Annotated in this window: 50 protein-coding genes (2 of these 50 cut by a window edge); 25 read left to right on the top strand and 25 right to left on the bottom strand. The window is 74.7% G+C overall.

What is annotated here, in order from left to right; all coding sequences use genetic code 11:
• Positions 1-2,369, top strand: the 3' portion of a protein-coding gene (locus ABZ452_RS17230) for an AAA family ATPase (protein ID WP_357943636.1). 238 nt of this gene lie to the left of the window's left edge; only the last 2,369 of its 2,607 coding nucleotides appear in the window; the start codon falls outside the window, past its left edge; its stop codon occupies positions 2,367-2,369.
• Positions 2,370-2,378: 9 nt separating this feature from the next.
• Here ABZ452_RS17230 and ABZ452_RS17225 read toward each other — a convergent pair whose 3' ends face one another.
• Genes ABZ452_RS17225 through ABZ452_RS17215 form a run of 3 tightly spaced genes read right to left on the bottom strand, consistent with a single transcriptional unit; the run spans position 2,379 to position 5,006 of the window.
• Positions 2,379-3,632 carry a hypothetical protein gene (locus ABZ452_RS17225; protein WP_357943634.1) on the bottom strand — a complete coding sequence of 418 codons (1,254 nt, stop codon included), beginning with the start codon at positions 3,630-3,632 and terminating at the stop codon, positions 2,379-2,381.
• 46 nt (positions 3,633-3,678) lie between these two features.
• Entirely contained in the window at positions 3,679-4,008 is a 330-nt protein-coding gene (locus ABZ452_RS17220; protein WP_357943632.1) for a PadR family transcriptional regulator, read from the bottom strand.
• A 59-nt stretch (positions 4,009-4,067) separates the two neighbouring features.
• On the bottom strand, positions 4,068-5,006 hold the full coding sequence (locus ABZ452_RS17215) for a helix-turn-helix domain-containing protein (RefSeq protein WP_357943630.1): 939 nt from the start codon (positions 5,004-5,006) through the stop codon (positions 4,068-4,070).
• 96 nt (positions 5,007-5,102) lie between these two features.
• On the opposite strand from ABZ452_RS17215, the gene ABZ452_RS17210 reads away from it, so the two are divergent.
• The 7 genes from ABZ452_RS17210 to ABZ452_RS17180 all read left to right on the top strand — a co-directional run bounded on the left by ABZ452_RS17210 (position 5,103) and on the right by ABZ452_RS17180 (position 15,282).
• On the top strand, positions 5,103-6,155 hold the full coding sequence (locus ABZ452_RS17210; RefSeq protein ID WP_357943628.1) for a saccharopine dehydrogenase NADP-binding domain-containing protein: 1,053 nt from the start codon (positions 5,103-5,105) through the stop codon (positions 6,153-6,155).
• An 87-nt stretch (positions 6,156-6,242) separates the two neighbouring features.
• Entirely contained in the window at positions 6,243-6,695 is a 453-nt protein-coding gene (locus ABZ452_RS17205) for a Fur family transcriptional regulator (protein ID WP_357943626.1), read from the top strand.
• On the top strand, positions 6,695-8,971 hold the full coding sequence (katG, locus tag ABZ452_RS17200; RefSeq protein WP_357943624.1) for a catalase/peroxidase HPI: 2,277 nt from the start codon (positions 6,695-6,697) through the stop codon (positions 8,969-8,971). The genes ABZ452_RS17205 and katG overlap by 1 nt, the downstream gene beginning before the upstream one ends.
• A gap of 226 nt (positions 8,972-9,197) precedes the next feature.
• Positions 9,198-9,650, top strand: coding sequence for a DUF1801 domain-containing protein (locus tag ABZ452_RS17195; RefSeq protein ID WP_357943622.1), 453 nt, complete (start codon positions 9,198-9,200; stop codon positions 9,648-9,650).
• A 97-nt stretch (positions 9,651-9,747) separates the two neighbouring features.
• A complete protein-coding gene (locus ABZ452_RS17190) occupies positions 9,748-12,561 on the top strand; it encodes a BTAD domain-containing putative transcriptional regulator (RefSeq protein WP_357943620.1) in 2,814 nt (937 codons plus the stop codon).
• A 114-nt stretch (positions 12,562-12,675) separates the two neighbouring features.
• Complete coding sequence (locus ABZ452_RS17185) at positions 12,676-13,200, top strand: sigma-70 family RNA polymerase sigma factor (protein WP_357943618.1); 525 nt, start codon at positions 12,676-12,678, stop codon at positions 13,198-13,200.
• A gap of 87 nt (positions 13,201-13,287) precedes the next feature.
• The gene (locus ABZ452_RS17180) at positions 13,288-15,282 is read left to right on the top strand and encodes a BTAD domain-containing putative transcriptional regulator (RefSeq protein ID WP_357943616.1); all 1,995 of its coding nucleotides are present in this window, start codon (positions 13,288-13,290) and stop codon (positions 15,280-15,282) included.
• Here the strand turns inward: ABZ452_RS17180 and ABZ452_RS17175 are convergent.
• Positions 15,260-18,595: a S8 family serine peptidase gene (locus tag ABZ452_RS17175; RefSeq protein ID WP_357943614.1), complete on the bottom strand. Its 3,336-nt coding sequence runs from the start codon at positions 18,593-18,595 to the stop codon at positions 15,260-15,262. The two genes, ABZ452_RS17180 and ABZ452_RS17175, sit on opposite strands and share 23 nt — an antisense overlap.
• 112 nt (positions 18,596-18,707) lie before the next feature.
• Positions 18,708-19,478 carry a dimethylargininase gene (gene ddaH, locus ABZ452_RS17170; RefSeq protein WP_357943612.1) on the bottom strand — a complete coding sequence of 257 codons (771 nt, stop codon included), beginning with the start codon at positions 19,476-19,478 and terminating at the stop codon, positions 18,708-18,710.
• A gap of 74 nt (positions 19,479-19,552) precedes the next feature.
• On the opposite strand from ddaH, the gene ABZ452_RS17165 reads away from it, so the two are divergent.
• Positions 19,553-20,647: a nucleotide disphospho-sugar-binding domain-containing protein gene (locus ABZ452_RS17165; protein ID WP_357943610.1), complete on the top strand. Its 1,095-nt coding sequence runs from the start codon at positions 19,553-19,555 to the stop codon at positions 20,645-20,647.
• Positions 20,648-20,686: 39 nt separating this feature from the next.
• On the opposite strand, the gene ABZ452_RS17160 is transcribed toward ABZ452_RS17165, so the two are convergent.
• Both ABZ452_RS17160 and ABZ452_RS17155 read right to left on the bottom strand, forming a co-directional pair.
• Positions 20,687-21,421: an alpha/beta hydrolase gene (locus ABZ452_RS17160; RefSeq protein ID WP_357943608.1), complete on the bottom strand. Its 735-nt coding sequence runs from the start codon at positions 21,419-21,421 to the stop codon at positions 20,687-20,689.
• Positions 21,422-21,447: 26 nt separating this feature from the next.
• Complete coding sequence (locus tag ABZ452_RS17155) at positions 21,448-21,801, bottom strand: cupin domain-containing protein (protein ID WP_357943606.1); 354 nt, start codon at positions 21,799-21,801, stop codon at positions 21,448-21,450.
• A gap of 155 nt (positions 21,802-21,956) precedes the next feature.
• On the opposite strand from ABZ452_RS17155, the gene ABZ452_RS17150 reads away from it, so the two are divergent.
• Entirely contained in the window at positions 21,957-22,445 is a 489-nt protein-coding gene (locus ABZ452_RS17150) for a spore photoproduct lyase family protein (RefSeq protein ID WP_357943604.1), read from the top strand.
• Between the two features lie 44 nt (positions 22,446-22,489).
• Here the strand turns inward: ABZ452_RS17150 and ABZ452_RS17145 are convergent, their stop codons facing one another.
• Genes ABZ452_RS17145 through ABZ452_RS17135 form a run of 3 tightly spaced genes read right to left on the bottom strand, consistent with a single transcriptional unit; the run spans position 22,490 to position 23,846 of the window.
• Complete coding sequence (locus ABZ452_RS17145) at positions 22,490-22,969, bottom strand: SRPBCC family protein (protein WP_357943602.1); 480 nt, start codon at positions 22,967-22,969, stop codon at positions 22,490-22,492.
• Positions 22,966-23,289 carry a metalloregulator ArsR/SmtB family transcription factor gene (locus ABZ452_RS17140; protein ID WP_357943600.1) on the bottom strand — a complete coding sequence of 108 codons (324 nt, stop codon included), beginning with the start codon at positions 23,287-23,289 and terminating at the stop codon, positions 22,966-22,968. The genes ABZ452_RS17145 and ABZ452_RS17140 overlap by 4 nt, the downstream gene beginning before the upstream one ends.
• 56 nt (positions 23,290-23,345) lie before the next feature.
• Positions 23,346-23,846 (bottom strand): Rrf2 family transcriptional regulator, encoded by a 501-nt coding sequence (locus ABZ452_RS17135; RefSeq protein ID WP_357943598.1) that lies wholly within the window; start codon positions 23,844-23,846, stop codon positions 23,346-23,348.
• Positions 23,847-23,973: 127 nt separating this feature from the next.
• Here ABZ452_RS17135 and ABZ452_RS17130 point away from each other — a divergent pair, with 127 nt between their 5' ends.
• Positions 23,974-24,714 (top strand): NAD(P)H-binding protein, encoded by a 741-nt coding sequence (locus tag ABZ452_RS17130; RefSeq protein WP_357943596.1) that lies wholly within the window; start codon positions 23,974-23,976, stop codon positions 24,712-24,714.
• Positions 24,715-24,742: 28 nt separating this feature from the next.
• Here ABZ452_RS17130 and ABZ452_RS17125 read toward each other — a convergent pair whose 3' ends face one another.
• The 3 genes from ABZ452_RS17125 to ABZ452_RS17115 form a co-directional block, all read right to left on the bottom strand.
• Positions 24,743-27,001: a hypothetical protein gene (locus ABZ452_RS17125; RefSeq protein ID WP_357943594.1), complete on the bottom strand. Its 2,259-nt coding sequence runs from the start codon at positions 26,999-27,001 to the stop codon at positions 24,743-24,745.
• A 280-nt stretch (positions 27,002-27,281) separates the two neighbouring features.
• Entirely contained in the window at positions 27,282-30,356 is a 3,075-nt protein-coding gene (locus tag ABZ452_RS17120) for a hypothetical protein (RefSeq protein ID WP_357943592.1), read from the bottom strand.
• On the bottom strand, positions 30,353-31,621 hold the full coding sequence (locus ABZ452_RS17115) for an MFS transporter (RefSeq protein WP_357943590.1): 1,269 nt from the start codon (positions 31,619-31,621) through the stop codon (positions 30,353-30,355). The genes ABZ452_RS17120 and ABZ452_RS17115 overlap by 4 nt, the downstream gene beginning before the upstream one ends.
• A 149-nt stretch (positions 31,622-31,770) precedes the next feature.
• Here ABZ452_RS17115 and ABZ452_RS17110 point away from each other — a divergent pair, with 149 nt between their 5' ends.
• The 6 genes from ABZ452_RS17110 to ABZ452_RS17085 all read left to right on the top strand — a co-directional run bounded on the left by ABZ452_RS17110 (position 31,771) and on the right by ABZ452_RS17085 (position 37,360).
• Positions 31,771-34,563 (top strand): LuxR C-terminal-related transcriptional regulator, encoded by a 2,793-nt coding sequence (locus ABZ452_RS17110; protein WP_357943588.1) that lies wholly within the window; start codon positions 31,771-31,773, stop codon positions 34,561-34,563.
• 94 nt (positions 34,564-34,657) lie between these two features.
• Positions 34,658-35,119: an SRPBCC family protein gene (locus ABZ452_RS17105; RefSeq protein ID WP_357943586.1), complete on the top strand. Its 462-nt coding sequence runs from the start codon at positions 34,658-34,660 to the stop codon at positions 35,117-35,119.
• On the top strand, positions 35,116-35,466 hold the full coding sequence (locus ABZ452_RS17100) for a metalloregulator ArsR/SmtB family transcription factor (protein ID WP_357943584.1): 351 nt from the start codon (positions 35,116-35,118) through the stop codon (positions 35,464-35,466). The genes ABZ452_RS17105 and ABZ452_RS17100 overlap by 4 nt, the downstream gene beginning before the upstream one ends.
• Positions 35,467-35,490: 24 nt before the next feature.
• Positions 35,491-35,934, top strand: coding sequence for an SRPBCC domain-containing protein (locus tag ABZ452_RS17095; protein ID WP_357943582.1), 444 nt, complete (start codon positions 35,491-35,493; stop codon positions 35,932-35,934).
• Positions 35,935-36,066: 132 nt separating this feature from the next.
• A complete protein-coding gene (locus ABZ452_RS17090; protein ID WP_357943580.1) occupies positions 36,067-36,657 on the top strand; it encodes an NAD(P)H-dependent oxidoreductase in 591 nt (196 codons plus the stop codon).
• Positions 36,658-36,751: 94 nt separating this feature from the next.
• Positions 36,752-37,360 (top strand): dihydrofolate reductase family protein, encoded by a 609-nt coding sequence (locus tag ABZ452_RS17085; protein WP_357943578.1) that lies wholly within the window; start codon positions 36,752-36,754, stop codon positions 37,358-37,360.
• Between the two features lie 19 nt (positions 37,361-37,379).
• On the opposite strand, the gene ABZ452_RS17080 is transcribed toward ABZ452_RS17085, so the two are convergent.
• A complete protein-coding gene (locus tag ABZ452_RS17080; protein ID WP_357943576.1) occupies positions 37,380-37,841 on the bottom strand; it encodes a VOC family protein in 462 nt (153 codons plus the stop codon).
• A 101-nt stretch (positions 37,842-37,942) separates the two neighbouring features.
• Between ABZ452_RS17080 and ABZ452_RS17075 the strand changes: the two genes are divergently transcribed.
• Positions 37,943-38,941 (top strand): YafY family protein, encoded by a 999-nt coding sequence (locus tag ABZ452_RS17075; protein ID WP_357943574.1) that lies wholly within the window; start codon positions 37,943-37,945, stop codon positions 38,939-38,941.
• A gap of 43 nt (positions 38,942-38,984) precedes the next feature.
• Here ABZ452_RS17075 and ABZ452_RS17070 read toward each other — a convergent pair whose 3' ends face one another.
• Entirely contained in the window at positions 38,985-41,219 is a 2,235-nt protein-coding gene (locus ABZ452_RS17070) for a hypothetical protein (protein ID WP_357943572.1), read from the bottom strand.
• A 213-nt stretch (positions 41,220-41,432) separates the two neighbouring features.
• Between ABZ452_RS17070 and ABZ452_RS17065 the strand changes: the two genes are divergently transcribed.
• Positions 41,433-42,050: a VOC family protein gene (locus tag ABZ452_RS17065; RefSeq protein WP_357943570.1), complete on the top strand. Its 618-nt coding sequence runs from the start codon at positions 41,433-41,435 to the stop codon at positions 42,048-42,050.
• Positions 42,051-42,060: 10 nt separating this feature from the next.
• Here the strand turns inward: ABZ452_RS17065 and ABZ452_RS17060 are convergent, their stop codons facing one another.
• Positions 42,061-43,638: an FMN-binding glutamate synthase family protein gene (locus ABZ452_RS17060; RefSeq protein WP_357943568.1), complete on the bottom strand. Its 1,578-nt coding sequence runs from the start codon at positions 43,636-43,638 to the stop codon at positions 42,061-42,063.
• Between the two features lie 172 nt (positions 43,639-43,810).
• Here ABZ452_RS17060 and ABZ452_RS17055 point away from each other — a divergent pair, with 172 nt between their 5' ends.
• Positions 43,811-43,981: a hypothetical protein gene (locus ABZ452_RS17055; RefSeq protein ID WP_357943566.1), complete on the top strand. Its 171-nt coding sequence runs from the start codon at positions 43,811-43,813 to the stop codon at positions 43,979-43,981.
• A complete protein-coding gene (locus ABZ452_RS17050; protein ID WP_357943564.1) occupies positions 43,981-44,943 on the top strand; it encodes an N-acetylmuramoyl-L-alanine amidase in 963 nt (320 codons plus the stop codon). The genes ABZ452_RS17055 and ABZ452_RS17050 overlap by 1 nt, the downstream gene beginning before the upstream one ends.
• 43 nt (positions 44,944-44,986) lie before the next feature.
• On the opposite strand, the gene ABZ452_RS17045 is transcribed toward ABZ452_RS17050, so the two are convergent.
• Entirely contained in the window at positions 44,987-45,436 is a 450-nt protein-coding gene (locus ABZ452_RS17045) for a VOC family protein (RefSeq protein WP_151462675.1), read from the bottom strand.
• Positions 45,437-45,539: 103 nt separating this feature from the next.
• On the opposite strand from ABZ452_RS17045, the gene ABZ452_RS17040 reads away from it, so the two are divergent.
• Entirely contained in the window at positions 45,540-46,433 is an 894-nt protein-coding gene (locus tag ABZ452_RS17040; RefSeq protein ID WP_357943561.1) for a hypothetical protein, read from the top strand.
• On the opposite strand, the gene ABZ452_RS17035 is transcribed toward ABZ452_RS17040, so the two are convergent.
• The 6 genes from ABZ452_RS17035 to ABZ452_RS17010 all read right to left on the bottom strand — a co-directional run bounded on the left by ABZ452_RS17035 (position 46,423) and on the right by ABZ452_RS17010 (position 50,607).
• Positions 46,423-47,112 (bottom strand): hypothetical protein, encoded by a 690-nt coding sequence (locus ABZ452_RS17035; RefSeq protein WP_357943559.1) that lies wholly within the window; start codon positions 47,110-47,112, stop codon positions 46,423-46,425. The two genes, ABZ452_RS17040 and ABZ452_RS17035, sit on opposite strands and share 11 nt — an antisense overlap.
• Positions 47,113-47,145: 33 nt before the next feature.
• The gene (locus tag ABZ452_RS17030) at positions 47,146-47,985 is read right to left on the bottom strand and encodes a hypothetical protein (RefSeq protein ID WP_357943557.1); all 840 of its coding nucleotides are present in this window, start codon (positions 47,983-47,985) and stop codon (positions 47,146-47,148) included.
• An 11-nt stretch (positions 47,986-47,996) separates the two neighbouring features.
• Positions 47,997-48,698: a hypothetical protein gene (locus tag ABZ452_RS17025; protein WP_357943555.1), complete on the bottom strand. Its 702-nt coding sequence runs from the start codon at positions 48,696-48,698 to the stop codon at positions 47,997-47,999.
• The gene (locus tag ABZ452_RS17020; RefSeq protein ID WP_357943553.1) at positions 48,695-49,021 is read right to left on the bottom strand and encodes a type VII secretion target; all 327 of its coding nucleotides are present in this window, start codon (positions 49,019-49,021) and stop codon (positions 48,695-48,697) included. Before ABZ452_RS17020 ends, ABZ452_RS17025 begins: the two co-directional genes overlap by 4 nt.
• Entirely contained in the window at positions 49,018-49,464 is a 447-nt protein-coding gene (locus tag ABZ452_RS17015; RefSeq protein ID WP_357943551.1) for a YbaB/EbfC family nucleoid-associated protein, read from the bottom strand. The genes ABZ452_RS17020 and ABZ452_RS17015 overlap by 4 nt, the downstream gene beginning before the upstream one ends.
• A gap of 132 nt (positions 49,465-49,596) precedes the next feature.
• Positions 49,597-50,607 carry a LacI family DNA-binding transcriptional regulator gene (locus ABZ452_RS17010; RefSeq protein ID WP_357943549.1) on the bottom strand — a complete coding sequence of 337 codons (1,011 nt, stop codon included), beginning with the start codon at positions 50,605-50,607 and terminating at the stop codon, positions 49,597-49,599.
• Between the two features lie 127 nt (positions 50,608-50,734).
• Between ABZ452_RS17010 and ABZ452_RS17005 the strand changes: the two genes are divergently transcribed.
• Entirely contained in the window at positions 50,735-51,319 is a 585-nt protein-coding gene (locus tag ABZ452_RS17005; protein ID WP_357943547.1) for an ABATE domain-containing protein, read from the top strand.
• 51 nt (positions 51,320-51,370) lie between these two features.
• On the opposite strand, the gene ABZ452_RS17000 is transcribed toward ABZ452_RS17005, so the two are convergent.
• Positions 51,371-51,514: a hypothetical protein gene (locus ABZ452_RS17000; RefSeq protein ID WP_357943545.1), complete on the bottom strand. Its 144-nt coding sequence runs from the start codon at positions 51,512-51,514 to the stop codon at positions 51,371-51,373.
• A gap of 31 nt (positions 51,515-51,545) precedes the next feature.
• Between ABZ452_RS17000 and ABZ452_RS16995 the strand changes: the two genes are divergently transcribed.
• Complete coding sequence (locus tag ABZ452_RS16995; protein ID WP_357943543.1) at positions 51,546-52,097, top strand: DUF5872 domain-containing protein; 552 nt, start codon at positions 51,546-51,548, stop codon at positions 52,095-52,097.
• A 98-nt stretch (positions 52,098-52,195) separates the two neighbouring features.
• On the opposite strand, the gene ABZ452_RS16990 is transcribed toward ABZ452_RS16995, so the two are convergent.
• Positions 52,196-53,539, bottom strand: a complete 1,344-nt coding sequence (locus ABZ452_RS16990; protein ID WP_357943541.1) for a glycoside hydrolase family 18 protein — start codon at positions 53,537-53,539, stop codon at positions 52,196-52,198.
• Between the two features lie 270 nt (positions 53,540-53,809).
• Between ABZ452_RS16990 and abc-f the strand changes: the two genes are divergently transcribed.
• A protein-coding gene (abc-f, locus tag ABZ452_RS16985) for a ribosomal protection-like ABC-F family protein (protein WP_357943539.1) crosses the window boundary here: on the top strand, positions 53,810-54,803 show its 5' portion. Its footprint extends 644 nt past the window's final position; only the first 994 of its 1,638 coding nucleotides appear in the window; the start codon lies at positions 53,810-53,812; its stop codon lies off the right edge, out of view.

Below are 54,803 nucleotides of genomic sequence, written 5' to 3'. Positions count from 1 at the left end.
ATCGCCTCGACCGGCTGCCCGGGCCGCAGCGGCAGGTGCTCGCCTCCGCGTTCGGGCTGGGCGGCGGCGCCCCGGCCGACCGGCTGCTGGTGGGGCTCGCCGTGCTGTCGCTCCTGGCGGACCTCGCCGAGGACGGCCCGCTGCTCTGCCTCGTCGACGACGCGCACTGGCTGGACACCGTCTCCGCCGAGGCGCTGCTCTTCGCCGCGCGCCGGCTGCACGCCGAGGGCGTCGTGATGATCTTCGCGGCCCGGGACGGCAGCTTCCCCGCCCCGGGCCTGCCCGAGCTGACCGTCGGCGCGCTCGCGCCGGCCGACGCCGTCCGGCTGCTCGACCCGCAGCTCGCCCCGGAGGTACGGATGCGGGTGCTCGCTGAGGCGCAGGGCAACCCGCTCGCGCTGATCGAGCTGCCCGGCGTCCTCGCCGCCGGTGGGGCCGGCGGTCCGCTGCCGCTGACCGACCGGTTGCTGGCGGCGTTCCACGGCCAGGTCGACCGGCTGCCCGCCGGAACCCGGGCGCTCCTGCGCGTCGCCGCCGTCGAGGACACCGGCGACCTGGACGTGCTGCTGCGCGCCGCCGCGCCGCTCGGCGGCGGCCCCGCCGACCTGCGCGCGGCGGAGGAGGTCCGGCTCGTCGAGGTCACCGGACGGCGGCTGCGGTTCCGGCACCCGCTGGTGCGCGCCGCGGTGCATGCCGCCGCGCCGTACCCGGAGCGGCTCGCCGCGCACCGGGCTCTGGCGGACGTGCTCACCGCGCCGGACACCGCCGACCGGCGGGCCTGGCACCTCGCCGCGGCCACCACCGGGCCGGACGAGCAGGTGGCCGCCGCGCTGGAACGCACGGCCGAGCAGGCCCGCGGGCGCAACGGCTACGGCGCCGCCCTGGCCGCGTTCGAGCGCGCCGCCGAGCTGAGCGCGGACGAGGCCGCGAAGGCGCGCCGACTGCTCCTGGCCGCGGAGAGCGGCCTGCAGTCCGGGCACCTCGGCGACGCGGTCCGGCTCGCCGAGCGGGCGGCCGGGCTGGTGGACGAGCCGACCTTCCACGCCCGCGTCGCCTGGGTGGAGGGGCACGCCTGGTTCTGGCAGGGCGGCCACCAGACCGCGTACGACCTGATGACCGGGGGCGCGCAGCTCGACCCGGGGCAGCGCGACGCGCTGCTGGTGGCCGCGTTCCACCCGGCCTGGTACCTCGGCGAGCCGCACCTGGGCGCCTGCCTCGACCAGCTCGCCACGCTCGACCATCCGGTGGCCCGCTACCAGGTCGCCGCCGTGCGGGGCCGGCCCCTGCCGCTGGCCGCGACCGCCGCCCAGGTGGACGGCGCACCCCGCGACCGGGTGCAGCTGTGCGGGCTCGGCTTCGTCGCGGGCCAGGACGCCGAGACGTACGAGCTGGCCGGCACTCTGGTCGCCCGCTGCCGCGCGGAGGGTGTCCTCGGCCTGCTGCCCACCCTGCTGTTCTTCCTCGCCGAGGCGGAGTTCTTCCACGGCCGCCACCGGGACGCCACGGTCAGCCTCGACGAGGCGGTCCGCGTGGCCCGCGACGGCGGCCAACCGCTCTGGGTCAGCCAGTTGCGTGCCGTCCAGGCCGTGCTGGCCGCGGTGGCCGGCGACGAGGCGCGCTGCCTGGACCTGGTGGCCTCGGCGCTGGACGGCGCCGCGGCGGGCGCCGAGGCGGGCGGTCGGGCGTGGACGCTGTGGGCGCTGGGCCTGCTCGACCTCGGCCAGGGCCGGGTGGAGTCCGCCGTGACCCGGCTCGCCGCCCTGCAGGAGAACCCGTACGCCCACCAGGTGTGCGCGTACCGGAGTGTGCCCGACCTGGTCGAGGCGGCCGTCCGGGCCGGCGTGCCCGAGCAGGCCGAGGAGGCGTACGCCCGCTTCCGGGCCTGGGCGGAGCGGGTGGACCAGCCGTGGGCGATGTCCCTGGCGTACCGGTGCCGGGCGCTGCTCACCGGCGACGAGCAGGATCACCTGCTCGCCCTGAAGCTCGGTGGCCGCCCCTTCGAGCAGGCCCGCACCGAGCTGCTGTACGGGGAGTGGTTGCGGCGCGCCCGGCGCAAGGCCGAGGCACGCGGCCAGCTGCACCGCGCCCTGGACACGTTCGACCGGTTGGCGGCGGCGCCGTGGGCGGCGCGGGCGCGCGGCGAGCTGGAGGCGACCGGGCTGCGGGCTCCGCAGCCCGCCGCGTCGGCCGGCGCCGACCTCACCCCGCAGGAGCTGCAGATCGCCAGGCTCGCCGGCAAGGGGCTGTCCAACCGGGACATCGCGGCGCAGCTCTTCCTCAGCCCGAAGACGGTCGCGTACCACCTGTACAAGGCCTACCCGAAGCTCGGCGTCGCCGGCCGCGCGGAGCTGAGCGCCCTGGCCCTGTGAGCAGCCGCGTCAGCCTGCGGCGGTGGTGGCGGGGCCGTCGGGGGCGTGGCCGCGTACGCGGCCGAGTGCCGCGCCGACGGCCGCGCCGCCGGCCGCCCCCGTGGTCCAGAGGACGAGCATGCCGGCGAGGAATTCCGGACGCAGCACGTCGCGGACCGCCGCCTGCCAGTTCGGCGGCACGGCGTCGCCGGTGCTCAGGTAGCCGGCCTGGTGGTGTGCCCAGACCACGGACTCGGGAATGCCGACCGCGAGCACCGCCAGCAGGGCGGCGAGCCCGGCCAGGGCTCCGGCGCGCAGCCCTGAGCCGAAGGACCGGGTACGCCGGGCCGCGGCGAGCGCGACGGCAAGCAGCAGAACGCTCGGGACGACCGTCCAGAAGCCGAGCACCCCGCCCCGGTCGTGCGCCAGCGACCAGCGCGAGGCGGCGAAGGAGCCACCCGCGACGACGACTGCCACGCCGGCGGCCCGCACCCACGCGCCGCGCGGCCACCCGGGCCGCAGGACGGCCCACGCTCCGCCGAGGGCGAACCTGCGGCGCTCGGGTGGCGGGTCGATCGCCGCGAGCTCGGCCCGCAGGGCGGCACCCCACGCGCGCCGGTTGTCGGGAAGGTCGGTGGTGGCCAGGTCGAGCAGGAGCTGCCAGCCGTCGCGTGCCGGGTGGCGGCGGCCCGCGGGTTCGGAGCGGGCGCCGAGTGCCGCGCCGAGGACGGGCCACGGCAGGGCCCAGATCAGCGCGGCGAGGAAGAACTCGAACGGCGCCAGCAGGTCGCCCTCGGCGAGGTTTCCGACGACGGGGAATCGTTCGGGCTCCGCCAGGTAGGCGGCGCGCAGCGGCAGGTGCGCGGACACGGTGCCGGCGGCGACGGCGACGAGGGCCAGCAGCCCCGCGACGGTGCCGGCTCCGAATCCGCGGGCACTGGCGACGGCGGCCGCCGCGAGGCCAGCGAGCCCGGCGCAGACGACCGCCGCGAACAATCCGAGCACAATGGTCAGCAGCACCGTGTCGAAGCCCCAGCGCGGCCCGTTCGGGACGGTGGCGACGTACAGGCGCTCCAGGCCCGCGGTGAGCACCGCGGCCGCGGCGGCGACGGCGATCAGCCCCGGCCAGACGGGGCGTCCGACGCCGTTCCGCCCGGCGGCGCGGGTGCGGGCGGTGAATGTGCCCGCACCGCTGCGGGAGGTGGGCAGTCGGACCGCGAGCACCACGATCGCGAGGAGGGGCGCCGGTGCGAGCACCCCCAGGACGAGGAGGAGGTCGAGCATCTGGAGCCTCCGAACAGCCAGGTGCGCCGGGTTCGAGCGGTCGCGGTCAGGTGGTCGTGGGTGCGAGCCGGGCCGTGCGCGGGGCGGGTGCGGCTTCGCCGGCACGCGCCGCGGCGGCAACGCCGCGGGCGAGTTCGGCGCCCGCGGTGGTGAGCCGGTAGAGGTGCCGGGCCGGCCGTCCGCGCGGCGGGTCGGCCTCCCAGGAGGTCTCCACCTGTCCACGCTCGGTGAGGCGGATGAGGATCGGATAGACGGTGCCCGCCTTCAGGCCGAGGGCGCGGCACAGGTCGTAGCCGTGGCTCCAGTCCGCGCCCGCCTCGGCGAGGGCGGTGAGCACGGCCGCGGTCTGCGGAGAGGGACGTCGTGCACGTACCATGGCCTCAATATCTACCTAGATAGACTTAAGCGCAAGAGGCCCTCCGGGCGGAAGTCGGGTCAGGCGCTGCGGAAGGTGCGACGGTAGGCCTCCGGCGGCACGCCGACGGTCCGGTTGAAGTGCCGGCGCAGCGTCGTGGCGGTGCCCATGCCGGCCGCCTGCGCGACGGCGTCGATGCTGCGGTCGGTGTTCTCCAGCAGCTCCTGGGCCCGGCGAATCCGCTGCGTCGACAGCCACTGCAACGGGGTGCTGCCGGTCGCCGACATGAAGTGGCGCGCCAGGTTGCGCGAGCTCATGTTCGCCTGGCGGGCCAGGTCCTCCACGGTCAGCGGCCGGTCGAGCCGTTCCATCGCCCAGGGCAGCAGGTCGGCGAGGGGATGGTCGTCGCGGGCGGGCACCGGGGTGGTGACGAACTGGGCCTGGCCGCCGGCGCGATGCGGCGGCACGACCAGGCGGCGGGCGACGGCGTTGGCGACCGTCGAGCCGTGGTCGCGGCGGATCAGGTGCAGGCACAGGTCGACCGCGGCGGCCTTGCCGGCGGAGGCGAGCACGGCGCCGTTGTCGACGTAGAGCACGTCCGGGTCGACCTGCACCCGGGGGTGGCGGGCGGCCAGCGCCTCGGTGTGGGCCCAGTGCGTGGTCGCGCGCAGCCCGTCCAGCACCCCGGCCGCGGCGAGCACGAAGGCGCCCGTGCACAGCGAGACCATCCGCGCGCCCGCCTGGTGGGCCGCGCGGACGGCGTCGAGCAGGTCGGGCGGCACGTCGGCGTCGATGTCCTCCACGGCCGGAATGATCACGGTGTCGGCGCGGGCGAGCCGGTCCAGGCCGTCGTCGGGCTCCACCCGGAACCTGCCGATCCCGACCGGGCCCGGGCCGCAGACCACGAGGTCGTACCACGGGTCGGCCAGGCCGGAGGGGTCGTGGGCGAAGACCTCGCAGGCCATGGCGAGCTCGAAGTGCAGCATCCCGTCGGTGGCGGCGAGCGCGATCGTGGCCATGTCCGAAATTGTACGGGGCATGTCGTTCCAGACACTGGTCCGGGTCGACCGTGGCGGAGAGGATCTTCTCAGTCGATCTTTCGAGGAGGAACTCAGATGGGTTCGCAGCAGACCGTGGCGGTGTTCGGGGCCTACGGGCACACCGGGCGGTTCGTGGTGGCGGAGTTGCGCGAGCGCGGGTTCCTCCCGCTCCTGCTCGGCCGCGACGCGGGCCGGCTCCAGGCGCTGGCGGCGTCGCATCCGGGGCTCGAACACCGGGTGGCGTCGGCCGGCGACCCGGCCTCGCTCGACCGGGCGTTGCGGGGTGCGGCCGCGGTCGTCAACTGCGCCGGCCCGTTCGCCTCGACCGCGGCCCCGGTGATCGAGGCCGCCCTGCGCGCCGGGATCCCGTACGTGGACGTGGCGGCGGAGATCGAGGCCAACGTGGACACGTTCGCGCACTTCACCGATCGGGCGCGGAGCGCGGGCGTCGCGGTGGTCCCGGCGATGGCCTTCTTCGGCGGGCTCGGCGATCTGCTGGTCACGGCGGCGATGGGCGACTGGACGGCGGCCGACGAGGCGCACGTCGCGTACGGGCTGAGCAGTTGGCACCCCACGGCCGGGACCCTCGCCTCGGGCACCGTCTCCCGGGACCGGCGTGACGGCCGGCGGGTCCGCTACACCGGTGGCCGGCTGGAGTACCACCTCGACGAGGGTGACCTGCCGGTCCTGGAATGGCACTTCCCCGCTCCGCTGGGCACCCGCACCGTCCTCGGCGGGTTCACGATGGCCGACGTGGTCACCGTCCCCAGCCACCTGTCGATCCCCGAGGTGCGCACCTACATGACCACCGACGCCGCCCGGGACCTGGCAGGCCCCGACACGCCTGCGCCGGCCGCGGTCGACGAGCGCGGCCGGTCCGGGCAGACGTTCACGGTCGACGTCGTCGTGCGCTCCGGGGACCGGCAGCGTGGGGTCGTGGCCAGCGGCCGGGACATCTACGCCGTCAGCGCACCCCTGGCGGTGGAAGCGGTCCGTCGCCTTCTCGCCGGGCAGACGAGGACGAGCGGCGTCGCCTCCGCCGGCGAGATCTTCGACGCGCCCGACTTCCTCCGCGCGCTGTCCGCCCACATTTCGGTTGCCCCGCGTCCTGGCGTGCTCCAGGCGTAGTTTGTTCCCGGATGGGGAGTATCTTCCGGGCGGATTGAATCGCAGCAAAACTTGATTGATTCCAAAAGAGTGAGCTATGTTCGTGGCATGGCGCCCGACTTCGAGACCCAGCTCCGGGCGGTCTCGTTGCGCGTCACCCGGCCCCGGTTGGCGGTGCTCGCCGCGCTGCGCGACCACCCGCACGTCGACACGGACACCGTGATCGCCCTGGTACGGGCGGAGCAGCCCACGGTCTCCCACCAGACGGTGTACGACGTGCTGCGTGCCCTCACCGACGCCGGTCTGGTGCGGCGCATCCAGCCGGCGGGTGCCACCGCCCGGTACGAGTCGCGGGTGGGGGACAACCACCACCATGTCGTGTGCCGCTCCTGCGGCACGATCGCCGACGTCGACTGCGCCGTGGGTCAGGCCCCCTGCCTCACCGCCTCCGACGACCAGGGGTTCCTGGTCGACGAGGCGGAGGTCGTCTACTGGGGCACCTGCCCCGACTGCGCGACCGAACGCACCTCCCAGCGATCCGCCAGTTCGGAAGGAAATTGATGAGCGACACCCAGGACAACGCCCCCTCCAGCGCCCAGGGCGTGGACAAGAAGGCGGCGGCCGGCTGCCCGGTCGCGCACGACTCCGTGACCGCGCACGGCAGCGAGAGCGAGAACCCGGCGATCGACTCGCCGACCCCGAAGACCGGCGGTCGTCCGCGCACCAACCGGGACTGGTGGCCCAACCAGCTCGACCTGTCGGTGCTGCACGCTCAGTCGCCGAAGGGCAACCCGCTGGGCGAGAGCTTCAGCTACGCCAAGGAGTTCGCCAAGCTCGACGTCGAGGCCCTCAAGCAGGACATCGTCACGGCCCTCACGACCTCGCAGGACTGGTGGCCGGCCGACTTCGGCCACTACGGCGGCCTGATGATCCGGATGAGCTGGCACTCCGCGGGCACCTACCGGATCCAGGACGGTCGCGGCGGCGCCGGCGACGGCGGCCAGCGGTTCGCCCCGCTGAACAGCTGGCCGGACAACGCCAACCTCGACAAGGCCCGCCGGCTGCTCTGGCCGGTCAAGCAGAAGTACGGCCAGAAGGTCTCGTGGGCCGACCTGCTCGTGCTCGCCGGCAACGTCGCCCTGGAGTCGATGGGCTTCAAGACCTTCGGCTTCGGCTTCGGCCGCGAGGACGTCTGGGAGCCCGAGGAGATCTTCTGGGGTCCGGAGGACACCTGGCTCGGCGACGAGCGCTACGCCTCCGAGAAGGAGATGGTGGGCGACGTCGGCGCGACGGAGATGGGCCTCATCTACGTCAACCCCGAAGGTCCCCGCGGCAACGCGGACCCGCTCGCGGCGGCGCACTTCATCCGCGAGACCTTCGCCCGGATGGCGATGAACGACGAGGAGACCGTCGCTCTCATCGCCGGCGGCCACACCTTCGGCAAGACCCACGGCGCCGCCGTCGCCGACGACCACGTCGGCCCCGAGCCCGAGGGCGCCCCGCTGGAGGCGCAGGGCCTGGGCTGGCTGAGCACCCACGGCGCCGGCAAGGGCCCGGACACGATCACCAGCGGTCTCGAGGTGACCTGGACCGACCGGCCGACGGAGTGGAGCAACCGCTTCTTCGAGATCCTCTTCGGCTACGAGTGGGAGCTCAGCACGAGCCCCGGCGGCGCCAAGCAGTGGGTCGCCAAGGACGCCGAGGCGATCATCCCGGACCCCTACGACCCGTCGAAGAAGCACAAGCCGACGATGCTGACGACCGACCTGTCGTTGCGCGTCGACCCGGCGTACGAGAAGATCTCGCGCCGGTTCCTGGAGAACCCGGACGAGTTCGCGCTGGCGTTCGCCAAGGCCTGGTACAAGCTGCTGCACCGCGACATGGGCCCGGTCGAGCGCTTCCTCGGGCCGTGGGTGGCGGAGCCCCAGCTGTGGCAGGACCCGGTGCCGGCCGTCGACCACGAGCTCGTGGGTGACGCCGACGTCGCCGCGCTCAAGGCGAAGGTCCTGGAGTCCGGCCTCACGACCGCGCAGCTGGTCTCCACCGCCTGGGCGTCGGCCGCGAGCTTCCGGTCCACCGACAAGCGCGGTGGCGCCAACGGCGCGCGCATCCGTCTCGAGCCGCAGCGCAGCTGGGAGGTCAACCAGCCCGAGCAGCTCGCGACGGTGCTGGCGACCCTCGAGGGCATCCAGCAGGAGTTCAACTCGGCCGGCGGCGCGAAGATCTCGCTCGCGGACCTGATCGTGCTGGCCGGCTCGGCCGCGGTCGAGAAGGCGGCGCGCGACGCCGGCGTCGACGTGACCGTGCCGTTCCGCCCGGGCCGCACGGACGCCTCGCAGGAGCAGACCGACGTCGAGTCCTTCCGGGTCCTCGAGCCGCGCGCCGACGGGTTCCGCAACTACCTGCGTCCGGGTGAGAAGACCCAGCCGGAGGTGCTGCTCGTCGACCGTGCCTACATGCTCAACCTGACCGCTCCGGAGATGACCGTCCTCGTCGGCGGCCTGCGCTCCCTCGGGAACAACGTCGGTGGTACGCGGCACGGCGTCCTCACCGACCGGCCCGGCGTGCTCACCAACGACTTCTTCGCCAACCTGCTCTCCCCGGGCACCCGGTGGAAGGCGTCGGAGTCCGAGGAGCACGTCTACGAGATCCGGGACCTGGCCACCGACGAGGTGAAGTGGACCGCCACCGCGGTCGACCTCATCTTCGGTTCCAACTCCCAGCTGCGGGCCCTCGCCGAGGTCTACGCCAGCGAGGACGCGCGCGAGAAGTTCGTCACGGACTTCGTCGCCGCCTGGACCAAGGTCATGGAACTGGACCGGTTCGACGTCCGCTGATCCGGCGCCAACCGACGAGCCCCGGTCGATCCACCCGGATCGACCGGGGCTCGTTCGTCGCCGGCCGGCGCCGGTTCTCCCGGACCGCCGGGCGGGCACACGGACCGTGCGTCCGTGGTGGTTTCCGTGGTCGGCACGGAGGCGGCCCCCGCCCCGCCCGGGAGAGGCTGTGACCACAGTGATCGGCCCGGCGGGCCGATCGTGAGCCACGAGCACAGGGGGCACCATGGCCAGCACCACCACCAGCGGGTACGAGGGATTCACGGCCGAGGAGCGGGCCGCCATGAAGGACCACGCCCGGGAGCTGAGGACCGCGGCGCGTCGGGGCACGCGCGCGGACAAGGAGGCGGAGGCCGAGCGGAGCGTGCTCGCGAAGATCGCCGAGATGCCCCCCGCGGACCGGGTCATCGCCGAGCGGGTCCACGCCGTCGTGACGGCCAGCGCCCCCGTCCTCGCGCCGAAGCTCTGGTACGGGATGCCCGCCTACGCGCTGGACGGCAAGGTCGTCTGCTTCTTCCAGAGCGCGGAGAAGTTCAAGGCGCGCTTCGCGACGCTCGGGTTCAGCGACCAGGCGAAGCTGGACGAGGGCACGATGTGGGCGAGCGGTTTCGCCCTCACCGAGGTGACGGCCGAGGTGGCGGAGCGCATCGCCGCGCTCGTGAAGCGCGCCGTGAGCTGATCCGGCACCGACCGCCAGGTCAGCGCGTACCCGAACCGGCCGTAGCTTGCTCGATCGCAAGCTCCGGCCGGCGGGTCGGCCCGTTACCGTGGCCGCTGTGCGAGCGGAGGCGGGCGACACGGTCGGTTTCTCGGTGCTCGGCTCGATCAGGGTCGTCCGCGCCGGCGCCGAGCTGCGCCTGGGCGCCCGCCAGCAGCGACTCGTGCTCGCGTTGCTGCTGGCCCGGGGCGGGCTGCCGGTCTCCCTGGCCGAGCTGGTCGACCTGCTCTGGGACGACGACGCCCCGGCCAGCGCCGCGAACGTGGTGCACCGGCACGTCGGGATGCTCCGGCGGCTGGTCGAGCCCGGCCTGCCCACCCGGTCGGCGGGCCGGCACATCCTCCGCGATCTCTCGGGCTACCGGCTGCGCGCCGACGAGGAGTCCCTCGACCTGCTGAGGTTCCGGTCGCTGAGCCGGCGGGCGGCCCGGAGCCTGCGGGACGGCGACCCGGAGTCGGCGCTGCGGCACTCCCTCGACGGGCTACGGCTGTGGCGCGGCCGGTGCGCGGCCGGTCTGGAACCGGCCTGCCGGCAGCACCCCGCGTTCCTCGCCGTGGAGGCCGAACGCGCCGAAGCTGTCCGCGGGGCCGCCGACGCCGCCGAGCGCTGCGGCCGGCTGAGCGCGGTGCTGGCGCCGCTGCGGCAGGCCGCCGAGCTGCACCCGTTCGACGAGTCACTGCAGAGCCGGTTACTGCTGGCGCTCGCCGCCGACGGCCGCCAGGCGGAGGCCGTCGAGAGGTACCGGGCGGTGCGCCGACGGCTCGCCGAGGACCTGGGCGTCGACCCCGGCGAGGAACTGCGGGAGGCGTACGACCGGCTGCTGCACCAGCGCACCGGGCCGGCACGTACCGGGTCGGCCGCGCCACTCCCGCGGCCCGCGCAGCTGCCACCGGACCTGCCCTTCTTCAGCGGCCGGGACGACCTCATCGCGGCGGCCCGCGCGGCGGTGGCGCGCCCGGGCGGGCCGGCGGTGCTCGCGATCGACGGCATGCCCGGAATCGGCAAGACCGCCCTGGCCGTCCACCTCGCCCACGGGTTCGCCGCCGGCTACCCGGACGGGCAGCTGTATGTCGACCTGCGCGGATACGACGGGCGGGAGCCGGCGATGAGCCCGGCCGAGGCACTGCGCGGCTTCCTCGGCTCGCTCGGCGTGCCGCAGGAGGGCATTCCCGCCGAGCTGCACGCCCAGGCGGGCCTGTACCGCAGCAGCCTCGCCGGCCGGCGGCTGCTCATCCTGCTCGACAACTGCCGGGACGCCGAGCAGATCCGGCACCTGCTGCCCGGCAGCCCCGGCTGTCTGGTGATCGTGACCAGCCGCAGCCGGCTCAGCGGCCTGCTCACCACGGCCGGCGCCCACCCGTTGCCGGTCGGCCTGCCGAGCGTCGAGGAGGCCCGCGCCGCGCTGTCGCGGCCGCTGGGCGCCGGCCGCGTCGCGGCGGACCCGGCCGCGATCGACGCCATCATCGCCGCCTGCGGGCGGCTGCCGCTCGCGCTGGCCGTGGTGGCCGCCCGCGCGGCGGCCCTGCCGGGGACGCCGCCGGCCCGGATCGCCGCGGAGCTGGCCGGAGCGCCCGGCAGTCTGGACGGCTTCGACGGCGACGACCCGCAGACCGACCTGCGTGCCGTCTTCTCCTGGTCCTACCGGGCGCTGTCCGCCCCGGCCGCCCGGCTCTTCCGGCTGCTGCCGATCCATCCCGGCCCCGACATCTCGATCGCCGGCGCGGCGGGCCTGGCCGGCGTCCCGCTGCGGGGCGCGCGGGCACTGCTCGGCGAGCTGAGCCGCGCGCACCTGATCAGCGAGGACGTGCCGGGCCGCTACCGCACCCACGACCTGCTGCGGGCCTATGCCACGGAGCTCGGCGAGGAGAACGACGGCCCGGCCGAGCGCGCCGCCGCGGAGCTGCGCTGCCTGCGGTTCTACCGGGCCACCGCCTATCGGGCGCACCGATGCCTGCTGACCTCCGAGTACCACCCGATGATCGAGCCGGGGCCGGGTGAGACCCCGCTGCGCTTCGCCGGGCACGGCGACGCCATGCGCTGGTTCACCGCCGAGCGGCAGGTCCTCATCGCGCTGGTCGGCCGGGCCGCCGGGCAGGGCCGGCACACCGAGGCCTGGCAGCTCGCCCTGGGCATGCAGCACTTCTTCGACCGCAGCGGCCGGTGGGCCGACTGGACGACGACCGGCGAGGTGGCCCTCGCGGCGGCCCGGGCGGGCGGCGACCTGGTCGGGCAGGCCCGGATGCACCGCAGCCTGGCCGGGGCGGCCTACTTCCGGCACGAGCACGACACCGCGCTCGGGCACCTCGACCAGGCCGTCGAACTGCACGCCCGGCTCGGCCTGTACGGCGAGATGACCCGCGCCGGCATCAACCGGGCGATGATCCTCAGCGCCCAGGGACGGCACGAGGAGGTCGTCCGGGCGCTCCCCGCAGCCCTGGGACCGTGGGCGGCCGGCGACGACAAGCTGCAGGCGGACGTCCTGGTCATCATGGGCGCGAGCTACGCCGAACTGGGCCGGGGGGACGAGGCCGTGCGCAGCGCCGAGCGGGCGATGGCCCTGTCGCGCGGAGCGCGGTACCGGTTGGGGGTCGCCGAGGCGTGGGAGGTGCTCGGCCAGGGGCACTCCGCCCGCCAGGAGCTCGACCGGGCGGTCGCCTGCTGGCGCGAGGCGGCCGCCGCCTACCAGGAGGCCTCGGCGTCGGCGCCGGCCGTGGAGGTGCTCGCGCTGCTCGGCGACGCCCTCGCCGCGGCGGGCGACCAGGACGCCGCGGTGGGGGCGTGGCAGGAGGCGCTGGCCCTGATCCCGTACGCGCACACGCCGACCGGCCGGCGGCTGACCGGCCTGCTCGCGGCGGTCACGCCGGGTCCGTGACCGGTCGCGATCGGCGACGGCACTCGATTGACACTCGCGCGTCAGTCCATTCGCATCCACCGTCCCTAGGCTCCTGCCTCATTCACCGTTGCCACTGCGGATGGGGGAGAGACCGTGCTCTGGGCACCCGACGGATCACCGGCCGGCCGGGCCGAGCGCATGACCGAGCTGCACGCGGACCACTCCCGTGCCGTGCTGCGCCTCCTGCTCCTGCTGACCCGCGGGCAGCGGCAGACCGCCGAGGATCTGCTCCAGGAGACGATGCTGCGGACCTGGCGGCACCTCGACTCGGTGCCGGCCGAGCCCGAGGCCGCCCGCCGGTGGCTCCTCACCGTCGCCCGGAGGCTCGTCATCGACGGGGTCCGCCGGCGGCGGGGCCGCCCGGTCGAGGTCCATCTCGTCGACATGACCTGGATTCCGGCCGGCGACGACACCACCGGCACGGCGCTGGCGTCGTACGCCATCCGGCGCGCGCTCCGCCGGCTGAGCCCGGCGCAGCGCAGCCTGCTCTCCGAGGTGTTCCTGGTCGGCCGGTCACCGGAGGAGGTCGCGGGCCGGCTGGGGGTGCCGATCGGCACCGTGAAGTCCCGGACCCACCACGCCCTGCGCGCCCTGCGTACCGGCCTCAAGGCGGCCTGAGCAGGGAACCCCCGGCCGCCGGCCCCGCGGCGGGCCCTGCCATGCTGTGACGATCGTGGCACCCACCTCGGTACGGATCGCATCAGGATGACCACCCCGCTCTCCTTCGCCGTTCTGGGCCCGGTGCGGGCCTGGCGCGGCCGGTCCGAGCTCGACCTGGGCACCCGGCAGCAGCGGCTGGTCCTGGCGTTCCTGCTCGCCCGGGCGGGCGGCGCGGTCAGCATCGCCGAGCTTGTCGACCTGCTGTGGGAGTCCGACCCCCCACCCAGCGCGGTCAACGTGGTGCACCGGCACGTCGGGATGCTCCGGCGGCGCTTCGAGCCGGGCCTGCCGACGCGGGCGGCGGGCTCGGTGCTGATCCGCGACGGCGGCGAGTACCGGCTCCTGATCGAGGAGGACGCGCTCGACCTGCTGCGCTTCCGGCGCCTGGTCGCCCGGGCCGGTGGCAGCTCCGGCGAGCCGGCCGTCGCGCTCTACCGGGAGGCGCTGGCGCTGTGGCGCGACCGGTGCGCCTCGGGCGTGCGGTCCGGCCCCCGGGCCCACCCGGAGTTCCTCGCCGTCGACGGCGAATGGTTCGCCGCCGTCCGGGCCGCGACCGACGCCGCCCTGCGGGCCGGGTGCGTCCACGCGGTGCTGCCCGCGATCCGGCTGGCCGCCGAACACGAGCCGCTGGACGAGGCGCTCCAGGCGCGGCTGCTGCTCGCGCTCGCCGCGGACGGCCGGCGGGCCGAGGCCCTCGCCGCGTACGCCGACATCGAGCACCGGCTCGCCGGCGAGCTCGGCATCCGGCCGGGCGCCGACCTGCGGGCGGCCCGGGACAGCCTGCTCGACCACGACGCCGCGGCCGACGGGTCCGGGTCGTGGCGCGGTGCCGGACGGGCCCTCACCGCGGCGCCGCCCCTCGGCGCGGAGGCCGGATCATGGCCGCCGGCCGGGGCGCCGCCGACCGGCCCCGGGCCGCCGGCACAGCTGCCCGCCGACCATCCGTACTTCAGCGGCCGCCGGGACCTGGTCGCCGCCGCGGAGGAGCTGCTGGCCGGCGACCGGCCGGCCACCGCGCTGGTCATCGACGGCATGCCCGGCGTCGGGAAGACCACCCTGGCGGTGCACCTGGCCCACCACCTGGCCTCCCGCTACCCCGACGGGCAGTTGCACGCCGACCTGCGCGGTTTCGACTCCGGCGACTCGGTGATGACACCGGCGGAGGCCCTGCGCGGCTTCCTGTGGTCCCTCGGGGTCGCGCCGGCCGCCATCCCGGCCGAACCGCACGCCCAGGCCGGCCTCTACCGCAGCATCCTGGCCGAGCGCCGGATGCTGATCCTGCTCGACAACTGCCGCGACTGGGACCAGGTCCGGCACCTGCTGCCCGGCGCCGGCGGCAGTCTCGTCATCGCCACGAGCCGCCGCCGGATCACCGGCACGGCCGGGCCGGCGGGCGCTCACCCGTTGCACCTCGACCTGCTGACCGACGCGGAGGCCCGCGAACTGCTCACCCGCTGGCTCGGCGACGTGACGGCCGCCGACCCGGCGGCCGTGGACGAGATCGTGACGCGGTGCGGGCGGCTGCCGCTGGCCCTGGCGCTGGTCGCCACCCGCGCCGTCGGCCGGCCCGCGCTCAGCCTGCCCGCGGTCGCCGGTGAACTGGCCGGGGCCGACGGCCGGCTGGCCGGCTTCGGGGACGCGCACGCCGACCTGGAGGCGAGCTTCTCCTGGTCCTACCGCGCGCTGACCCCCGGGGCGGCCCGACTCTTCCGGCTGCTGCCCCTGCACCGGGCCGGGGAGCTGAGCACGGAGGCGGCGGCCGCCCTGGCCGGCCTGCCCCCGCGCACCGCCCGTGGCCTGCTCGCCGAGCTCGCGGCGCACCTGCTGGTGGAGCCTGGCGACGGCCGGTGGCGGATGCACGACCTGCTGCGCGCCTATGCGGCGGAGCTGGGGGAGGAGCACGACGACGCGGCGGAGCGGGACGCGGCCGTCGAGCGGATCCACGACCACCACGAGGTTGTGCCGGCACCGGTGACCCCGGACGCGGCGCCGGTGGGCACCGCGTCCGGGACCGTTCTCAGTACCGGTAGGCGCGGATGACGGTCTGCTTGACCGTGTTGCCGCTGGTGTCCGTCGCGGCGGCCCGCAGCGAGACGAAGCCGGTGCCGGCCGGGTTGCGCACCCAGGCCACCCCCTTCTCGCCGGACCGCTTCACGGTGAGCCGCTGCCAGGTCCTGCCGTCGTCGAAGGACGCCTCGACGGTCAGGGTCCTGGTCCGGCCCGGCGCCGCCCCGACCTGGCGGTCGAGCGAGACCGGGATCGGGAACAGCCGACCGGCCGGCGCCCGGTTGTCGATGTCGAGGTCCGGGGTGTACCGGATCGCCGTCAGCGGCAGCTTCACCAGGTCGCCGTCGGGCACGTGCGCGGACGTGAAGGTCCACTCCGCGTCGACCACGGTCGACAGGGTGAACTCCGGGTCGCTGTGGAAGGTCGCGGCCAACCGGTAGTCACCCTTCTCGGCGGGCACGTTCCACACCCAGGGCGTCTCGGTCGCGTCGCCGATCTTGACTCCGTCGCGGTAGAGGTTCACCTCCACGCTGCCGCCACGGACGTGCCGGAAGCCCATGTGCCCGCTGCCGTCGCCGTGCAGCGGCCCCGGCCCGCCGATCTGGTCACCCCAGTAGCGGGTGGCGAACTGCTGGCCGAAGTTCGGCTCCGGGAAGACCGGCCCGGCCACCCCGTTGGCCCACTTCACGTCGTAGGTGCGGCCGGGCCGGAAGCTGGTCCACGCCGACTGGTAGTACGTGTACCTCAGCTGCGACGAGGTCGACTGCCACACCGCCTGCTTGTCCTGGTTGTAGTACTCGGTGATGGTGCTCGGCGCGTCGTAGCTGAAGCTCGGCGGGATGTTGCGCTCGTCCCGGTAGATCGGCGAGTTGCCGGGCGAGTGCGCGACAGCGGTCCGCGACACCGGCACGCCGGCCACGTCCGCGCTGATCCGGGAGCGAACGGTGGCGAAGTCGCCCGCCCGCAGCCGGCGGGTCAGGCCGGTCATCATCTTCTGCGGCTCGTAGAGGTAGACCCGGTAGACGTACGGGCTGTTGTGGAGGCTGCCGTCCTCGGCCACCTGACCCCACATCCCGTTGACGTAGGAGACGAAGCCGGGCGTCCGGCCGGCCCCGATCTGCGCGGTCCGGACGTGGTCGAGGGGGATGCCCATGACCACGCCGAACGGGTCGTTGCTGCCCCAGATCTGCGGCTGCTCGGTCCGGATCGTCCAGCCGAACTCCTGGTGGACGGCGGTGGCCTTCGGGTTCGGCACGGACACCGCGATCGGCTTCGCCCGGCGGGTGTCCACGGTGAGCGCCTGGTCGCTGGTGAGGTCGAGGCTCGGGCGCACCAGCGACGTGACGTTCGGGAGGTACGGGTCGCCGGTCAGCAGGTAGGTCTGGACCAGGTACCGGCCCGCGCGGACCCGGTAGGTGGTGACCGCCGGGTTGTCGAGCACCAGGACGGTCTGCCGGTCCAGGTCGGTCAGGAGGGTCACCCAACCCTGCTCGGGCGTGGGCGCTCCGCCGTCCGGCCCGACGAGCTTGAGGCTGAGCTGGTGGCGGGCGATGTCGAGGGCGACCGGGGTCTGCACCTGCACGCCGCCGCCGGTGGCGGTCACCTCACCGCCGAAGTAGTGGTCGGCCAGGTCGGCGCCGGCCTGCACGGTGACGGTCACGGTGGCCGTCCCGCCGGCCGGGACCGTCACGGAGGAGGCGCCGAGGCTGAACAGGCCGGCGGGCGCCGGGGCGCCGTCGGCGTCCTTCGCGTCGAGGGAGACGGCCAGGGTGAGGGGGGAGGAGCCGCTGTTCGCGTACGTGATGGTGCGCTGCTGCGCGGCGGTGGTCCGCTCGAAGGCGACGCTGACCGGGCTCGCCGTGACGCCCTGCCGGATCGCCCGGGCGACGTCGAGGAAGCCCGCGCCCTGCTCGTAGACGCCGATGGCGGCGTTCGGCTTCGCGGCCGCCATCAGGGTGGACTTGATCCGCTCCGGCGACCAGTCCGGGTGCTGCTGGGTCAGGATCGCCGCCGCGCCGGCCACGTGCGGGGTCGCCATCGACGTGCCGCTGAGGCCGGTGTACTGCGGGTTCCCGTCGTCCGGCGGCAGGTCGGAGGTCGAGCTGCGGGCGGCGAGAATGCCGACGCCGGGCGCCGTGACGTCCGGCTTGATGCCGGCGTCCCCCGCACGCGGACCCCGGCTCGAGAAGCCGGCCAGCTCGCCGCTCTTGGTCACGGCGCCCACGGTCAGCGCCTCGGTCACGCTGCCGGGCGAGTTCACCGTGGCCTCGCCGGCCTCGCCGCTGTTGCCCGCGGCGATGACGAACAGCACACCGTAGCGGTGGGTGAGGTCGGCGACGGCCGCCTCGATCGGGTCGGTCTCCGGGCTGTCCGGGCCGCCGAGGCTCATGTTGGCGACCTTCACGCCCTGCTGCGCCGCCCAGGTCATGCCGGCCAGGATGGCCGACTCGGGGCAGCCCTCCTGGACGCAGACCTTGGCACTGTAGAGGGTCGCGCCGGGCGCCATGCCCTTGTAGCGGCCCTGCGACGCGGCCGCGCTGCCGGCGATGGTGGAGGCGACGTGGGTGCCGTGGCCGACCCGGTCGAGGGTGTCCGGGTCGGAGGTGAAGTTCGCGGCGGCGGCGACGCGGCCGGCCAGGTCGGGGTGGGTCTGGTCGACGCCGGTGTCGATCACGCCGACCTTCACCCCCGTTCCCGTCCAGCCGGCCTGCCAGGCCTCCGGCGCGCCGGTGAGCGGGACGCTGACGTCGAGGGTGGGGTGACGCAGCCCGTCGAGCCAGACCTTGTCGACCCCGGCCCGCAGCCGCCGCTCGGCGCCACTCGCGCCGGCGGTGAGGTTGTTCCAGAAGGACACCGCGTCCGCCCGGTTCTCCGCGACGGCGCTCGCCCCGGAGAGCTCCCGGGTGGTCCGGGCGCCGGCCAGGCCGGCGGGGGTGGCGCCGCCGTGCTGGACGATCAGCGGCAGGGTGGCCCGGGTGTCGTCGTAGCCGAAGCCGACCAGCGTCGTGATGTCGAAGAGCCGCTCGTCGAGCTTGCCCCGGTTGAGCAGGCCGACGGCGTCGGCGGGAATGACCCGCACCTCCGTGCCGGCGCTGTGGGTGATGAACGGGATCCGCTCCCGTCCCTTGCCCGGCACGACGCTCACGGCGGTCTGGCCGTCCACCGTGCTGACGTGGACGGTGTCGCCGGTGAGCAGAGTGACCGTCCGGGGCTTGGACGCGACCGGGGGTGTGGTCGCCGGCTTCGCGGCTCGGGGCTGCGCCGACACCGGCGTACCGCCCGGAGCCACCACCGAGACGCCCAGCGCCAGCAGCGCCAGCGCCGATAACTTGCGAGATGAACGCATCATTCTCCCTGGATGAATGCGAGGGGTGTCCAGGTGCTCCGGACGTGGCCGGAGGATGACGGTTCACTGCGAGTGACCTGGGTCACATCGATGGGCCGGCGCGGGCCCTCGATCAGGCCCGGGGGACCAGCACGCTCAGGCAGGTGACGCAGCCCTCGAGCTTCTCGTACTCGGCGATGTCGACGACGACCGGCGCGAAGCCGAGGTCCGCCACGAGCGCCGCGGTGCGCGGCGCCGACGCGGCCATCAGCACGAGGTCACCCCCGAGGGGTACGACGTGGCAGCCGGCCTCCTCGTCGACCGCGCGCACCGGCCCCCGCAGCACGGTCGTGTCGAGCAGCTCCGGCAGCGCGAGGAGGGTGCCGTCGGGCAGCGCCGTCACGGCCGACTTGAGGTGCAGCACCTCGCGCAGCGGGACCGGAACCACCGTGCGCCCGCGGGTCGCCAGGTGGGCGCGCAACTGGGCGATGCCCGCAGCGTTCGTGCGGCCGCCCCGGCCCACGTACACCGTGGTGCCGATCTGCAGCACGTCACCGCCGTCCAGCGTGCCGGGAGCCTCGATGCGCACGACCTCCAGCCCGGCCTCCCGTACCGCCTTCTCCGTGCCGGCGACCTCCGGCCGGCGTTCCGGCGCGCCCGGCCGGGTCAGCACCGCCAGGTCGTCGCAGACCACGACGGTGTCCTCGACGAACACGGCATCGGGGCAGTGGTCGGCCGGGTCGACCTCGCGCACCTGCCAGCCGGCCCCGACGAGCGCGGCCCGGTACGCCTCGTGCTGGCGCCGCGCCCGCGCGACATCCACGTCGCTGCGCTCGATGTGCGTGACCAGCCCCTCGGCCAGCCGGTCGCCGGGTCGCCGGACCAGAGCGATGCCTCGCGTCATGCCAGCAGTCTGCCTGCTCCCGCTGCCACCGTCCACGGGGCGACGAGGGCGCGCGTCGTGGGTTTCAATGGGCCATGCGCGTCCTGGTCGTCTCCGCGCCGCTGCAGGGACATCTGCTGCCGTTGCTCCCGCTCGCCCTCGCCTGGCGGGACGCCGGCCACGACGTGCTGGTCGCGAGTGGCGGCGACGCGCTCACCGTCGACCTCGGCGGCCTGGCGGCGCACGACATCGCGCCGGGGTTCGCCTTCGGCCGGATCGCCGGCCGGGTGCTGCTGCGACATCCGCTGCTGGCCCGACGGGAGCTGGCCGGGCGTGCCGGCACCGCGGTCGTCGGTGAGCTGTTCGGCACCGCCAACGCCACGTTCGCGGACGCGGTGGTCGCGCTGGCCCGGCGCGAACGGCCCGACCTGATCGTCTACGAGCCGCTGGGCGTGGCCGGTGGCGTCGCCGCCGAGCACCTCGGAGTTCCGGGCGTGCTGCAGGAGAACAACCTGTTCCCCGCCGCCGATCTCGTCGCGGCCGTGGCGGCGAGCCGGCCGATGAGGCGGCACCGGATCGGCACGCCGGCCGCCACGATCACCGTGTCACCGCCGAGCCTGACCGGGCCGAGACCGGGGCTGCCCATGCGGGCGGTGCCGTACTCGGGCGGTGGAGAGGTGCCGGCCTGGCTGCTGAGCGCCGGAGGGCGGCCGCGGATCATCGTGAGCCGCAGCACCGTCGCCGGTCCGGGCGGCGGCGACCCGACGGCGGCGATCATCGCGGCCGCGCCCGCGGTGGACGCCGACATCGTGCTCGTCCGGCCGCCCGGCAGGCTGCCGCGGCTGCCGGAGAACGTCCGGGTGGTCGGCTGCGTGCCGCTGGACCGGGTGCTCCCGCACGCGACGGCGTGCGTGCACCACGGCGGGGCGGGCAGCGTGCTGGGCGCCCTGGCGGCCGGCGTGCCGCAGCTCGTCGTGCCCGGCCCGGGCGACCGGCGGCACAACGCCGAGGTGGTCGCGCGGCGCGGCGCCGGTCTCGCGGTGGCAGCCCGGCGCATCACGCCGGACGTCCTGACCCGGCTCGTCACCGACGCGGCGCTCAGGCAGGCGGCGGGCGAGGTACGCGACGAGATGGCCGCCATGCCGCCGCCCTCCGACGTGGTGACCGGGCTGACCGCGCTCCTCCGGTGACCCGCTCCCGGCGCGAGCCACGGTGCCGGCCCGGTGCGATCACCGGGAGACGCCGTCGAGCGCCTGCATGATGACGTCGGTGACCGCCTGGGGCTGGGTGACCATGACGACGTGGGAGGCGTCGATCCGGGTGATCGTGGCGCCGGCGCGCTCGGCCATCTGGAGCAGCGCGTCGCTGCCGGCGGCCCGGTCGCCGGTGGCGACGGCGGCCCAGGAGGGAAGCCTCTTCCAGGCGGGGTTCGTCGTGGGCGTGGAGAAGGCCAGCGAGGAGACAGGGCGTTGGGTGACCGCCATGACCGCGGCATCCTTCTCGGCGACGTCGGCGGCGAACGCGTCGTGGAACTTCGCCGGGTCGATGAGGAACTCCGTCTCGGCGCCCGAGGCGGTCGGGTACTGCACCGGCAGCAGCGCCGAGGTCAGCACGCTGTCCTTGGAGCCGCCCTCGATGTCCATCAGCGTCTCGCCGTCCTCCGGAGCGAAGGCGGCGACGTAGACCAGGCCGACGACGTTGTCGACCCGCGAGGCGGCGTTGGTGATGACCGCCCCACCGTAGGAGTGGCCCACCGCGAGCACCGGCCCCTGCGTCTGCTGCAGGGCGCTCGCCACGTATGCGGCGTCCTCGGCGAGGCCACGCAGCGGGTTGGGTACCGCCTTCACGGCGACGCCCGCGGCGGTCAACCGCTCCACCACCCCGTTCCAGCTGGAACTGTCGGCGAAGGCGCCGTGCACCAGGACGACTGTGGGCCTGCCGGGACGCGCGGAGGTGCTGGTCATGTTGGGTCCTTTCGATCGACGGCCGGTCAGTCACACGGCGTCACCAGGGGCTGCGTCTCGTCGACCAGGTACGTCGAGAGCATCATGGTGGTGACGTCGGCCGTGATGTTCCGGGCGTTGTGGACGACTCCGGGCGGGATCAGGAACGGCTCCCCGGCGCGGACCGTCAGGGTGGGCCGGTCGTCGAACTCCATGGCGATCACCCCGTGGATGAGGAACCCCACCTCCTCGCCGGGGTGCCGGTGCCGCCCCGACGCCAGCCCGACCGGGATCTCGAACAGGGTCTGCACGATCAGCCGACCCGGTACCGAGGCCGGGTGCCGCTGGAGTTCGGTACGCCGGACGGTGGGCGGCTCCGCGACGCCGGGTTGGTGCGACATGCCCGTCTCCTGTCCAGTCGATCTCCGCGCTCGCCTGCGGTCCGGGAGGCGCGGCACCGGGGACGTGGCGTTACCCGCGGCCGGTCGAGACATGCCCGGCCCGCGCAGGATCAGCTCGACCGGTTGACGGGAGGGGGAGCGGGTAGCCGGGCCGGATGAGGCGGGGCAGCGACATCGTGGACGTCGACGAGCCGCTCGCCGTGGACCTGTCCCCGGCATCACACGACGCCAGCGGCGAAGGGGTGCCGACGCGCGACCTGACCGGGTTGGCGCCGGCGGCCCGGCCGGCCCGGCGCTGGACCCCGCGCAGGGTGGTGGCGACTCCGGCGGCGCTCGACCACCCGCACGGGCGGCGGGTGGTCGCCACGGTCGAGGCTCTGGGCATCGAGGTGGAGCGGTTGCGCGCCAACCGGCTGACCGGCGTGCGCGGGGAGACCGAGCGGGAGACGTACGCGCGGGCCAAGTCCACCCTGGCGATCGTGGTCAGCCCGCCGTCGCGACGGGCGCTGCAGCCGATCGCGCCGAGCGCGGACTGGCGGGTCGACCTGGCCGAGGGCTGCCCGGCGCACTGCCAGTACTGCTATCTCGCCGGGTCACTGTTCGGCCCGCCGGTGACCCGGGTGGACCTGACCCCGGCCCGGTGACGGTGTGGGGACGCTCCCGCACGGTCGCGCCCCCACACTTCCGGTCAGCGGTCGGTGAACAGGGCGGCGTACCGGGTGAGGTAGAGCGGCCATCCCTCGTCGTGGCCCACGCCGTCGCGGACCGACTGCCAGCCCGGACCGTGCCGGTCCAGGTGGCGGTGCTCCAGCTCGACCCGGGTGCGGTGCGGGGTCTCGGCCACGAAGCGGACCTCGACCTCGCTGGTGTTGTCCGGGTCGGTCTCGACCTGCCACTGCGGGCTGATGTCCCAGCTGAACACCACCCGGTCCGGCGGTTCGTAGGCGAGCACGCGCGCCCAGCGGCACTCGCTGCCGTCGACGCCCCGGTCGTAGATGTGGCCGCCGACCTTGGGCTCGAACACGGTCTCCGCGATCGCCGCGCCGAGCAGGTTGTGCTCCGGTGGCTTGAAGTCGCCGAACCGCTCGGTGAACACGGTGAACGCCCGTTCCAGCGGCGCCTCGACGACGATCTGCCGGCGGACGACCGCGGCTGTTGGCTCGGTCATGGGGTCTCCTCGGTCGGTTGTTCGACGGCGTCCCGGTAGCTGTCCAACGCGCGGTGCCAGAACGTGTCGAGCTGGTCCCGTATTGCGGCCACGCCCGCCGGGTTGAGCCGGTAGACCCGGCGGGTGCCGGCCGCCTGGTCGCTGACCAGCCCCGCGTCCTTGAGGACCTTGAGGTGCTGGGACACCGCCGGTCGGCTGATCGGCAGCTCGTCGGCGAGCTCGCCGACCGCACGGGGTCGCTCGGCCAGGCAGGCGACGATGGCGCGCCGGGTCGGGTCACCCAGGGCGTCCCACCCGTCGCCCGTTCGGTAAGTAGCCACGAACGGTAAGCTATGACTTACGAAGCCGCGAGTCAAGGCCCGCCCGGAGCGCGGGCCTACGCGGTCGCGGTGCCGCCCCCGTTCGGGCCGTCGAGCCAGTCGCGGATCCCGGCGAGCGCGGTGGGGCCGTAGTCGTCGTCGACGTCGCGGGCGAGGTCCGCGATGGAGACTGCCCGGAGGGCGGCGCGCCAGGCGGCGTCGGCGCCGGCCATCGCACGGGCGATCGGGCACGGCCGGGTGCAGGCCTCCGCCGGTGTGGCCAGGGGGCCGCGCTGGCGGATCTCGGTGCACACGAACGCGGGCTGGTCGCCGTCGACGGCGGCGACCACGTCGAGGATCGTGATCAGTTCGGGTGCCCTGGTCAGGACGTACCCGCCGGCCTTGCCCTGGACGGAGGTCACGAGGCCGGCGCGGGACAGGGCCTGCAACTGCTTGGCCAGGTAGCTGCCGGAGACGTCGTGCAGCTCCGCCAGCCGGGCCGCCGGCACCGGTTCCGTCGCCGTGGTCAGCACGACGCAGCAGTGCAGCGCCCACTCGACCCCGCCGGACAGCTTCATGTGGACCCCCTCTTGACTCGGACAAAGACTATCCGACTAGAGTCTCGGACAGAAGTTGTCCGAGTTCGAGACGTGATCTCGACGAAGCCGGCGTGCCGGGCGGGTACGTCGTGGAAGGGTGAGAGCCATGAAGCTCACAGTCATCGGTGGCACCGGACTGATCGGCTCACAGGTGGTCCGGAAGCTGGCCGCGGCCGGGCACGAGGCCGTCCCCGCGGCGCTGTCGACCGGCGTCGACCTGCTCACGGGTGCGGGCCTGGACAAGGCGCTGGAGGGCGCCGAGGTGGTGGTCAACGTCGCGAACTCGCCGACCTTCGACGAGGCCTCGCTCGACTTCTTCCGCACCTCGATGACCAACCTGCTCGCCGCCGGGGAGCGGGCCGGCGTCCGGCACCAGGTGGTCCTCTCGATCGTCGGTGTCGACCAGGTGCCCGAGCTCGACTACTACCGTGCCAAGACCCTGCAGGAGGAGCTGCTCCAGCAGGGGCCGACGCCGTACTCGATCGTGCGGGCCACCCAGTTCTTCGAGTTCGTGAACGCGATCATGTCCTGGACCTCCAACGACACCACCGTCCGCCTGCCCGCCACCCGCATCCAGCCGATGGCCGCCGCGGACGTCGTCGACGCGGTCGTCGACGTCGCCACCGGCGCGCCGCTGAACGGCATCCGCGACGTCGCCGGCCCCGACGTCTTCACCCTCGACGACCTCGGGAGGATCACCCTGGCCGCGCAGGGTGACGACCGCACCGTCGTCATCGACGACAAGGCCGGCATGTTCGCGGTCGTCGACGGCGACGTGCTCATCGGCGGCCCGGACGTACGCCTGGCCCCCACGCACTACCGGGACTGGATGCAGTCCGCCCACTGACCTGGGCCGCACCCCTCGACCGGGGGGGTCAGCGCGGACCAGGGGCCGGCGGCTCGCCGAGGCGCTCGACCAGCTCTGCCACCGCCTCGGTGAACGGCTGCGCGAACTCGGTGGGCCGGTGCCCCTGGATCGGCGGTGGGACGCTGTCGCCGGGTGGGGCCACCACGGCGACCGGGTCCCGCAGCCGGCGGTCCACCGTCGCTGCCGGGTCGCCGGCCCGGTCCGGCGCGGCGGGCGGGTGGGCGGAGAAGATCCAGCCGCCGACGGGGTCGGTGTCCCGCCACAGGTTCAGCCACCGCCAGCCGACCCGGGCGCCGATCTCCTGCAGGGCCTCGTCGTCGACGTAGGCCGGGAAGAGCCGGGCGTAGAGGCGGCGCAGCGGAGACCCGTAGGTGAGCAGCGCGACCCGGCCGCTGACCCGGGGTGGCAACTGGAGCACCGTCGCGGCGGCCAGGACCGAGCCGTGGCTGTGCCCGGTGAGCACGACGGCGTTGCCGCGCTCCACGAGGTAGGTGATCCGCCGGGCCAGTTCCGGCACGGCACGCTCGGAGTAGCAGGGCGGCGCGAACGGGTGGGCGGCCCGGGGCCAGAACGTGCCGAGGTCCCACAGGATGCCGACATGCCGCCGGAATCCGCTGGTCCGGTAGGCGAAGATCGCGCCGAGCACGAGGCCGACGATGATCGCCGCGATCAGCCAGCTGCCGAACGCGAGGGCGAAGGTGACCAGGTCGGCCGGCACGCCGACGTACCGCTCGACGACGTCACCCGGCCACAGCTTCAACAGGCCGATGGTGGTGGTGGCCGTGCCGATCCCGGCGAGGCCGGCGTAGACCACGGCGAGGGGTATCAGGTTCTCGGTGAACCGGGCCCGGGCGATCGCCTTCCGCACCTGCCGCAGCCGCGGCCCGGCTTCCGGCGGTGCATCGGGGTAGTCACGCGCGACGACCGCCGCCGCGGCGCGGAACCGGCGCGGTCGCGAGATCACGGTCACCAGCCCCGCGACGACCAGGGTGATCAGCACCGTGCGGAAGAAACCGAAGATCGCCCAGGTGCACGCCCGCGGCGCCCAGTCGGCCACACCCACCGCGGTCGGCGCGTCGCGGTCCAGGAAGTCCGCCACCCGGTAGACCAGTTCGGCGGAGTACGCCACCGCGAGGCTGATGGCGGCGGCCGCGATCGCCAATGCTCCCAGCCCGAGCAGCGGCGCGGCGCCCGCCCGCCGGCTCCGGAGCCGCAGCCGGAGTAGCACCGCTCCCAGGGCGGCCAGCAGGGTCGTCTGGGTGACGAACAGCCAGGTGAGGATCGCGTCGAAGCCGGGCAGGCCGCCGCTCTCGGGCCAGGGCGCCGGGCCGGTCAGGACGTGGGCCGCGACGACGGCGGTCAGGACCAGGGCGACCGTCCGCAGCGTGCCGGTGATCCGGTCGAGCCGCCGGTCCGCGGCGGCCCGGTCGATCAGCGGGGGCGCGCAGAGCAGGACCGCGCAGGCGACCAGGACCGTGCCGGTGACGACCGCCAGCGCGACGGTGGCGGGCGAGGCGCCGGGCGCGGCCCGGGCGGCGAGCAGCGTGACGTCCAGCGTCGCGAACGCCGCCGCGACGTGGATGGAGCGCAGCCGGCCCACCAGGGGTTCCGCGTCCCACCGGCCGACGGCGCCGAGCCGGTGCCCGGAGATCGCCGCCTCGGGAGCGCGGAACGCCTCGAACACCCGCCCCGGGCGCGTGCTGGCCCGCCAGAGCAGGCCGACGGCGGCGGCCGGCACCAGCGCCAGCACGGCGAGCCGCAGCCCGACCGGCCGCCCACCCAGCCAGGACAACCAACCGCGCCCGGCCAGGCAGTGCGGCGAACTCATGCACTTCCACGCGATCAGGTCCAGCGCGACACCGGCGGCGGCGAGCACGTACAGCGCGGTGATTGTGAGGGCCAGCAACCGGCACAGGGACCGGGTGGTCGCGTCGGAGCCCCGGTTCGCCGGGCGCATCCAGATCGCGACGTTGACCAGCATGAACGGCAGCAGGAACACGAGCGCCACGGTCCGGGCCATGGTCCCGGCGGGCAGGTCGCCCCAGCGGTACGCCTCCAGCGTCACCCGCCCGGTGCGGCCCGCGCCCGGCTCCTGGCGACCGGCCCGGTAGAAGCCCCCGCTGCGGTCGCCCGCGACCTGCTCGATCTGCGGCAGGGCCAGGACCTGGCCGGCACTCGCCCGCGTGGCGGAGGCCCCGTGCACCCGAAGTTCCACCACGTCGTCGGACGGCTCCGGCCCACCCGGCCGCACTGCTGCATCGGACATCGGCCCCCCGAGCCGTCCTGGGGGGTCCGAACCGGGTGGACCCGGCCGAGGAGCGCCCCGCCCATCGCGGCGGTCTACCCCACCCGGCCGGGCCCAACCGCCTCCCGGGCGGCTGCTCGCGTGCCCGGTCAGTCCGAGTCCGGCGGCGCGCCCGTCAGGCGCTCCGCACCAGTCGAGGCCGAACCGGGCGAAGACGATCCCCCCGACCAGCGTCGCGCTCGCGGTGGCGGTGCACCGGCCGGGCCCGGGCCGGACACCGTGCGGGCGGGTCGTAGCGCGGTCAGGCCGTCCGCCGGCCGGGGCGCATCGACAGCAGCAGGCCGGCACCGGCCAGGGCGGCTCCGGCGCCGGCGGCGTAACCCGGGAGGCCGGTGGGAATGCCCAGGTAGACCGTGATGCCGAGGATGCGGGACAGCCCCCAGGGCAGCAGCGCCATCTGGTCGTTCCACACCGTCAACGCGCGCTCCAGACCGATCAGGGCGACCAGACCGGCCAGCATGCCGAGCGGAACGCCCGCGGCGGTCAGGGTCAGCCCGACGACGCGGCGCCGCCGCACGGCGTACCGGTCGCGGAGGACGACGGCGGTGGCCACGAACAGCCAGCCGAACGCGGCGACCGCGGCCGTGACGTAGGCGGCGCGCAGGGCCGGCGCGGTCCAGAACGCGAACCAGTAGGCCCCCGGCCCGCGCCCGGCGAGCGCCGCCAGGAGCAGCACGCTGCGCAGCAGGGCGACGCCGCCCACCACGGCCCACAGGTGGAACGGATCCCGCCGGCCGACGGCGAGGCGGACGACGAGGGCGAACAGCGCCCACCCGCCGAGGCTGACCAGCAGGTGCGCGGGGGCGGCGAACCAGGTGAACACGAGCCGGCTCGCCACCAGGACCACGGCCGGGACCAGCCACACGAGAACCCGGTCCGCGCGGGACGCGGGCGCCGGCAGCGCGGCCACCCGCCACGGCCGGACCGCGCCCAGCAGCAGCCCGCGCGCGGCGGCGCCGCCGGGACCCCGCCCGCGCAGGCCGAGCAGCACCACCACCAGGATCAGCGCGAGCAGCGCCCGCGCGGCCCAGGCCATCGCCGGGTCCCGGTCCGCCCGTTCCGCGCCGAGGTCGGCGGCCGTGAAGTGGTACGCGGGCAGGTCCAGGTCGGCGCCGTAGCGCTGCCGGTGGACGTCCCGCGCGACCCGGTACGCGGACGCGGCGGCCCGCCAGCCGTCGTAGGCGGCCGGGTCGCCGGTGTCCAGCCACTGCGCGTGCCGCAGCACCATGGTCCGGTAGGCGGCCAGCGTCTCGAACAGGTTCACCTGGTAGTCGAGCGTGCGGGTGAAGTGCTCGCGCAGCCCGGCGTCCCGCCAGGTCGCCGGGTCGGTGGCGGCCACCAGGTCCCGCATGCGCCGGGCCAGCGTGACGGCCCGCGCACCCTCGTCGACCGCCTCCTCGACCCGGCCGCCGGTCACCGCGTAGATGCTGTCCAGGGCCGCCGAGTCGCCGGTCGGGATGTCCCACTCGAAGATCCACATCATCGGCGGCGGCTCCAGCCCGAGCGCCCGCACCGACCGGTCGGCGTACGGGCCGATGTAGAGGCCGCCGGTGACCGCCCGCCGGGACAGCGCCATGGCCTGCCCGATGGCGGCGACGGTGTCCGGGTCGGCGGAGAACGTGCGGTACGCCCAGTCCGCGGTGACCTGCGCCGGGTCCGTGTCCGGGTCCCAGGCCAGCCGCGCCACGGCGTACGTGTTGAGGTCGTACAGCTGCCAGAACCCGGTGCGCAGGTAGAGCGACATCGGTCCGGCGCGCAGCGGGCCGCCGTCCTGGGTCCAGTTCCAGACGCCCTCGACCCTCGGGTTGGCGGCGAGGAAGGCCCGCAGCGCCTGGCGGTGCAGCGGGCCGAGGTCGTTGGGCAGCGAACCGAACCCCTCGAACTCGCGCCGGGCCTGGAACTCCACGATGCGGCGGTGCGCACCGGCCAGCAGGGTGGAGTTCAGCGGCAGGTGACTGTAGAAGTCGCCGAGGGTGTACTTGGTGGACACGATCAGGTGCTCGTCGTCGATCCCGCCCAGCACCCGCGCGTAGGACTCCGGGTTGGTGTGCAGGTCGCCGACGGCGCCCACGCCGACCGTCCAGGTCCGGAAGATGACCTCCCGGCCGGCCCTCCCCGCGGTGTCCAGCAGCGCGCGCAGCATCGCGCGCACGGACGCCTCCGTGGTGACGGCGAGCTTCGAGGAGTAGTCCCAGCCGTCGGCGGCGTACACCTCGCCGCCCTCACCGACGCGGACCATCAGCCCGTCGACGAAGGGCATGCTCTCGAACAGCTCGGCCAGCCCGGCCTGGTAGACGGCCCACAGCCGGGGATCGGCCACGTCGAGCCCGCCGACGGTCCTCGTGAGGTACGCCTCCAGCGGCGGCGACACCGCGAGCATGTCGGTGAGCAGGAAGACCTTCACGCCCATCTCCTCGGCGTACCCGAAGACCGGGGCGAACGCCGCGACCATGGCCCTCGCGCGGTCGACGTGGGTGTCGCCCGGCGGGTACACCGCGTGCCCGTCGCCGACCTTCGCGAACGTCACGTACTCCAGGAAACCCGGCACGACGACGGCGTTGTAGCCCTGCGCCACCGAGTGGTCGACGAACTGCCGGAACTGCGCGCCGACGCGGGCCACCGCGTCGGCGTCCACCCACGGCGCCGTCGGCAGCAGCGCCGGCCCGACCACGTCGGTGTTCAGGTGGTAGTCGTCGCCCGCGGCGAAGGCGGCCGGGTCCGGCTCGCGGCCCACCGAGCCGGCGTCGGTGAGCCGCAGGCCGAGCCGGGGCGTGACGAGCCGGCCGGCGTCGGCGGCGGGCAGCGCCTCGGCGCCGGAACGGATCCGGTCGGCGAGCCGGTACAGCCCGGCCGCGGCGCCGGCGACATCGGTCCCGTCGACGACGAGTTCGGCCCCGCGCACGCCGAGCCGGTAGGACTCGGCGGCCCCGGCCGGGGCGGGGAGCACGCCCGCCCGCAGCGTGGTCACCCTCGACAGGTCCGGCGCCCGCGCCGGCAACGGGTTGCCCGCCGGCGCCGGCGCGGACGTCGTGACGGCCGGGCGGGACAGGCCGCGCGCGGCGACGGCGTCGGCGACCGCGGCGCCGGCCTTGCGGGTGCGCGGCTCGTCGGGCACGACCACGGACGCCAGCGGCGGCGCCGGTGCGGCGACCCGTCGCGGCGCGGCGTCGACGTCCTCGTGCGGCACGGCCGCGGGCGTGTGGCTCAGCCCGAGCGCGTCGTCGACGCCCCAGGCCACGCCCGCACCGAGCAACACCAGGACGATCGCGGCGGCGAGCAGCGCGTACGGTCTCCGCGCCGAAGTGACGTGAATCACGCTCGCATCGTAGAGGTGCCACCGCTGGGCCTCGTCCACGCCGGCTGCCGGCCGGACCGGGCGAGCCGCAGGGCGGCGGCGACACCAACGCCGAGCGCGATCGTGAGCAGCGCGGAGATGAGCAGGGTGTGCCGGCCGCCGACCGCGGCGACGACCGGTCCGCCCACCAGGGTGCCCAGCGCGGTGGCGGGGGTGGTCAGCGCGGTGCGGGCGGCGAGCACCCGGCTCAGGGCCTGCGGTGGGGTGTCGCGCTGGAACAGCGCCGTGGAGATGGCGGTGAACGGGCCGTAGACCAGACCGCCGACGGCGAGCCCGAGCAGCCCGGGCGCGACGGCGTCGGTGAGGCCGAGGGGGAGCAGGGCGGCGCCCCAGCCGACGACGATGCCCACCACGACCGGCCAGGGCGGGCGGTGCCGCAGCAGCGCCGCCCCGAGCGCACCGCCCGTCGCCCCGATGCCGAACACCGTCCAGTAGAGACCCAGCAGGCCCGGTGAGCCGTGCAAGCCGTGGGCGACGTGGACCGGCAGGGCCACCTCGACCGGGCCGTAGAGGAAGAAGAACGCGCAGGTGACGGCGATCAGCCCGAGCAGGCGTGGCCGGTCCAGGATGGTGCGCCAGCCGCCCGCCGCCGGCTCGGCCGGCGGCACGCCGACGGCGGCGGCCCGCCGGCCGGAGACCGTCCAGCCCGCCACGGCCAGCACCGCGAAGCTCAGCGCGTCGACCCCGATCACCCAGCCCGGGCCGACCAGCGTGGTCAGCCCGCCGGCCAGCGCCGGGCCGACCACGAAGGCGGCCTGGGCGAACGTGGACAGCAGCGCGTTGCCGGTGAGCCGGTCCTCCTCCGGCAGCACCTCTGCGACGAGCGTGTACGCGCCGGCGTTCCCCCACGCGTGCAGCAGCGAGGACACCGCCAGCAACGCCACGTACGCCACCGGCTCCAGCAGGCCCGCCACCGCCAGGACCGCGACTGCGCCGAGCGCCACGGCTCGCACCGAGGCGTCCGCCGCCACCAGGTGCGCGGCGCGCATCCCCCGGACCAGCCGGGCGAGCACGGCCGCGCCGATCGGGGCCGGCAGCGCGTACGCGGCCACCGCCAGTCCGGTCCAGACACCGGCCTGGCCGGCCGGCGCGATCTGGACCGCGAGCCACGCCACCGCGACCATGCTCATGCCGTCGCCCAGGGCGGAGACCAGCATTCCGGGCAGGAGCCGGCGGAGCACCGGCTGTCTCAGCAGCCGCCCGACCGAGCCCGCCCACGAACGCACACCAGACCCTGGGTTCATCTCCGCCACTCCGTTCCCCGTCGCCGATCTGCCTGTGCCGAGCCTCGCCCGCCGGTGGCGGGACCGGCATCGGTGCCGACCACGGAAACCACCACGGATCGACGCCACGGGGGTGGGCGAGAATGGGGCCCGTGACGGCGACGGGGGAGGTCTCGGCCCGGGAGGCCGAGGTGTTGGCGCTGGTGGGAGAGCACCTCAGCAACGCCGAGATCGGGGCACGGCTGTTCATCTCGGTGCGCACCGTAGAGAGCCACGTCTCCGCGCTGCTGCGCAAGCTGGCGATGCCGGATCGGCGGGCGCTCGCCCAGCGCGCGTCCGAGCTGGGTCGCGCCGGACGGTCCCACCCGGCGCCGGTCCTGCCGACGCCGCTGACCTCGTTCGTTGGCCGGGCCCGGGAGCGGGCCGAGCTGGCCGAGATCCTCAAGACGCACCGGCAGGTGACCGCCGTGGGCCCCGGCGGCGTGGGCAAGACCCGGCTCGCGTTGACGCTGGCCGCCGAGGCGGCCGGCGGGTACGCCGACGGGGTGTGGTTCGTCGACCTGGTCCCGGTCACCGACCCGGGCACCGCCGTGGTCGCGGCCGCCGTCGCCGGCGCGCTCGGCCTCGGCGAGCAGCCCGGCGCCGCCATCGACGAGTCGGTGGTGGCCGCGCTGGCCGACCGGCACGCCCTGCTGGTGCTCGACAACTGCGAGCAGGTACGGGACGGCGTGGCGCCGTTCGTCGAGCGGCTGCTCGCCACGTGCCCCCGGGTGACGGTGCTGGCGACCAGCCGCGCCCGGCTGATGGTGCCGTTCGAACGCGTGTATCCGGTGCCGCCGCTATCGCTGGCCGGCGACGGCGAGTCGGACGCGGTCGCGCTGTTCCTGGAGCGGGCGGCCGCGGTGGGCCCGCCGCCGGATCCCGGCCTGCGCGACCACATCGCCGCGGTCTGTGCGCGGCTCGACGGAGTGGCGCTGGCGATCGAGCTGGCCGCCGCCCGCTGGTCCACGCTCGGGCTGGACGGCCTCACCGCCGGCCTGTCCGACCAGCTCCGGATGCTCGCCGGCGGTTCCCGCGCCGACGACCGGCACCGCTCGGTGCGGGCGGCGCTGGACTGGAGCCACGCCCTGCTGGAGCCGGCCGACCGGGCGCTGCTGCGCCGGGTGTCGGTGTTCGTGGCGCCGTTCACCGTTGCGGCGGCGGCCGAGGTCGCCGGGTCCGCGACGGGCGTGGTCGCCGACGGGCTGGCCCGGCTCGCCGAGCAGAGCCTGCTGGTGGTGACCCCCTCGCTCGGCGGCACCGAGTACCGGGCGCTGGAGACCATCCGCCAGTACGGGACGGAGCGGCTCACCGAGGCCGGCGACCTGGACGACGCGCGTACCCGACACCTGCGCTGGTGCCTGGCCGAGGCCGCCGGCCTGGCGGTGGTCCGCACGGACTGGCGGGCGCGCTTCGACGCGGTGGCGGACGATCTCCGTGCCGCCCTGGCGTGGGCGGCCGACCGCCCCGAGCAGCGCGCGGACGCGTACCGGCTCGCCCGGCACCTGGCGGAGCTGGCCTTCACCCGCAACCTGGTCGGCGAGTCCCAGCTGCGTTTCGAACAGGCGGCCGTGCTCGCGGACGACCCGGCCGACGCCGCGTCGATGCTCCGGCAGGCCGCGGCCGTGGCCGGCTGCCGGATGCGCGGCGACGACATGTACCGCTTCCACCGTGCGGCCGCGGACGCGGCCCGCCGGTCGGGGGACACCGCCGGCGCCGCCGCCGACCTGGCGACCGCCGCCACCAACGCCTACCGGTTCTGGAGCAAGTTCGCCCGGCTCACCCCGGAGGCGGAGGCGGTCGCGCTCATCGCCGAGGCGCGCGAGCTGGCCGGCGACGACCGGGCCGCCCGGGCCGCGTTGGCGCTGGCCGAGGCGGGGGTGCTCACCGACGCGTTCGGCGCCGCCCAGGGGCCACCGGAGAACGACGTACCGGAGACGATCGCCCGCGCCGAGCGGGCGGTGGAGCTGGCGCAGCGCACGGGTGATCCGCTCGCCGAGTCCGCCGCGCTCGACGCGCTCACCGGCGCCCGGAGCTGGGCCGGTGACGCGTTCGGCGCCGCGGCCACGGCGCGGCGCCGGATCACGCTGCTCGCGTCCGCGCCGGACACTCCGGCCGGCACCCACGAGCTGATCGACGCGCTCGGCATGGCCACCGAGGCGGGCCTCGGCGCGGGGGACCTGCCGGGCGCCCGCCGGTGGGGCCGGCAACTCGCGGATCATCCGTTGCTGGCGGAGGTCGGCCACCGTGCCACGAGCTGGCTGCTGGTGGCCGACGCGCTCGCGGGCAACGTCGACGACGTCCTGACCGGCAGCGCCCGGTTCCTCGAGGCGTGGCAGCGGGCCGGCAGCCCCGCCCGGTCGGTGCTCGGCCCGGCGGTCGCCGGTGTAGCGATGATCCACGGCCTGCGCGACGACCACGACGCCCGGCGCGAGTGGGACGCGGTCCTGCGGCGGCTGGGCACCCCACCGGAGCATGTCTACGGCTACGGCGCGGTCTTCGACGCGATGCTCATGCTCCACGACGGGCGGGCGGGGGAGGCGTGGGAGCGGCTGGCGCCCGAGCCCGGCGACGTGTGGAAGTGGGTCACCTGGATCTGGCTCCACTGGTATGTGGCGCTGCGTGCCGAAGCGAGCGTGCTCGCCGGGAACCCCGACGCCGGCGACCGCCTGGCCGAGGCGCGGGCCGTCGTGGCCGGCAACCCGGTCGCCGCCGCCATCGTGGCCCGGGCCGGCGCGCTGTTCGACGGCGACCGGGAACGGCTTCTCGCCACGGCTGCCGCCTTCGACGCGAGCGGTTGCCGCTACCAGGCGGCCCGGACCCTGGTGCTCGCCGGGGGCGAGCACGCCGCTCGCGGGTGCGCCGGGCTCGCTCGCCTCGGCCTCGCCCCGATGTCCCCCCGCTGACCCTTCACCGGATTCTTCAAAGAGCAACCGATGGTTGCGTCAGGGCGGCATCCCCGGTAGCGTCATGCGCAACCAAACGTTGCAGGAGGATGCCATGGAATTCGGGACCATCGAGCGCGAGATCTACGTCGAGGCGTCGCCCGAGATCGTCTTCGAGGTGGTGAGCAGCCCCGACCACCTCCGCCAGTGGTGGCCGGACGACGCCCGGTACGACCCGACGCCCGGGTCGACGGGAGAGATCGTCTTTGGCGACCGCGACGCCGGCGGGACGGTCGTGCCGTTCACCGTCGTCGACGCGCGACCGCCGCGGATGTTCTCGTTCCGGTGGACGCACCCGGCCGGCGAGGCCGCGGCGGAGGGCAACTCGCTGCTGGTCACCTTCGACCTGACCCCGTCGGGCGCCGGGACGCTGCTCCGGATGACCGAGACCGGCTTCCGGGAGATGGGCTGGGAGCTCGCCGTGCTGGAGCAGCAGTACCGGGAGCACGGCACGGGCTGGGACTTCTTCCTGCCGCGGCTGGCGCCGTACGCCGCGACGCTCCAGGTGCGGGCATGAGCACCGGGGTCGTCGAGCAGGTCGACGACGACCTCTGGTCCGCGATCGGGGACCCGACCCGGCGCCGGATGCTCGACCTGCTGCTCGTCGAGGGGGACGGCACCGCGACGACACTCAGCCAGCAGATGCCGGTCACCCGGCAGGCGGTGGCCAAGCACCTCGGCGTCCTCGACCGGGTCGGCCTGGTCCGGGCCACGCCCGCCGGCCGCGAGAAGCGCTACCGGGTGGACGACGCGCAGCTCGCCCGCGCGGTGGCCCAGCTGTCGTCGGTCGGGTCGGCGTGGGACGTCCGGCTGCGGCGGATCAAGCGGATCGCCGAGGCGATCCAGCACACCCGTACGGACTGACAAAGAGGATCAGGGGGAGTCGAGATGGTGGACATTCTGCACCGGGTCGGGGTCAGGACCCGGACGCCGGACAAGGTGTACGAGGCGCTGACGACCGTCGAGGGCCTCGCCGGCTGGTGGACCGACGACACGAAGGGCAGTGGCGAGGTCGGCGGCGTCCTCGAGTTCCGGTTCCCGCCCGGTGGCTTCGACATGGAGGTCGTCGAGCTGCGGCCCGCCGAGCGCGTGGCGTGGCGGGTGGTGGACGGCCCCGAGGAGTGGATCGGGACCACGGTCGACTGGGACCTCCGCCAGGACGGCGACTACACGATCGTGCTCTTCACGCACCGGGGCTGGAAGGAGCCGGTGGAGTTCATGCACCACTGCAGCACGAAGTGGGGCTCGTACCTGATGAGCCTGAAGTCGCTGGTGGAGACCGGCGAGGGCGCACCGTCCCCGCGGGACGTGCAGATCAGCGACTGGCACTGAAGCGGCGCCACGGCCTCCCCGTGACCGACCGACCCGCGACCGTGCCGTCGGTGCCGCCGTTCGAAACCAGGCCAACCGGGTACACGCCGGCCGCGCCCGCTGTCACCGGGCGGACGGACGGAAGGAACGGCAATGACCAGGATCGGCATCATCATCGGCAGCACGCGTCCCGGGCGTAACGGGGAGACCGTGGCCCGGTGGGTCCACGAGATCGCCGCCCAGCGCGACGACGCCCACTACGAGCTCGTCGACATCAAGGACTTCAACCTGCCCCACCTCGACGAGATGGCACCCCCGTCGCTCGGCCAGTACACCCAGCCGCACACCCTGCGGTGGGCCGAGAGGATCGCCTCGTTCGACGGGTACGTCTTCGTCACGCCGGAGTACAACCACTCCACCTCCGGTGCGTTGAAGAACGCGATCGACTTCCTCTACGCCGAGTGGAACAACAAGGCGGCCGGGTTCGTCAGTTACGGCAGCGTCGGCGGCACCCGCGCGGTGGAGCACCTCCGCCTGGTGGTCGCCGAGCTGCAGATGGCGGATGTGCGGGCCCAGGTCGCGCTCTCCCTCTTCACCGACTTCGAGAACTTCAGCGTGTTCAAGCCCAGCGAGCACCAGGTCGGCGCGGTGAACATGATGCTCGACCAGTTGGTGGCCTGGAGCGGCGCCCTGGCGACCCTGCGGTCCGGCACCACCATGGCCACACCGCAGTCCCGCGCGTAGCGGCCGGGCCGGTGCCCCGGGTCCGACCGATGAGTTCCGGCCGGCGCCGCGGTCTGCCGAGGGACGGACAACGGAGTGGAAGGGGACGCGTCCCATGGGCGAGCTGGTCGTGACGGAGTTCGTGACGCTGGACGGGGTGGCGCAGGCGCCGGGGCAGCCCGACGAGGACCGCGCCGGCGGCTTCGCCCACGGTGGGTGGCAGGCGCCGCTGGTGGACCACGAGACCGGCGAGGCCATGTTCGCGCAGGCCAGGAGCATGGACGCGCTGCTGCTGGGCCGCCGGACCTATGAGATCTTCGCCGGCTACTGGCCGACGGCGCCCGCGGAGATCCCGTTCACCGCGCTGCTCAACCGGGTGCCGAAGTACGTGGCGAGCCGGACGCTGAACGAGCCGCTCGGCTGGGCGGGTTCGACGCTGCTCGGCGACCTCGCCGAGGAGGTCGCCGAGCTGAAGGACCGCTACGACGCGCTCCACGTGATCGGCAGCCTCGACCTGGTGCAGTCGTTGCTGCGCCTGCGCGTCGTGGACCGGCTGCACCTCTGGCTCTACCCGCTGACGCTCGGCGCCGGCAAGCGGCTGTTCGCCGAGGGCACGATGCCGGCGGCGTTCCGGCTCACCGAGTCGGTCGGCCATCCCAACGGCACGCTGCAACTGACGTACGAGGCCGCGGGACGGCCGACCTACGGCAACCTCGCGGCCTAGGGCGCGCCGAGGGCAGCGGTCAGTCCAGGCAGAACTCGTTGCCCTCGGGGTCGGTCAGCACGATGTGGCCGGCGCTCAGCGGGGGCTCGGGGTCGTGGCGGCGCACCCGCTTCGCGCCCAGCGCGACGAGCCGGTCGCACTCGGCCTCCAGCGCCGCCATCCGCTCCTCTCCCTGCAACCCGGGAGCGGCACGGACGTCGAGGTGGACCCGGTTCTTGGTGACCTTGTCCTCCGGCACCTGCTGGAAGAACACCCGGGGGCCGTGCCCGTCCGGGTCCTCGATGGCCGAGCGCGTGTTGCGCTGCTCCTCCGGCACGCCGATCCGGGCCAGGAAGTCGTCCCACGCGGCGAGGGGGTCGGCGCCCTCCGGCAGGTCGACCCCGGGCGGGCCGGGGTGGACGTAGCCCAGCGCGTCGCGCCAGAAGGACGACAGCGCCCGCGGGTCGTGGGCGTCGAAGGTGACCTGGAAGTGGCGGCTCATCGGGTTGCTCCGTTCGTCGCGGTGTTGCCTCTGCGGGTGTCGCCTACTCTGACACCCCTGGCGGACAGGATCGGTCCGCTATTGCGGACAGGGTGGGTGACATGGGCGTGGCGGGCGGCGACGAGCGGGGCACCACGGAGCGGGTGCTCACCCTGCTCGGGCTGCTCCAGCAGAGGCAGGTCTGGACCGGCCCGGAGCTCGCCGACCGGCTCGGCGTCACGCCGCGCACGATCCGGCGTGACGTCGAGCGGCTGCGCACGCTCGGCTATCCGGTACATGCCGGCCAGGGCGTGGGCGGCGGCTACCGGCTCGGCCCGGGGCGGGCCCTGCCGCCGCTGCTCCTCGACGACGAGGAGGCGATCGCCACGGCGGTCTCGCTGCTCGCCGGCGCGGGCGGCGCGGTCGCCGGGGCGGCCGACGCCGCGCTCCGGGCCCTGGCCAAGCTCGACCGGGTGCTGCCCACCCGCCTGCGGCACGACGTGCGCGCGCTCGCCGGCTCGGTGGAGTCCTTCGGTGGAGGCCGGCCGCCGGTCGACCCCGAGGCGCTCATGACGCTGGCCAGAGCCTGCCGGGACGAGGTCGAGGCCGGCTTCGACTACCCGTCCGGGAGCGAGATGCGCCGGCGGCGGGTCGAGCCCTACCGCCTGGTCGCCTCCGACCGGCGCTGGTACCTCCTCGCCTACGACCTGGATCGCGGCGACTGGCGCAGCTTCCGGGTCGACCGGATGACCGACGTGTCCGCACGGACCTGGCGCTTCCGCCCGCGCGCCGCGCCGGACGCGGCGACACACGTGCAGGAGGGGGTGGCGAGCCGGGCCTACCGGCACCGGGCGCGCTTCCTCGTGCACGCGCCGGCCGACACGGTACGCGCGCAGGTCCCGGCGTCCGCGGCCGTGGTCCGGCCGCGCGACGGCGAGCGCTGCGAGGTGGTCAGTGGCGCCGGCAGCCTCGACTTCGTGCTCATGCACGTGGTGCTGCTGGGCCACGACTTCGAGGTGCTCGACCCGCCGGAGCTCCAGGAGCGCTGCCGCGTGCTCGCGCAGCGGCTGCTGGCGGCCGGCGGGGCGACCTCCCCGGCGCCCGGCCCGGCGCAGCCCTGAGCCGGCACGCCGGACCGGCCCGGCCGGGGCCCCGGCGCCCTGGTCAACCGGCCGGCGGGCCGGGGACGGTGGCCCGCAAGCGGTCGGCCAGTTCGCGGACGGCCTCGTTGTGCCGCGGATCCGACGCGCCCGGCAGGTGCCTGACGATCGGGGGCGGGACGGTGTCACTGGGCGGCGCGACCACGTCCCGGGGGTCCCGCAGCCGCCGGTCCACCGACTCCGCCGGGCCAGTGGCCGCAGGTGGCCCGTCCGGCCGGTCCGGGGAGAAGATCCACCCCCCGATCGCGTCGGTGTCCCGCCACAGGTTGATCCACCGCCAGCCGACCCGCCGGCCGACCTCGTGCAGCACGTCGGCGTGGACATAGGCGGGGAACCAGTGGGCGTACAGCCGGGACAGCGGCGACCCGGACGTCAGCAGCGCCACCCGCGCGCAGGCCTCCGGCGGCAGTTGCAGCACCGTCGCGGCGAGCAGAACCGAGCCGTGACTGTGCCCGGCGAGCAGCACGGTGTGTCCCTGCCCGGTCAGGTAGCAGATCCGGCGGCTGAGCTCGGGCACCGCCCGCTCGGCGTAGCAGGGCGGCGCGAACGGGTGCGCCGCCCGGGGCCAGAAGGTGCCCAGGTCCCACAGCACGCCGACGTAGCGGCGGAACTCGGGGGTGCGGTAGGCGAACAGGCCGCCCAGGACCAGCCCCAGGATCGCCGCGGCGATCACGTAGCTGCCCAGGCCGATCCCGAAGTTCACCAGGTCGGCCGGGATGGGCGCCCAGCGGTCGATCACGTCGCCGGGATACCACCGCGCCAGCCCCAGGGTGCTGGTGGCCAGCCCGAGCCCGGCGAGAGCGGCGTAGGTGAGGACCAGCGGGGTCACCCGCTCGGTGAAGCGGGCCTGCGCGATCACCTTCTCGACCTCGCGCAGCCGCTCGGCCGCCTCGGCCGGCGCATCGGGATGGTCGCGGGCCACGATGCCCGCGGCGGCACGCCGGCGGGCGGGCCGGGACGCCACCGCCACGACGACGCCGGCCACCGCGGCGACCGTCACCGCCAGGAAGAAACCGAAGATCGCCCACTTGTACGCCAGCGGCGGGCTGGTGGCCAGCCGCGCGGAGGTGGGTGCGCTGCGGTCCAGCAGGTCGGCCACCCGGTAGACCAGCTCGGCGGAGTACGCCACCGCCAGCCCGGCGGCGACGGCGTCGATGACCGGGGCGCCGAGCGCACGCAGCCGGGGCCCGCCCGGCACCCGGGGACGCGCCCACAGCACGGCCGCCCCGAGGACGACCAGGAGGACGGTCTGCGTGGCGAAGAGGAGGGTGACGATCTCCCCGTACCGGGGCAGGCCCGTCGCGGCGGCCCAGGGCGCGGGCTCGGCCGCCACGACGACGACGACGGCGCCGGTGAGCAGGCACGCCGCGCTTCGCAGGCGGCGCAGGTTCCGGTCGACACCCGGGGCCGGCGTGGCGCGGTCCAGCAGCGGATGGGCGCAGACCAGCACCACGCAGGTGGTCAGCACCGCCGCGGTGAGCACCAGCAGTGCGGTGTTCACCGCGGACGCCCGCCCCCCGGCGGAGCGCGCGGCGAGCAGGACGGCGTCCAGCGTGCCGAAGGCGGCGGCGACGTGGATGGCCCGCAGTCGGGACACCAGCGGCGCGGCGTCCCACTGCCCGACCGCCGTGAGCTGGTGCTCCCCGGATACCGTGGCCGGGCCGCGGAACGTCGAGTACGTCCATCCCGGCCGGCTGCTCAGCCGCCAGACCAGCGCCACCGCCGCGATCGGGACCAGGGCGAGCACGGCCAGCCGCAGTCCCGGCGGCCGCTCGCCGAGCCAGGACAGCCAGTTCCGGCCGGTCAGGCACCGCGGGGTGCCCATGCATTTCCAGGCGACGAGGTCCAGCGCCACCCCGGCCACGGCGATCACGTACACCGCGGTGAGCGTCAGCGCGAGCAGCCGGCAGAGCGCCTTCACGGTCGCGCCCAGCAGCCCGGTGCCGGGCGGGTGCATCCAGATCGCCATGTTGCCGAGCATGAACGGGAGCAGGAACACCAGCGACAGCGTGCGGACCGCCTTGCCGGAGGGAAGGTCCCGCCACAGGTACGCCTCCAGCAGCACACCGCCCGGCCCGGTCGTGTCCGGGTAGCCGGCCCGCGGCCGGTAGAAGCCGCCGCTGCGGTCACCGGCCACCTGGTGGACGTTCGGCCGGTCCAGCACCTGCTCCGCGCCGGCGCCCGAGACGCCGTGCACGCGCAACTCCACGACCTCGACCGGCCGTTCGTCCGCGCTCATCGGCGTGTCCGACATCGATCTCCCGTGGCAGTGACCGGTGCCGGGCGCCGACGCGCCCGTACCCGGAGGGGTGCGGTCTACCCGTTCGGCGCCGGATCAAGGGCGCCGTGGCCGAGCCGGCGGGATGCCGGGAACCGGGCGGCCGGCAGGCGAGCGGGCAGTAACGTGACGGGCGAGAGCCCCTGCCGCCGGACCGAGCCCAGGGAGGCCGCGATGAGCGCGACGGATGCCCGGAGCGACGACGCGAGCGGGAGCATGGACCTGAAGCTCGAGGTGGTCGTCCTCCCGGTGGCGGATGTCGACCGCGCGAAGGAGTTCTACGGGCGTCTCGGCTGGCGGCTCGACCGGACGCCGCCGGGCATCGTCCAGTTCACGCCGCCGGGCTCGGGGTGCTCGATCCAGTTCGGCCCGAGCCTCACCGCCGCCGCGCCGGGGTCGGCGAAGGGGTACCTCGTGGTCTCCGACATCGAGGCCGCCCGCAGCGACCTGATCGCCGCCGGCGTCGACGTGACCGGCATCTTCCACGTGGGCCCCAGCGGCCCGGTCGGCGGCCGGGACCCGGAGCGCCGCAGCTACGTCTCCCGGGCCTCGTTCGCCGACCCCGAGGGCAACGAGTGGCTGCTCCAGGAGATCACCACCCGGCTGCCCGGGCGGATGGCGGCGGGCCTGACCTCGTACACCTCGGCCACCGACCTGGCCGGTGCGCTCCGCCGCGCCGCCGCCGCGCACGGCGAGCACGAGAAGCGCATCGGCGCCACGGACGAGAACTGGCCCGACTGGTACGCGGCCTACCTGGTGAGCGAGCAGTCGGGCGCGGAACCGCCCAGCTGACCGCCTCCGCTCAGCCCACGGCGGTCGGGGAGGGCGGCGCGCTGCCGCCCTGCGGCGCCTCGGCGGTCATCAGCCGGATGATCTCGGCCCGGTCGGCGGCGGACGGCAGACCCCAGCCGGGGCGGTACCCGTACACCTGGTCCAGCGGGGTGGAGGCGGTGCGGCCGTCGAGGACCTCGACGGCGCCGGTGTCGATCAGCCCGGGGTGCTCGACGCCGCACGCCTCGGCGACCTTGACCAGGTCGCGCCGCAGCGTCCGGATGTAGTTGGCGGCCCGCACCGACTTGCGGGCCGGGTCGAGGCCCCGGGCCAGCCACGGGTTCTGGGTCGCGACCCCGGTGGGGCAGGTGTCGGTGTGGCACTTCTGCGCCTGGATGCAGCCGATCGCCAGCATGGCCTCCCGGCCCACGTTCACCATGTCGACGCCGAGCGCGAAGGCCACCACGGCGTTGTCCGGCAGCCCGAGCTTGCCGCCGCCGACGAAGACCACCTGCTCGTGCAGGTCCCGTTCGGCGAAGATCCGGTAGACCCGCGAGAAGCCCTGCTGGAACGGCAGCGACACCGAGTCGGTGAAGATCAGCGGTGCGGCGCCCGTGCCGCCCTCGCCGCCGTCGACGGTCACGAAGTCCACGCCGCGGCCGGTGTCGCGCATGAGCGTGGTCAGCTCCTCCCAGAAGCCCAGGTCGCCCACGGCGGACTTGATGCCGACCGGCAGGCCGGTCTCGGCGGCGAGCAGTTCCACCCAGTCGAGCAGGCTGTCGCAGTCGGAGAACTCGGCGTGCCGGGACGGGCTGACGCAGTCCTGTCCGGGCGTGATGCCGCGCGTGGCGGCGATCTCGGCGGACACCTTCGGGGCCGGCAGCAGGCCGCCGAGGCTCGGCTTCGCGCCCTGGCTGAGCTTGATCTCCAACGCCCGGACCGGTGCGCCCGCCACCAGGTCCCTGAGCCGGGCGAGGTCGAACCGGCCGCGCTCGTCCCGGCAGCCGAAGTACGCGGTGCCGATCTGGAAGACCAGGTCACCCCCGTTGCGGTGGTACGGCGACAGCCCGCCCTCGCCGGTGTTCTGGAGGCAGCCGGCCAGGGCGGCGCCCCGGTTCAACGCCTCGACGGCGTTGCCCGACAGCGAGCCGAAGCTCATGCCGGAGATGTTGACCACCGACTCCGGGCGGAAGGCGCGGGCCCGGCCCCGGGCCCCGCCGAGCACCTTCGCGCAGGGGAGGGTCACGTCGTGCGCGGCGCCGGGGGAGGACGGCGGCACGGCCCGGCCGAAGGTGCGGTGCTTGATGATCGGGTAGCCGGGGGTGTACTCGATGTCGTTGTCGGTGCCGAACCCGAAGTAGTTGTTCTCCTGCTTGGCCGACGCGTACACCCAGCGCCGCTGGTCGCGGGTGAACGGCCGCTCCTCGTTGTTACCGGCCACGATGTACTGGCGCAGCTCGGGCCCGATCGACTCCAGCAGGTACCGGGCGCGGCCGAGGACGGGGAAGTTGCGCAGCAGCGCGTGGTCGCGTTGCAGCAGGTCGCGCGCGGCGAGGGCCGCGACGGCGGCGACGGCGGCGGCGGGTACGGCTCTACGGGCCCAGCTCATGCCGCCCACTCTTTCCGGGATGGCCGCCGGCCAAACGGCCTCGCGGGGAGCGCCGACCGGCGTTGCCAATTTTCTTCAGCGGAACGACAGATAGTGAAGGGTATCGACATAGACGCTCGTGACGGTATAGCGTCCGCGCCAACGTTCCTCGACCGGTCGCTGAAGGAGTGCCATGCCCACGCCACGAACCGTCTCCCTGCGGCGCCGAGGACTGCTCGGCATCCCCGCCCTGGCGACCGCCGCCCTCGCGGTCGCCGCCCGGCCCGCCGCCGCGAGCGCCGCCCCGGCCCAGCCCGCCGCGCCGAAGCCCGAGTGCCTGGCCGACCTGCTCGGGGACTCCTGATGGCGACCATCCCCTGGCTCGTGGACGTGCTGCGCGGGGCCGGGGTGCAGGTCGTCGTCGAGGGCGACTGGCTCAACCGGATGCGGCCCGGTTCCTTCGACCCCATCGGGGTGCTGTGGCACCACACGGCGTCCACCTCCAGCGCCACCAACCCGCACCCGGCGCTCAACATCTGCATCAACGGCCGGCCCGACCTCGCCGGCCCGCTGTGCCAGGCGCTCGTCGACTACCACGGCGTGTTCCACGTGATCTCGGCCGGCCGGTGCAACCACGCCGGCACCAGCGGCGGCAGCGGACCGATCCCGGCCGGTGACGGCAACACCATGCTCATCGGCTGGGAGATCGACTACAACGGGGTCAGCCAGGAGATGACGGCGGCCCAGTACGACGCCTCCGTCGCCGCCACGGCGGCCGTCCTCACCCGGCTCGGCCGGGACGCCAGCTACGCCCGCGGGCACCGGGAGACCAGCACCACCGGCAAGATCGACCCGTCCTTCATCGACCTGAACGTCATGCGCGCCGACGTCGCCGCCAGGATGGGCGGTACGCCGGCCTGGTCCTCGATCGTGGACAACGCCACCTCCGGGCGCTTCACCGCCAGCGCGAGCTGGGGCGTGTCGTCCTACTCCGGGCAGCGCTACGGCGCGGACTACCGCTACGCGGACCCGGTCGCCGCCAGCGACCCGGCCTGGTACCGGTTCAACGTCCCGGCCGCCGGCAACTACCGGGTGGACGCCTGGTGGCCGGCCAACGCCGGCTACAACGGCGCGACGCCGTACATCATCGCCACCACGACCGGCAACCGGACCGTCTCCGTCGACCAGCGGGCGACCGGCGGCCAGTGGCGTACCCTCGGCACCTTCGCCCTGCCGGCGGGGGACGCCAACCGGGTGGCGGTGAGCCGGTGGAGCACGGCCGGCGGCCTCGTCATCGCCGACGCCGTCCGGCTCACCCGGGTCTGACCGCCCACGCCGGAACCCCGGCCGGGAGTGCCCGGCCGGGGGGTCAGCCCGGCACGGGCCGGCCCATCTCCGCCAGGATCCCGGTGCCCTGGCCCAGCTCGATCAGGTATCCGTCGGGGTCGCGCAGGTAGCACCGGATCTCCACGCCGTGGTCCTTCGGTTCGGTCAGGAACTCACCGCCCCGGGAACGCCACAGCTCGTAGACGGCCCGGACGTCGGTGACCCGGATGTTGAGCGCCCCGCTGAGCGTGTCCGACCCGGTCGGCGCCCGCGCCGTCACGGTCGGCTTGTCGTCGGTCGGGCCACCCTCGTCGTTGAGCACGAGATAGCTGTTGTGCAGGCGGAGCACGGCGGGCCGCCGGTCACGCACCACCGTGGCGCCCAGGACGTCACGGTAGAACTCCCGCGAGCGGTCCACGTCCCGCACGATCAGCAGGTGGGTGACGACCAGGCCGTGTTCGGGCTGGAAGTAGTCCGGTGCCTCATCCGTCACGACATCCCCTCCCTCGGCCCGCCGGTTACCCGGGCGCCCGCGGACCACACCCGGCCGGCTCCGGGGTTCGCCGCCGTTCGCGAGCCGATGGTATGAATGCACCGTGGCGTCGTCGCAGAACGAAGACCTGATGGGCAACGTCCGCACCCTGGTCGAGGACGCGCTGCCGGCTCGACTGCCGGGCGCGCGCGTCGCGGCCGACCACGACGAGATCGTCGTCGCCGTCCCCGGCGGCCGGGCCCGGGTGTCCCTGGTCCCGCTGCTGCGCAGCTGTCTCGACCAGCCCCGGCAGGCGTGGCCCGACCTGGTGGCCGACTGGGTCGCGGCGGTACGCCGGGAGCTGCCGGACAGCGTCTCCGCCGATCTGGGGCCGGTCGACATCGCACAGCTCCGGCTGCGCCTCACCCCGGCCGCCGCGACCACGGAGGCCGACGACTACCTGGCCGTGCCGTACGGCGGGCACTTCACCGCGACGGTGGTGGTGAACCGCCCCGAGCGGTTGGACCTGCTGACCCTCGCCCAGGCCGCCCGGCTCGGCCGCGAGCCCGCGGAGCTGGTGCGCATCGCCGTGCGGCAGACCGTGGAGCACGAACTGGCCACCCTCGACGTGCGCGACCACGAGCTGCCCGGCGGTGGGTCGGTGCGCCTGCTCGCCGCCGACGGCAACCCGTTCGTGACGACCGCCCTCATGTCGGTCAAGCGGTTCCTGCCCGAGGGCGCCGAGCACGGCGCGCTGGTGACGGCGCCGCAGTACAGCGCGGTGCTGCTGCACCGGGTGGACAACCGGGTGCGGGACGCCGTGGTGGCCCTGCACCGGCTGACCGCTTCGATGTTCGAGGCCGCCCCCGACCCCTGTTCCGAGCGGGTCTTCTGGTGGCACGGTGGCGAGTTCCACCCGGTCCGCGTCGTGCCGGGGGAGCCCGGCGGGGCCGTGCAAATGCGGCTGCCCGAGGCGCTGGCGCCGGTCGTGGCGCGGCTGGACCGACCTACGGGGTGAGCGCCGCGTCGAGCTTCCGGGCGGCCAGCGCCTGATCCCGTTGCGCGGTCAGGAAGCGGAGCGCGGCGTCCCGCTCCCCGTGGTGCCAGGCCCGCACGAGCCCGTCGTAGAACGCGGCCTGCTCCGCCAGCTGCCGCGCGCCCGTGCCGGAGGACTCGGCCGCCCGCTCCCGGCACAGCTCGGCGAGCTGGGTCGCCGGCTCGACGGGGGAGGCCGTGCCGTTGACGACCCGCCAGCCGGGCAGCTGGTGCCAGTGGGTGCGCCGCCGCCGCGGATCCTGGGCGAAGTCGCGCTCGGCCACGTCGGCGAGCCGCTCGGCCGGCCACTTGTCGATCTTCTCCAGGCCGGCGTCCAGCACGAACCGCCGGGCCTGCTCCACCGCCTCGTCGCTGGACAGGTCGACCGTCGGCGGACCGGACCGGACCTCGTCCATCCGGACGCCGTACGTCATGATCCAGCTGGTGAAGGGCGCCACCAGCGGCTGCACCCCGGCGGCCACCCAGCCCACGGGCCGGGTGGGCGAGCCGGACCAGCCGATCCAGGCCAGCGACCACCCCAACGGCTCGCGCGCCAGCACCGTGTCGAGGCCGCCGCCCCGCGGCGTCCACTCGCCCGGCAGGTCGGGGCGCAGGTCGGTGAGGAGCTGCCGCCACCGCCGCGCCGTGTCAACAGAGGACATACGCACCTTTCCCGGGTCGGTGACCGGGCGCGGTCAGTCTACGCTCAGCGGCCGCTGCGTCGGCCGTAGCTCCTCCGGCGGCTCGGGCAGGCCCAGCACCCGCTGCACCTTGTTGGCCCAGCTCGGCTCGATGCCGGTCTTCAGGCCGGTCTTGAGGTCGTAGGCGTGCGCGACCTCCCAGTCCAGCTCGTCGGTCGCCGCGTCCTTGTACTGCCGCTCCAGGATGACGTCCGGCCGGAAGTCCTGGTCGGTCACCTTCGGCGTCTCCACGCCCTGGGCGTCGTAGCCGACCTCGGTGCGCAGCCGGAAGCCCGTCTCCGGGTCCAGCATCGAGGTCGCCTCGCTGTCGATCGCGTTGGCCAGCCCACGGTGGGCCTCGGTGCCCATCGCCGTACGCTCCACGATGAGGTCCGCCACGTCCTCCGGGTAGCCCTTCTCGATGAGCTTCTCCCGCTGCCGCTGGTAGCCCTCCCGCTGGAGGATCGAGTCCCGGTTCTGGTCGACGTGGTCCCACGCGTCGTCGACCATGTCCTGGAGCTGATCGGCGATCTGCTTGCGCGCCTTGGCGATCTCCTCCAGGCTCTTCGGGTCGTGCTTGTCCAGCTCCGGGTCGTTCTGGGGGCGCTGCGCGTCGGCATCACCCTCGGTGGGCTTGCCGTCGGTGGACCTCGGCCCGCCGGGCCGGCCGCTCTCCGCCGCCTCGGTGACGGCCCGGTGGGTCTCGGCGACCGTGGTGGGCCGGCCGTGCTGGCCGCCGCCGCGCTGCCGGGGCACACCGCCGTCGCCGACCTCCCCGCCGTCACCGGCATGCCCGCCGTCGCCGACGTTCCCGCCGTCACCGGTGCCGCCGTGCGGTCCCTTGGGCTTCGCCACGATTCCCCCGGTCAGCCGTTGACGAGCTTGGACAGGTTGGTGAGGCTGGTGACGAGCGCCGTGGTGTAGCTCAGGATCCGGCCCGCCCACTTGAGCACGGCGGCGGTGATCTGCGCGGCGATCACCGGGATGGTCACCACGAAGATCGCCTCGACCGCCCAGACGATGACACGCGCCACGAGATCCGCGATGAGGTCCCGGACGATGTCGCGGGTGAACGAGACGAGGTTCCCGGCGGCCTGGGTGGCGGCCGCCATCGCCGCGGACGCGCCCCCCAGGCCGGCGATCGCGTCCACGTTGTTCTTCATGAGCGACTGGTACGCCTCGGCGGCGTGCCCCCGCCAGTCGGGCAGGTCGCCGGCCAGGTGCGCCTGCAGGTCGGCCGCCATCCGCTGCAGGTGGCCGGCCATGTTGTCCCAGGTCGCCGCGTGCGACGCGACCACGTCGGGCATGCCCGTGAGCCAGTCGAGCATCTCCCGCAGCGGCTCGAAGTATTCCATCGCCCAGCCGATGCCGTTGGCCAGCAACGCGCTGAACGGGTCCAGCACCGTGGCGGCGACATCCAGCCCGAAGGCCGCCCCGGCGAGCAGGTCGTCCACCCAGCCCTCGCTGCGGATGGCGTCCACCAGGCCCTCGACGCCGTCGGCCAGCGACGAGCCCGTCCACACCTCCCGGGTGGACCGGACGTCGGCGACCAGCGAATCGTCGGTCATGCCCGCAGCCGCCGGATGATCGCGTCCATCGAGCTCGCCGCGTCACCGTCCACGCCGTCGTAGTTGTCGGCGGTGCGGCGCAGGCCGTCGGCGACCAGCTTGAGGTTCTCGTCGACGTACGCGACCAGCTCGTCCTGGCGGGTGTGCCGGTCCTCCAGGATCCCCGAGATCCACCCGCACAGCAGCCCGTACGCCTGGTCGTCCCGCGCGATGTGGGCGCTCGCGCCGCGGACCGCCTCGAACCGGGCGCGCAACCCCTCGACGTACGCGGCGTGCGCGCGGATCTGCTCCGGGTCGGCCGCCCAGCCGGCCGGGCCGCTCATCGCTGCCAGCCGTGGCCGTCGTAGGAGCCGGGCTCGCCCCCGCCGGGATCCGGATCGGGGCGCAGTTGCCGGCCCACCCGCTCGGCGATGGCCCGGGCGGCCGCCGACCCGGTGCCGACCGTCTCCGCGATGATCTCCTGCGACCGGTCGGCGAGCTGGCCCTTCGCCCGGCGGATCGCGTCCATGACCGCCTGGGCGACCACCTCGGGGGAGACCCGCTGGATCTGCCGGCCCAGGCGCAGGTCCAGCAGCGCGCCGCTGGAGTCGACGGTGACCTCGGCCAGCCCGTTGTCGTCCTCGGCCGTGACCCGCAGCTCCTGGAGGCGGTCGCTCATCGCCTTGGTGTCCGCGGCGAGCTTGTCGATGCGGCCCTTCCAGGCCCGCATCTGGTCCATGGCGCCGTCCGGGTCCAACACACCGCCGCCGCTCAGAGCCCCGCTCACCATGCGCCTCCCCCGAGTCGGCCCGGTTCCCGTGAAGGCTGCTGATCCCAGCACCTCGCAGGGCGGCGTCGATTGTAGGACACGCCTTCACATCCGCGTGCCGCGCCGAAACCACAGTGGACCCGCGGATGGTCACCCGGCCGGGCGGGTGCTCTCCCGGGGCAGGATCGCGTGCGGCGCGGTGATCCGGGCGGGCGGGGCGTCCGGACGGTCCAGCCGGGCGCTGACCAGCGCGACCGCCTCCCGGGCGAGGAACGTGGGATCGGCGGAGACGGAGGTCAGCGTCGGTCGGGAGTAGCGACCCTCCTCGCTATCGCCGAACCCCATCACGGCCAGGTCCGCGGGCACCCGCAGCCCGGCGTCGGCGGCGGCCCGCAGGGCGCCGATGGCGAGCCGATCGGAGTAGCAGAAGAGGGCGTCCGGGCGGTGCTGGTGCGCGAACAGCCACCGGGCGGCCTGGTAGCCGTCCTCGTAGCGATGCTGGGCGGTGGCCCGCAGGTAGCCGGCGGGTGGGTCGAGTCCGGCCCGGCGGACCGCCCGCTGGTAGCCGAGGGTGCGGGGCTGCGCCGGCCGGGTGACCTCACCCGGGCGGGCGCCGATGGCGGCGATCCGCCGTCGCCCGGTGCGCAGCAGGTGCTCGACGGCGTCCGTCGCGGCGCGGACGCCGTCGAGAGCGACCTGGTCGCAGCGCGGGTCACGGCTCTCGCCGAGCAGGACGAGGGGGGTGCCGGTGCCGAGGTGGGCCTCGATCAGGCCGGGCGGCACCGTGTCCGTGCCGATCAGGACGGCGTCGACGCCCGGCGGCGCCCCCGGGTGCGCCAGGGGTTCGGGACGCCCGGTGGCGGGGCCGAGATGCTCGACGACGACCCGGAAGCCCCGGCCGGTCGCCGCCCGGACGACCTCACGCGCCAACCCTTGCAGGCCGGGCGCCTCGATGTCGGGAACGATGAGCGCGAGCAGGCCGGTGCGGCCGGTGCGCAGGGTTCGGGCCGCGAGGTTGGGGCGGTAGCCCAGCTCGCCGACGGCCGCCCGCACACGGCGACGCACGTCGTCGCTGACGTGCGGGTGGTCGTTGATGACGTTCGAGACCGTCTTCACCGACACGCGGGCGTGCCGCGCCACGTCCCTGAGCGTGGTGGCCACGATCCGTCCTCTCACTCCGCCCTTCTGACACCAGCCAACCGCCTTTGCTGGTGTACACACCCGACGATCCCAGAGCGAGCTACACCGGTCAAGGCACTACGCTGGTGTGGACGGGAGGGAGAACGAGGTGAGCGACGAGCGACCGGTGCCGGCCGCCGTGCGGCTGGTGCGCGACTTCGTCAACACCTTCGAGCCGCAGGTCGACGAGGAGTTGCTGACCACGCCGGACGCGTTGCGGGACTGGCTCACCGAGCGAGGGGTGATCCCCGCGGGCGCGCGGCTGGGTTCGGCGGACCTCGCCGTGGCCCGTACGGTCCGCGAGGGCCTGCGGGCGGTGCTGCTCGGGCACGCCGGCCACCCCGCCGACCCCGGGGCGCTGCGCCGCCTCGACGAGGCCCTGGCCGCCGTGCCCGTGCGGATGACGCTCGCGGGCGGCGGTCCGCGCCTCGTCCCCGCCCGGACCGGGCCTCTCGACGTGGCGATGGCCGCCCTGGTCGAGGCGATCCGGCAGTGCGCGCAGGACCAGGTGTGGACCCGGCTCAAGGTGTGCGACCGGGACACCTGCCGGTGGGCCTACTACGACGCCTCCCGCAACCAGGCGCGTCGCTGGTGCTCCATGGCCGGATGCGGCAACTACGTCAAGATGCGCCGGGCCTACGCCGTCCGCCGCGACCGCCGGTCCCGGACGCCGGACACCGGCCGGGACGGCTGACCCGGCAGCCGGGCGCGCCGCCCGGCCGGGCCCTGGGCACGGCGAGCGCGGTCACGACCGGCGGTGCCGCGCGCCGGCCACCGGCAGCGCGCGGGCGGCACCGACCTCGAAGGCGGCCCGGTCGCGGACCCGGTCGCGGGCGTGGGCCAGGAACCCGACGGCGGGATCGGCGCCGGTGACGCCGGCTGGACGCATGTGACCCGCCGTCGGCGGGAACGCCTCCGGTATGGCCAGGTACACGAAGCCCGAACTCCGGGAGCGGCTCAAGGAGGAGATCCAGGCCTCCGACAAGGGCGGCCGGCCGGGGCAGTGGTCGGCACGCAAGTCGCAACTGCTCACCAACGAGTACAAGAAGCGCGGCGGGGGCTTCGAGGGACCCAGGGACCAGCGGCAGCGCTCACTGCAGCGCTGGGGCGCCGAGGAGTGGCAGACCCGGTCGGGCTCCACCCGGGCGCGCCGCAACGGTGAGACCGCGCGCTACCTGCCCAAACGGGCGTGGGAACAGCTTTCGGACGAGCAGCGGCGCGACACCGACACGAAGAAGCGGCAGGCGTCCCGGTCCGGGCGGCAGTTCGTGGCCAACACCGGGCCAGCGAAGCGCGCCCGTAAGGCGGCCGACGCCGCCGGATCCCTGTCGGACCTGCCGGTCACGGAGGCGGTCAAGCTGGTCCGTGGCCTCGACACCCGCCAGCTTCGGGCGGCGCTGCGGCGCGAGCGCGGTGGCAAGGACCGCAAGACGCTCGTCCAGCGGCTGGAGTCGGAACTGGCCCGGCGCTGACGAGGGGTCGGGCCCGCCGGCAGCGAGCGGCCGGCGGGACGGCGCCGGCCCCCGCCGCGGGCCCGGAGGACGGCCCGCGGCGGGGGCGGCGGGCCGCGCTACGGCGTCGTGAGACCGAGGCTGATCGTCCTGGTCAACGTCGCGTTGTCGTCGTCGCCGTCGAGCGACCAGACCATCGCCCCGGCCAGGCCGGCCCGTCGGATGTAGAGCGTCTTCTGGAGCACCACCACCGGATCGTCGTACGTCCAGAGGGTCGTGCCGTCGAACAACCAGGCATGCCCGGCGCGCAGGTCGCGGTGGACGGTGTAGCCCTTGCCGGCAAGGGTCTTGAGCTGCTTGTAATCCTCGGAGCCGGCCTCGAAGGTGGCCGGCGCCGGCCCGGCCGCGGGCTGGAACAGCCCGTCCCCGCCCCCGGTCACGCCGGTCCAGCCGCGCCCGTAGTAGGGGATGCCCAGCACCAGCTTCCCGCGCGGCGCCCCGCGGGCGAGCCAGCCGTCGATCGCCACCTCGGCGGAGAAGTCCGGGTCGTCCGGCGCGCCCGCCGGCACGCGCAGCGCCGACTGCTGGTTGGTCACCGGATCCCAGGAACCGTGGAAGTCGTATCCCTGCACGGTGGCGAAGTCGAGGTACCGGAAGATCTTCCGGCCCTCGTAGCCGGCGTCCATGGTGGCCGGGTTCGCCGGCAGGAACGCGGTCAGCGCGTAGTGCCGGCGGGCCTGCCGGCCGTACGCGTCGAGTTGCCGGCGGAACTCGGCGAGCAGCTTGGTGAAGTTCTCCCGGTCCTCGGGGCGGATCACGTTGCCCGGCTCGCCGGGCCAGTTCGGCCACTCCCAGTCCAGGTCGATGCCGTCGAAGACGCCGGCGGCCGCGCCCGGGCCACCGCTGCCGCCGTCCAGGACCGGCAGGTTCCCCTTGAGGTAGAGGTCGATGCAGGAGGCCACGAACGCGCGGCGGGAGGCGTCGGTGCGGGCGGCGTCGGAGAAGTACGTCGACCAGCTCCAGCCGCCCAGCGAGATGAGCACCTTCAGGTCGGGGTGCCGCGCCTTGAGCTTGGCCAGCTGGCCGAAGTTGCCGTTGAGCGGCTCGCCCCAGGCGTCGGCGACGCCGTCGACGCTCTCCTCGGCCGGGACGGTGCGCTGGTAGTCGGCCCAGGCGTCCCCCTCGCCCGGCCCACCGTCCACATAGCAGCGCCCGTCGGCGCTGATGTTGCCGAAGGCGTAGTTGACGTGGGTGAGGCGGCTCGCCGCCCCGGACGTGTCGAGCTTCTTCACCGGGAAGGCCCGGCCGTAGATGCCCCACTGGGTGAAGTAGCCGACCCGGTGGTACCCGGTCCGGCGGGCGGACCCGTCCGCCGCGCTCGCGGCCCTCGGTGGACCGGCGGTGATCAGCAGGGTCGACAGGGCGACGAGGGCGGTGAGGCGGCGGTGGCGGAACGGTCGCATCGGCACTCCCACGGCGGACGGAGCGGGATTAGTTAAGAGACCTTTCTGATCGATGAAGCTAAGCCGGTCGGCAATCGAGGTCAAGAGCGCCGCGCGGAGTTGCTAGGCTGGTGGGTGCGCGCCCTGATCGACCGCGCGCCGACTCGAAGGAGACAGACATGACGGGCGACGACGACATCTCCGGGTGATCCCGGCCCACCTCGTCGCATCCCTGTCTCGTCATCCGGGCGGCCGTGCCCTGCCCGGCTCAACCCTTGAGGGTCTCTTTCGATGTCCGACACCTGTGTCGTGTGCACCAACCTCTCCTTCTCCTGGCCGGACGACACCCCCGTCTTCCAGGACCTGTCCTTCACCGTGCCGCCCGGCCGCACCGGCCTGGTCGCGCCGAACGGCGCCGGCAAGACCACGCTGCTGCGGCTCATCGCCGGCGACCTCACCCCCACCGGTGGCGCCGTGACCGTGGACGGCGTGCTCGGCTACCTGCCGCAGAACCTGCCCCTCGCGGGCGACCTGACCGTGGCCCAGGTGCTGGGCGTCGACGCGGTGCTCGGGGCGCTGCACGCCATCGAGTCCGGTGACGCCGCCGAGGAACACTTCACCACCGTCGGCGACGACTGGGACGTGGAGGAGCGCAGCCGGGCCGAACTCGACCGGCTGGGTCTGGGGGACGTCCCGCTCGACCGGCGGCTGGCCACCCTCAGCGGCGGGCAGGTCGTCTCCCTCGGCCTCGCCGCGCAACTGCTCCGCCGCCCCGACGTGCTGTTGCTCGACGAGCCGACCAACAACCTCGACCTCGACGCGCGGCACCGCCTCTACACGGTGCTCCAGGAATGGTCCGGCTGCCTGCTGCTGGTCAGCCACGACCGGGCCCTGCTGGACCGGATGGACCGCATCGCCGAACTCGACCGCGGGGAGGTGCGCCTGTTCGGCGGGAACTTCACCGCGTACGAGGAGGCCACCCGGGCGGCCCGGGAGGCGGCCGAGCGCACCGTGCGCGGCGCCGAGCAGGAGGTGAAGCGGGAGAAGCGGGAGATGCAGCAGGCCCGGGAGCGGGCCGAACGCCGGGCCGGCAACGCCGCCCGCAACCTCGACAGCGCCGGCCTGGCCCGGATCGTCGCCGGCGGGCTCAAGCGCAGCGCCCAGGAGTCGGCCGGCCGGTCCCGCCAGACGCACGCCAACCGGGTGAGCGAGGCCCAGTCCCGGCTCGACGAGGCCAGCAAGGCGCTGCGCGAGGACCAGGCGCTGACCGTCGACCTGCCGGAGA

This window comes from Micromonospora sp. NPDC005707 (assembly GCF_040631005.1).
In the GTDB taxonomy this organism is placed as follows: domain Bacteria; phylum Actinomycetota; class Actinomycetes; order Mycobacteriales; family Micromonosporaceae; genus Micromonospora.
The sequence above is the reverse complement of the archived record's forward strand: the minus strand, read 5'-3'. Positions and strand labels throughout refer to the sequence as shown.

What these genes read in the sequence shown, in the direction of transcription:
- ABZ452_RS17085 (WP_357943578.1), top strand. Translation starts at nt 36,752, where the DNA reads ATGGGCGAGCTGGTCGTGACGGAGTTCGTGACGCTGGACGGGGTGGCG.
- ABZ452_RS17080 (WP_357943576.1), bottom strand. Translation starts at nt 37,841, where the DNA reads ATGAGCCGCCACTTCCAGGTCACCTTCGACGCCCACGACCCGCGGGCG.
- ABZ452_RS17070 (WP_357943572.1), bottom strand. Translation starts at nt 41,219, where the DNA reads ATGAGCGCGGACGAACGGCCGGTCGAGGTCGTGGAGTTGCGCGTGCAC.
- ABZ452_RS17135 (WP_357943598.1), bottom strand. Translation starts at nt 23,846, where the DNA reads ATGAAGCTGTCCGGCGGGGTCGAGTGGGCGCTGCACTGCTGCGTCGTG.
- ABZ452_RS17035 (WP_357943559.1), bottom strand. Translation starts at nt 47,112, where the DNA reads ATGTCCTCTGTTGACACGGCGCGGCGGTGGCGGCAGCTCCTCACCGAC.
- ABZ452_RS17075 (WP_357943574.1), top strand. Translation starts at nt 37,943, where the DNA reads ATGGGCGTGGCGGGCGGCGACGAGCGGGGCACCACGGAGCGGGTGCTC.
- ABZ452_RS17220 (WP_357943632.1), bottom strand. Translation starts at nt 4,008, where the DNA reads ATGGTACGTGCACGACGTCCCTCTCCGCAGACCGCGGCCGTGCTCACC.
- ABZ452_RS17100 (WP_357943584.1), top strand. Translation starts at nt 35,116, where the DNA reads ATGAGCACCGGGGTCGTCGAGCAGGTCGACGACGACCTCTGGTCCGCG.
- ABZ452_RS17025 (WP_357943555.1), bottom strand. Translation starts at nt 48,698, where the DNA reads ATGACCGACGATTCGCTGGTCGCCGACGTCCGGTCCACCCGGGAGGTG.
- ABZ452_RS17195 (WP_357943622.1), top strand. Translation starts at nt 9,198, where the DNA reads ATGGCCAGCACCACCACCAGCGGGTACGAGGGATTCACGGCCGAGGAG.
- ABZ452_RS17055 (WP_357943566.1), top strand. Translation starts at nt 43,811, where the DNA reads ATGCCCACGCCACGAACCGTCTCCCTGCGGCGCCGAGGACTGCTCGGC.
- ABZ452_RS17180 (WP_357943616.1), top strand. Translation starts at nt 13,288, where the DNA reads ATGACCACCCCGCTCTCCTTCGCCGTTCTGGGCCCGGTGCGGGCCTGG.
- ABZ452_RS17160 (WP_357943608.1), bottom strand. Translation starts at nt 21,421, where the DNA reads ATGACCAGCACCTCCGCGCGTCCCGGCAGGCCCACAGTCGTCCTGGTG.
- ABZ452_RS17000 (WP_357943545.1), bottom strand. Translation starts at nt 51,514, where the DNA reads ATGCGTCCAGCCGGCGTCACCGGCGCCGATCCCGCCGTCGGGTTCCTG.
- ABZ452_RS17155 (WP_357943606.1), bottom strand. Translation starts at nt 21,801, where the DNA reads ATGTCGCACCAACCCGGCGTCGCGGAGCCGCCCACCGTCCGGCGTACC.
- ABZ452_RS17065 (WP_357943570.1), top strand. Translation starts at nt 41,433, where the DNA reads ATGAGCGCGACGGATGCCCGGAGCGACGACGCGAGCGGGAGCATGGAC.
- ABZ452_RS17205 (WP_357943626.1), top strand. Translation starts at nt 6,243, where the DNA reads ATGGCGCCCGACTTCGAGACCCAGCTCCGGGCGGTCTCGTTGCGCGTC.
- ABZ452_RS17145 (WP_357943602.1), bottom strand. Translation starts at nt 22,969, where the DNA reads ATGACCGAGCCAACAGCCGCGGTCGTCCGCCGGCAGATCGTCGTCGAG.
- ABZ452_RS17020 (WP_357943553.1), bottom strand. Translation starts at nt 49,021, where the DNA reads ATGAGCGGCCCGGCCGGCTGGGCGGCCGACCCGGAGCAGATCCGCGCG.
- ABZ452_RS17095 (WP_357943582.1), top strand. Translation starts at nt 35,491, where the DNA reads ATGGTGGACATTCTGCACCGGGTCGGGGTCAGGACCCGGACGCCGGAC.
- ABZ452_RS17060 (WP_357943568.1), bottom strand. Translation starts at nt 43,638, where the DNA reads ATGAGCTGGGCCCGTAGAGCCGTACCCGCCGCCGCCGTCGCCGCCGTC.
- ABZ452_RS17165 (WP_357943610.1), top strand. Translation starts at nt 19,553, where the DNA reads ATGCGCGTCCTGGTCGTCTCCGCGCCGCTGCAGGGACATCTGCTGCCG.
- ABZ452_RS17175 (WP_357943614.1), bottom strand. Translation starts at nt 18,595, where the DNA reads ATGCGTTCATCTCGCAAGTTATCGGCGCTGGCGCTGCTGGCGCTGGGC.
- ABZ452_RS17050 (WP_357943564.1), top strand. Translation starts at nt 43,981, where the DNA reads ATGGCGACCATCCCCTGGCTCGTGGACGTGCTGCGCGGGGCCGGGGTG.
- ABZ452_RS17125 (WP_357943594.1), bottom strand. Translation starts at nt 27,001, where the DNA reads ATGTCCGATGCAGCAGTGCGGCCGGGTGGGCCGGAGCCGTCCGACGAC.
- ABZ452_RS17130 (WP_357943596.1), top strand. Translation starts at nt 23,974, where the DNA reads ATGAAGCTCACAGTCATCGGTGGCACCGGACTGATCGGCTCACAGGTG.
- ABZ452_RS17215 (WP_357943630.1), bottom strand. Translation starts at nt 5,006, where the DNA reads ATGGCCACGATCGCGCTCGCCGCCACCGACGGGATGCTGCACTTCGAG.
- ddaH (WP_357943612.1), bottom strand. Translation starts at nt 19,478, where the DNA reads ATGACGCGAGGCATCGCTCTGGTCCGGCGACCCGGCGACCGGCTGGCC.
- ABZ452_RS17225 (WP_357943634.1), bottom strand. Translation starts at nt 3,632, where the DNA reads ATGCTCGACCTCCTCCTCGTCCTGGGGGTGCTCGCACCGGCGCCCCTC.
- ABZ452_RS17105 (WP_357943586.1), top strand. Translation starts at nt 34,658, where the DNA reads ATGGAATTCGGGACCATCGAGCGCGAGATCTACGTCGAGGCGTCGCCC.
- katG (WP_357943624.1), top strand. Translation starts at nt 6,695, where the DNA reads ATGAGCGACACCCAGGACAACGCCCCCTCCAGCGCCCAGGGCGTGGAC.
- ABZ452_RS16995 (WP_357943543.1), top strand. Translation starts at nt 51,546, where the DNA reads ATGGCCAGGTACACGAAGCCCGAACTCCGGGAGCGGCTCAAGGAGGAG.
- ABZ452_RS17090 (WP_357943580.1), top strand. Translation starts at nt 36,067, where the DNA reads ATGACCAGGATCGGCATCATCATCGGCAGCACGCGTCCCGGGCGTAAC.
- ABZ452_RS17150 (WP_357943604.1), top strand. Translation starts at nt 21,957, where the DNA reads ATGAGGCGGGGCAGCGACATCGTGGACGTCGACGAGCCGCTCGCCGTG.
- ABZ452_RS17210 (WP_357943628.1), top strand. Translation starts at nt 5,103, where the DNA reads ATGGGTTCGCAGCAGACCGTGGCGGTGTTCGGGGCCTACGGGCACACC.
- ABZ452_RS16990 (WP_357943541.1), bottom strand. Translation starts at nt 53,539, where the DNA reads ATGCGACCGTTCCGCCACCGCCGCCTCACCGCCCTCGTCGCCCTGTCG.